This window comes from Streptomyces sp. NPDC051740, assembly GCF_044453165.1.
Lineage (GTDB): Bacteria > Actinomycetota > Actinomycetes > Streptomycetales > Streptomycetaceae > Streptomyces > Streptomyces atrovirens.
This window is the reverse complement of the sequence record NZ_JBITCL010000014.1, coordinates 41,376-96,657: the sequence shown is the minus strand read 5'-3', so window position 1 is coordinate 96,657 and position 55,282 is coordinate 41,376. Positions and strand designations below refer to the sequence as shown.

Below are 55,282 nucleotides of genomic sequence, written 5' to 3'. Positions count from 1 at the left end.
GCCTTCGGCGTACTGCTCGACACGCTCGTGGTCCGCTCGCTGCTGGTGCCCGCGCTTGTTATCGACATCGGCCCCCGCGCGTGGTGGCCCAGCGCCCTGGCACGCGAGGACACCGCGCCCACCGGGGAGCCGAAGCCGTCGGCGTACGGACCGCGGCGGTGACCTGAGCGGTGCGCGGCCCGGCAGCGGCGCCGACGCGGGCCGGGGCCCGCTGCCGGGCGCGTTCGGCGGAAGACGCCCATGCGCACCGTGACCGCCGCACTCATGATCGGACACAAGAGGGAAGTCGTACCGCACACCTGAGAGGAGCACTCGTGGCGGACATGGACGGACAGCAGAACGGCGAGCGGCTGCGCTGCCTGGTCACCGGGGCCTCCGGATACGTCGGCGGACGTCTGGTGCCCGAACTGCTGCGGGCCGGTCACCGGGTGCGGTGCCTGGCCCGCTCCCCCGGCAAGCTCCGCGACCATCCCTGGGCCCAGGACACCGAGACCGTCCGCGGTGACGTCACGGACGCCGCCTCCGTCGCCGAGGCCATGCGCGGGGTCGACGTCGCCTACTACCTGGTGCACGCCCTCGGAACCGGCCCCGGCTTCGAGGACACCGACCGCCGCGCCGCCCGGATCTTCGCCGAGCAGGCGCACGCCGCCGGGGTACGGCGGATCGTCTACCTCGGCGGACTCACCCCGGCGGGCGTACCCGAGCGTTCCCTCTCCCCGCACCTGCGCTCCAGGGCCGAGGTGGGGCGCGTCTTCCTGGACGCTCCGGTGCCCGCCACGGTGCTCCGGGCCGCGGTCGTCATCGGCTCGGGGTCGGTCTCGTTCGAGATGCTGCGCTACCTGACCGAGCGCCTGCCCGTGATGGTGACCCCGAGCTGGGTGCACACCCGCATCCAGCCGATCGGGATCCGCGACGTGCTGCGCTACCTCGTCGGCTCGGCCACCATGCCGCCCGACGTCAACCGGGCCTTCGACATCGGCGGGCCGGACGTGCTGACCTACCTGGAGATGATGCGCCGTTACGCCGCGGTCGCCGGGCTGCGGCGGCGGATCGTCGTGCCGGTGCCGGTCCTCACCCCCGGGCTCTCGAGCCACTGGGTGGGCCTGGTCACCCCGGTGCCCGCCGCCATCGCCCGGCCGCTGACCGAGTCGCTGCGCCACGAGGTCGTCTGCCGGGAACACGACATCGCCCGGTACGTGCCCGACCCTCCGGGCCGGCCGCTGCCCTTCGACGAGGCGCTGGCCCTGGCGCTGCGCAAGGTCCGGGACGCCCAGGTGGCCACCCGCTGGTCGTCCGCGGCCGTGCCCGGCGCCCCCAGCGACCCGCTGCCCACCGACCCCGACTGGGCCGGCGGCAGCCTCTACCAGGACGAACGGCAGCTGCCCGTCGACGCGTCCCGCGCATCGCTGTGGAAGGTCATCGAGGGCATCGGCGGCGACAACGGCTGGTACTCCTTCCCGCTCGCCTGGGCGGTCCGGGGCTGGCTGGACCGGTTCGTCGGCGGGGTCGGCCTGCGCCGCGGACGACGGGACGCCGAGCGCCTGCGGGTCGGTGACTCGCTGGACTTCTGGCGCGTCGAGGAGATCGAGCCGGGCCGTCTGCTGCGGCTGCGTGCCGAGATGCGGCTGCCCGGACTCGCCTGGCTGGAGATGTACGTCGAGACGGACGCCGACGGCCGCACACGGTACCGCCAGCGTGCCCTGTTCCACCCACGCGGACTGCTGGGCCACGCCTACTGGTGGAGCGTCTCGCCGTTCCACGCCGTCGTCTTCGGCGGCATGGCCCGCAACATCGCGCGGGCCGCCGCCAAGGACATGCGCGCGTACGGCGGACAGGCAGCGCGGACCGGCCCCGCCGGGCACGCCGGCTCCGCCGGAGGCTTCCGCAAGTAGGTGGTGCCGTACGGAGGCCGCACAGGCGGCGCGTCCGCGTCTCGTCGCGAACGCGCCGCCGGCGGGCCGCCGGCGGCTCCCCGCGTCCTGATCCGGCCCACCGGCCCTGGTTCCCGCAGTGCCGTCTCGTCCCACCGGGAGTACCTGCATGACCTGCGCGGTCGTCCTGTTCACCTCGGATCTGCGTCTGCACGACCATCCGCCGCTGCGCGCCGCGCTCGCGGCGGCCGACGAGGTGGTGCCGCTGTTCGTCCGTGATCCCGGCGTGCACGCGGCGGGCTTCGACGCCCCCAACCGCAACGCCTTCCTCGCCGACTGCCTGGCGGATCTGGACGCCTCGCTGCGCCGGCGCGGCGGCCGGCTGATCGTGCGCAGCGGACCGGTCGCCCGGGAGGTCGGCGCGGTCGCGGCCGGGTGCGGTGCCACGGAGGTCCACATGGCCGCGGCGGTGACCGGCTACGGCCACCGCAGGGAGGAGCGGCTGCGCGGCCGGCTCGACGCCCATGGTGTGGCCCTCCATGTGCACGACGCCGTGATCACCGCCGTCGAGCCCGGGCGGGTGACGCCGTCCGGCTCCGACCACTACGCGGTGTTCACCCCCTACTTCCGCCGCTGGTCCGCCGAACCCCTGCGGGAGGTCTGCCCTCCGCCGCGCACCGTGCGCGTGCCGGACGGGGTGCGGGGCGAGCCGCTGCCGTCCCGCGACACGCTCCCCGGTCTCTCCCCGGGCCTTCCCGCGGGAGGGGAGAAGGCCGGCCGGGAGCGGTTCTCCCGGTGGGTGCGGTCGGGGATGTCCGCGTACGAGGAACGGCACGACGACCTGGCCGGCGACGCGACGTCACGGCTGTCGCCGTTTCTGCACTTCGGTGCGCTGTCCGCGGCGGAGCTCGTGCGGCGGGCCCGCGCGCACGGTGGCCTCGGCGCGGAGGCGTTCGTACGGCAGCTGTGCTGGCGGGACTTCCACCACCAGGTGCTGGCGGCACGCCCCGAGGCGTCCACCCACGACTACCGCACCCGGCACGACCGGTGGCGGGGCGAGACGGAGGCCGCCGAGGACATCGCCGCCTGGCGGGAGGGCCGTACCGGCTATCCGGTCGTCGACGCGGCGATGCGCCAGCTGCGCCACGAGGGCTGGATGCACAACCGGGCGCGTCTGCTGACGGCGAGCTTCCTGACCAAGACGCTGTACGTGGACTGGCGGATCGGCGCCCGGCACTTCCTCGGCCTCCTCGTCGACGGCGACGTCGTCAACAACCAGCTCAACTGGCAGTGGGCCGCGGGCACCGGCACGGACACCCGCCCGCACCGCGTCCTCAACCCGGTCGTCCAGGGCAGACGCTTCGATCCGCGAGGGGCCTACGTACGCCGCTGGGTGCCCGAACTGCACGACGTGGACGACCGTTTCGTGCACGAGCCCTGGCGGCTCCCGGAGGACCGTCGCGCCCGCCTCGACTACCCCGAACCGCTGATCGACCTCTCCGACGGGCTGGCACGCTTCACACACGCCCGCGGTCGCGACTGAGGGGGAACGCGCCGTTCACCGGCTCCTCCGCGACCGGCCCGTCCGGTGTTCCGCCATGCGCCATCGGGCGACCGGCCGAGGCAGGGCCCGGGCGGCCCCGGTGCCCGAGGCGCCCCGTCCCGTGGTGGCCCCGTGGTGGCTCCGAACGCCCGACGGGCCGCCGGGTACGCGAAGCGGGTCGCACGCACCGGATCGTTCGACGTCACCCGGGGAAACGGGGAACGCGCACGGCGGACAGCGGCACTCCGGTTCCGGGGAAGCTCAGCGGTTCCGAGCGCGAGGCCCGTTTTCCGCCTCCGTCCGGTGCGGGCGCAGGTGGTGCGGTCGGCGTCGCGGATGCCACCTCTCTCCGGGCCGCGGCCTCGCGTCTCTCCGGGCCGCGGCCTCGCGTCTCTCCGGGCCGCGGCCTCGCGCTGTTCACCTGTGCACCTCGAAGCCGCCGCGGCCGTCGAACCGGACCTCACGCACCTCGTCGAACCCGTCCTCCGGTGACGGTCTGCGCAGGCGTTTCATCGTGGCCAGGACTCCGACGTCCGGAACGCGCTCGCGGCCCGCGCGGGCGGAATTGCGGCGCAGCGAGCCGGCCACGTCGGGAGGGAACCAGTAGGCCGTGGCCGTGGCACCGAACGAGTGAGCCGCTTCCACCAGCGGGTGCCACTCCTGGGGTGACGGATTGGTGTTGTCCACCACCACCGGCCTTCCGGCCGCGAGGTGCTCCGCCAGCAGTCGCATCTGCCGCTGCTGCTTGTGCCGGGCTCCCCGCGGAAAGAGGTCCTTGCTCACCAGCGCGTACCGGCCGGTCAGGCACCGTGCGCAGAACGTGGACTTTCCGGAAGCCTGCAGTCCGACCAACACGGCCACATCCACTTCGGTCGCCATGACCACCACCATGACACGCGGCCGGCCGACCGGGAAACGACCGTTCCGGGCGTCGGGCTTCCCGGCGGCTGTTCTGCGCACATGTCGCGAGGCCATATGGACGGCTGAGACGTGAGTGACGCGTCGATCCGCGGCTGCGTCTCCGCCGTGTCCCCCACGTGTGCGAGGCGGGACTCCCGCCTTCACCGGCTCGCTCGGGATTCCGGCTCGCGTGACCTTCGCGGCCGCAAGGCCGATACTGCCTCCGTAGGACTCCAGCCGGCATGCCGTCGATCCGCCGCGAGAGCCCGACACCATGTCACCGAAGTCGGCGTCGAGTCAGCGTCAGTACCGCCGCGGCCCGCTTCGGCCAGCAAGAATACAGACCGACGACCCACCCGCTGAGCACACCAGGAGGTACCCATGAAGATGCTGATCAATGTCCCGGAGACCGTGGTCGCGGACGCGTTGCGGGGAATGGCGGCGGCCCATCCCGAGCTGGCGGTGGACGTGGAGAACCGGGTGATCGTGCGCAAGGACGCGCCCGTGGCCGGGAAGGTGGGCCTGGTGTCCGGCGGGGGGTCGGGGCACGAGCCGCTGCACGGCGGGTTCGTGGGACCGGGGATGCTGTCGGCGGCCTGTCCCGGCGAGGTGTTCACCTCCCCGGTGCCCGACCAGATGGTGCGGGCCGCGGCGGCCGTGGACAGCGGGGCCGGGGTGCTGTTCATCGTGAAGAACTACACCGGTGACGTGCTCAACTTCGACATGGCCGCCGAGCTGGCCGAGGACGAGGGCATCCGGGTCGCGAAGGTGCTGGTCGACGACGACGTGGCGGTGACCGACAGCCTGTACACGGCCGGCCGGCGGGGCACGGGGGCGACCCTGTTCGTGGAGAAGATCGCGGGCGCGGCGGCCGAGGAGGGGCAGCCGCTGGAGCGGGTGGAGGCGATCGCCCGGCAGGTGAACGGGAACTCCCGCAGCTTCGGGGTGGCGCTGAGCGCCTGCGCCACGCCGGCCAAGGGCAGCCCCACCTTCGATCTTCCCGGCGGTGAGCTGGAGCTGGGCATCGGCATCCACGGCGAGCCGGGCCGGGAGCGGCGGCCGATGATGACGTCCGGTGAGATCGCCGAGGTCGCCCTCGACGCCATCCTGGAGGACCTCACGCCGCGCACCCCCGTCCTGGTCCTGGTCAACGGCATGGGCGCCACCCCGCTGCTGGAGCTGTACGGCTTCAACGCCGAGGTGCAGCGGGTGCTCGGCGAACGCGGGGTCCCCGTGGCCCGTGTCCTGGTCGGCAACTACGTCACCTCCCTCGACATGGCGGGCGCCTCGGTCACCCTGTGTCAGATCGACGAGGAGCTGCTGCGGCTGTGGGACGCGCCGGTGCGGACTCCGGGACTGCGCTGGGGCATGTGAGGGACGCTGGGGCCATGACCACACAAGGAGTTCCCGTGCTCGACGCCGACTTCTTCCGCCGTTGGATGACGGCCACCGCCGCGTCCGTGGACCGCGAGGCGGAGCGGCTCACCGCGCTCGACTCGCCGATCGGGGACGCCGATCACGGCAGCAACCTGCAGCGCGGGTTCCGGGCGGTGAGGGACGCGCTGGACAAGGAGCCGCCCGCCACTCCCGGAGCGGTGCTGACCCGGGCCGGGCGGCTGCTCATCTCGACGGTGGGCGGTGCGTCCGGTCCGCTGTACGGGACGCTGCTGCGCCGCACCGGCAAGGCGCTCGGGGACGCCGCCGAGGTGGACGGCCGGCAACTGGCCGAGGCGCTGCGCGCCGGGGTGGACGCGGTGCGGCAGCTCGGTGGCGCCGCACCGGGCGACAAGACGATGATCGACGCGCTGGTGCCCGCGGTGGACGCCCTCGGTGACTCCTTCGCCGCCGCGCGCGACGCGGCCGAGGAGGGTGCCGTGGCGACGACTCCGCTGCGGGCGCGCAAGGGCAGGGCCAGTTATCTGGGTGAGCGCAGCATCGGGCACCAGGATCCGGGGGCCACGTCGGCGGCCCTGCTGATCGCCGGGCTCGTGGAGGCCGACGGTGAGTGACGGAAAGCCGGTGGGGATCGTGCTGGTGTCGCACAGCGCGGCGGTGGCCGCGTCGGTGGCGGAGCTGGCGCAGGGTCTGGCAGGCGTCGGCGGGGCGGTTCCCGTGGCGCCGGCGGGTGGCACCGAGGGCGGCGGGCTGGGCACGAGCGCCGAGTTGATCGCCGCGGCGGCCGCGTCCGTCGACCGCGGGGCGGGGGTGGCCGTGCTGACCGACCTGGGCAGCGCGGTGCTCACCGTGAAGGCGCTGCTCGCCGAGGGCGACGAACTCCCCGAGCGGACCAGGCTGGTGGACGCGCCGTTCGTGGAGGGCGCGGTGGCCGCGGTGGTCACGGCCGCCACGGGGGCGGACCTGGCGGCGGTGGAGGCGGCGGCCGTGGAGGCGTACACGTACCGGAAGGTGTGAGGAGGACGGCGGCACCCGGCCGGTTCAGTCGTCCGTGTCCACGAACCGCCGGGCCAGCCGTTCTCCTGCCGTCACCGCGGCCCGGCGGTCCTCGATGGGGGTCACCCGGCTGTCCTTGAACACGATGTAGGTGACGCCGGAGGGTGTGCCGCCGCTGTGCGGGTCGGGGTCGATGCCGAGCGACTCGGCCATGGCGTAGGACGCCTCGCCGATGATGTCGGCGGGGCCGGTGTCGCCGACGACCGCGTACCGCACGCGGTCGCGGTACACCACCGCCACGACCGATCCGCCGCGCACGCCGTGGGACCGGTGGTTCCACACGGCGCTGGGCGCGGGCACCACCACGTAGGGGGTCTCCTCGGAGCTCAGCGGACGGCCGTCGGACTGGACGAAGGCCGTGGAGGAGGAGAAGTACGGGTCGGTGCGGGCGTTGCAGCGGAGACCGGGGCGGCCGTCGCAGTCGATGTCCATGTCGGCCTTCCAGAACACGGCGTCGCGGGTGCCGCACACCGGGACGGTGGCCTTGGCGCCGTGATCCTCGCGGTAGCGGCCGCGGGAGACGGGGGCGCAGGTGCGCACCTTGGCCAGCAGGTCGGCGGCGGAGACGGGGGCCGTGCGCCGTGCGGGCGGTTCGTCGGCACGCACCTCGGCCGGAGCGGTGGCGGCGGGGGCCGGATCCGTACGCCGTGCGGCCGGATCCGTACGCCGTGCGGCCGGATCCGTACGCCGTGCGGCCGGATCCGTACGCCGTGCGGCCGGATCGGTGCGTACCTCGGCAGGCGCGGTGGTGGCGGGGGCCGTGCGCCGTATGGCCGGATCCGTGCGTGCCCCGGTCGGCGCGGCGGTGGGGGCCGGGGCCGTGCGCCGTGCGGCCGGTTCGGTGCGGGGCTGGGGTGCGGTGGCGGGGGGAGCCGAGGGGGCCAGCAGGGCGACACCGGCCATGGCCAGGGTGAGCGACTGGACACGGGACACGATCAAGGGGGCCTCTCGTCGGGGTCACGGACGCACACTCACGGGCACTTTGCACCATTTCGCCCTGATATGGCGGCGTGACGGCCCCGACAGGGCCGGACGGAGCACGATCGCACCAGCGACCACGACAAGGGGCCGGGGTCCGGGTCCGGGTCGACCCGGACCGTCCGGCCACCCGCGCCGGCGCGGGATCTGCGACGACAGCGGTCCGCGCCACGGACTCGAACTCCCCTGATTCAAGGGGCGGTTCGACCCGTTCGGACTTCAGCATACGTAACGCGCGAACACTCCCCCACCCCCACCCTCTTGATGTGACCGCGTCAGCCCCGCCATATTGGTACGGACCATTGTCCGGGCAGTCCCGTGTGTCACCCCCGGGAGGCGGAGTCGTGCGTGGCGTTCCCCCAGCCGTGTCCCCGTGTCGCCTTCTCGCGCTCGGCGGGGTTCTCCTGCTGCTCACCTCCTGCCGCTGGGGAGGCTCGGACGACCGCGGTGGTGGTGAACGGCCGCCCGGAGCGCCGACCGGTGTCACGGCCGAGGCGGGCAGCGCCACCAGCGTGCACGTCATGTGGAACGCGGTCGCCGCCGCCGACGACGCCGAGGTGAGCCAGTACGAGGTATATCGGGGCACCACAAAGGTGAAAGAAGTGCCCGGTGCCGAGCACATGGTGGACGTCACCAGGCTCCGGCCCGCGACCACCTATGTGTTCACGGTGCGGGCCCGGGATGCGGACGGGCGGCTCGGGCCGCGCAGCCGGGAGGTCCGGGCGACGACACCCGGGGCGGCCACGGCCGACGACACCGCCCCCACCCGTCCGACGGAGCTTCGCGGCCGGGCCGCCGGGAACCGGGCGGTCCAGTTGTCATGGTCCGCCTCGAAGGACGACCGGGGTGTGGTGTCGTACAACATCTACCAGGGCGGAACGAAGATCCACAGTGTGGGCGGGAACCAGACAGCCTCCGTGGTGACGGGGCTGCGGCCGGGCACCCGCTACTCCTTCACGGTCCGGGCCCGGGACGCGGCCGACAACCTCTCCCCGGCCGGCGCCGCCGTCCGCCTCACCACCGCGGGCAGCGCGGACGGCCGGACCGGCGCTCCCACCGGTTTCCGGGCCGCGAGTGAACGGTCCGACGGCGCGTACCACATCGTCCTCCACTGGGTGCCGCCGCGCGTCGACGGGGTGGTCACCGAGTACGAGGTGCGCCTGGACGGCCGGGTCGCCACCTCGCTCGTCTACGGCGGTGACGCACCGCGCGACCGGGCGACGTACCGCTTCTACGCCGGCCGGGAGGCCGGTGTCGCCCACCGGGTGCGGATCCGGGCGATGCTGCCGGACGGTACCTGGGGCGGTTTCTCGGCGGAGCGCACGGTGACGACGGGCGCCGGGCGCTGACCCGGCCCCGGGCTCGGCCGCCCGGAGGAAGCCGTCACCTGCCCGGATGCCGCCGGAGTGCGCTCAGGTCCGGGGGCCCGTTGGCTTGCCTCGTGGCAGCACGGGCGCTCCCCGACCTCGGCGGCGCAAGGGATGTACCGCCGGCCGTGCCGCCGGAAAGCGGTCCACATGCGCACCTCGAAGCAACTGCTCCGCTCCGGTCCGGCGGCGGCTGCCGCCGCCGTGCTCGCGCTGACCCTGGCCGGGCCGGCCGCCGCGGCCGGGATCTCCGTCAGCACCACCGGGTCGACGGTCTCGGTGAGCACCGGTTCGTGCACCCAGATCAACGGCCACTGGGGCACCGCCTCGCTGCTCAGCAGCGGCCAGACGAGTTTCTCGCAGGGCCGTCAGGTGGCGCTGTCGGGGAGCGGTTCGGGACAGTCCGCCGCCTGGTCGAATGTCGGTCCGGGCACGTACACGGTGGTCGTGGTGTGCTCGAACGGCGGCACCGCGGGCACGCAGTCCGTCGTCGTCTCCACGGCTCCCAGCCCTTCGGTCTCGCCCACGGCCTCGCCGTCCCGCGGGGTGATGGGCGGCATCGGCGGCGGTTCGACGGACTACGGCACGGTCACGCTGGTGGCGGGCGTCGCACTGGTCGGCACGGGGATCGCCGCCACGGCCTGGTACCTGCGCCGCCGCAGCGCTCCGCGCCACTTCTAGACCCGGCGCCGGCCGCCGTCACGTCCGACGCGCTCCGGGCGGGCGGCCGGCGTCGACCCGTCGCGGTGTCACGCCTCCCGTACGCCCGGAGGCTCCGGTTCGCCGGCGTCCGGCAGCAGGGAGAACTCCGTCAGCGCGTGGTCGAGCCACTGGGTCCAGAAGGTCTCCAGGTCGATGCCGGCCCGCAGCACCAGATGCCGCAGCCGGTCCTCCGGTCCGTCCCTGCCGGGCGGGAAGTCGCGCCGCTCGATCTCCCGGTACTCCGCCAGCTGGCGCTCGTGCAGCTCCCGGTGGCGCCGCAGGTCGGCGGCCAGGCCCGCGGTGCCGACCACGGCCGCCGCCCTCAGCCGCAGCAGCATCGCGTCGCGGTGCGGCTTGGGATCCTGGGAGGCGGAGGTCCAGCGGGCCAGTTCCGCGCGCCCCGCCGGCAGGACCTCGTACGCCTTCTTCTGCCCCCGGGCCGGCTGCTCGGAGGGAAGGGCCCTGATCAGGCCCTCGGCCTCCAGTTTCCCCAGCTCGCGATAGATCTGCTGGTGCGTCGCGGACCAGAAGTAGCCGATCGACCGGTCGAACCGGCGGGTCAGCTCCAGCCCCGACGACGGCTTCTCGAGCAGGGCGGTGAGGATCGCGTGCGGGAGTGACATGGGCTCATCCTAGGGACGGGCCGCGCCCGGCCTACAGGGCCGCCGCCAGCTCGGTGCCCTGCTTGATGGCGCGCTTGGCGTCCAGTTCGGCGGCCACGTCGGCGCCGCCGATCAGGTGGACGGCGCGTCCGGCGGCGACCAGTTCCTCGTACAGGTCGCGGCGCGGCTCCTGGCCGGTGCACAGGACGACGGTGTCGACCTCCAGGACGGTGCTCTCGCCGTCGACGGTGACGTGCAGTCCGGCGTCGTCGATCCGGTCGTAGCGCACGCCCGGAACCATGGTGACGCCGCGGTGCTTGAGTTCGGTGCGGTGGATCCAGCCGGTGGTCCTGCCGAGGCCGGCGCCGACCTTGGACGTCTTGCGCTGCAGCAGGTGGACGGTGCGCGGCGGGGCGGGTCGCTCGGGTGCGGCGAGGCCGCCGGGGGCGCGGTAGTCGAGGTCGACGCCCCACTGACGGAAGTACGTCTCGGGGTTCTCGTGCGCCTTGTCGCCGCCGTCGGTGAGGAACTCCGCGACGTCGAAGCCGATGCCGCCCGCGCCGAGGACGGCGACCCGGTCACCGACGGGGGCGCCGTCGCGCAGGACGTCGAGGTAGCCGAGGACGCTCGGGTGGTCGACGCCGGGGATGTCGGGGGTGCGCGGGGTGACGCCGGTGGCGACGACGGTCTCGTCGTACCCGGCCACGTCGTCGGCGGTGACGCGCGTGTCGAGGCGTACGTCGACGGCCAGTTCGGCGAGGCGGGTGCGGAAGTAGCGCAGGGTCTCGTCGAACTCCTGCTTGCCGGGGACCTTGCGGGCCACGTTGAGCTGGCCGCCGATCTCGCTCGCGGCGTCGAACAGGGTGACGTCGTGGCCGCGTTCGGCGGCGCTGACGGCGCAGGCGAGGCCGGCCGGTCCCGCGCCGACGACGGCGACGCGCTTGCGGCGGCGGGTCGGGGAGAGGACCAGCTCGGTCTCGTGGCAGGCGCGCGGATTGACCAGGCAGGAGGTGATCTGTCCGCTGAAGGTGTGGTCGAGGCATGCCTGGTTGCAGCCGATGCAGGTGTTGATCGCCTCCGGGCGGCCGTCGGCGGCCTTGGCGACGAAGTCGGGGTCGGCGAGCATGGGGCGGGCCATCGACACCATGTCCGCCGCGCCCTCCGCGAGCAACTGCTCGGCGAGTTCGGGGGTGTTGATGCGGTTGGTGGTGACCAGCGGGACCGACACCTCGCCCATGAGGCGCTTGGTCACCCAGGTGTACGCGCCGCGCGGCACGGAGGTGGCGATGGTGGGGATGCGGGCCTCGTGCCAGCCGATGCCGGTGTTGATGATCGTGGCGCCGGCCTCCTCGACCGCCCTGGCCAGGGTGATCACCTCGTCCAGGGTGGAGCCGCCGGGCACGAGGTCGAGCATGGAGAGCCGGTAGACGACGATGAAGTCCTCGCCGACCGCCTCGCGCACCCGGCGGACGATCTCGACGGGGAAGCGCGTGCGGTTCTCGTACGAGCCGCCCCAGCGGTCGGTGCGGTGGTTGGTCTGCGCGGCGATGAACTCGTTGATCAGGTAGCCCTCGGAGCCCATGATCTCGACGCCGTCGTAGCCGGCCCGCCGGGCGAGGCGGGCGGCGCGGGCGTAGTCGTCGACGGTGCGCTCGACCTCGGCGTCGGTGAGTTCGCGGGGCGGGAAGGGGCTGATCGGTGCCTGCACGGGGCTGGGGGCGACCAGGTCCCGGTGGTAGGCGTACCGGCCGAAGTGCAGGATCTGCATCGCGATGCGCCCGCCCTCGCGGTGCACGGCGTCGGTGACGGTCCGGTGCTGCTCGGCCTCGGCCTCGGTGGTGAGCTTCGCGCCGCCCTCGTAGGGCCGCCCCTCGTCGTTGGGGGCGATGCCGCCGGTGACGATGAGGCCGACCCCGCCGCGGGCGCGGGCGGCGTAGAACTCGGCCATGCGGGAGAAGCCGCCCTCGGCCTCCTCCAGGCCCACGTGCATGGAGCCCATGAGGACCCGGTTGGGCAGGGTGGTGAAGCCCAGGTCGAGGGGGGTCAGCAGGTGGGGGTAACGGCTCATCGGGCCCTCCGTGCGCGGTGTCGTGCCTGTAGTTGTAAGGCACGCGCACCGCTTTATGCAACTAGTTGCATAAGAGACGGAGGGCACACGGGGCCGGAGGCGTCACCGGCTTTCGAGGCGTACGTGCAGCTCCTCCTCCTGGTCGCCGGGGACCGTGCTCAGCTCGTGCACCGTGAACAGGGAGCCCAGGGTGGTGCGGAACCGGTCGATCGCCCAGTAGCCGCCGTGCGCGTCGGCGTCGACCGACGCGGCCAGCCGGGCCTCGGGCCGGGCGCCCTCGCGCGCGTCGGCGACGTCGAAGGTGCCGAGCCACACCGTCGGGCGGGTCTCGGAGAACTCCTCCGGTACGTCGTCGGAGCACCGGTCGGACGTGAAGCACGCGCACAGCGTGTCGAACACGATCCGGGCGTCGTCCTTGCTGCATCCGCTGATCTCGACCGAGACGGACTCCGGGTGCGGTCGTTCGCTGCCCATCGTGATCGCTCCTCTCGTGGCCCACGCGTCCCCCGCCCCTCACTCAGCAAAGCACCACCCGGCGAAGAGCACTACCCGCGCGCCGCTGCCGCGGCGACGGCTTCGCGGGCGCCCGCCCCGATGGTGGGAGAAGCTGGAACCGGACGGCAGGAGCGGCGGAAAATCAGCCCCGCGCGCGGTAGAACAAGGGGTGTCGGCACGGTGACGACGTGCCGTGGGAATCGGTGAAGGCGGGGCGTGCGATGAGTGCAGCGGGGTCACCCCCGGCCGACGGCGACGGGCCGGCGCGCGGGCCGGTACGTCCCAGCGGGCTGCTCGACGTGCTGCGGGTGGCCTCGGTGGTCCTGGACGCCGAGGGGCGGATCGTGCTGTGGAGCCCCCAGGCCGAGGAGCTGTTCGGGTACGGCGCGCGGGAGGCGCTTGGCCAGTACGCCGCCCGGATCATGGTGCACGAGCAGCACCTGGACCTCGTGGTGAAACTCTTCGCCGACGTCATGCGCACCGGACGGAGCTGGGCCGGGGCCTTCCCGATCCGCCGCAAGGGTGGCGACACCCGGTTGGTGGAGTTCCGCAACATGCGGTTGCTGGACGCCCGGGGGAACGTGTACGCCCTCGGTCTGGCGGTGGACCGGTCTACCGTGCGCCGGCTGGAACAGGACGTGGCCCTGTCGACCCGGATCGTCGCCCAGTCCCCCATCGGGCTGGCCGTGCTGGACACCGGTCTGCGCTACGTCTCGGTGAATCCGGCGCTGGAGCAGATCAACGGCATCCCGGCCGAGGAGCATCTGGGCCGCACGGTCCGCGAGGTGCTGCCGCTGGTGGACGCCGAGGAGCTGGAGACCGGCGCGCGCCGGGTCCTGGACACCGGCCGGCCCGTCGTCGACCGTCCCATGACCGGCCGTACCCCGGCCGATCCGGACGAGGACCACGCCTGGTCGGTCTCGCTGTACCGCCTGGAGAACGCGCTCGGCACGGTGCTGGGCGTGGCCGTGTCGGTGGTGGACGTCACCGAGCAGCACCGGGCGAACGCCGAGGCCGAGACCGCGCGGCGGCGGCTCGCCGTGATCGCCGACGCCACCGCCCGGATCGGCACCACCCTGGACCTGGACCGTACGGCCGGTGAGCTGGCCGACGTGGCCGTGCCGGAGCTGGCCGACGCGGCGGCGGTGGATCTGCTGGAGGCGGTGGTACGGGGCCGTCGCAGCACCCTCGGCCCCACCGAGCCGGCGGTGATCCGGGCGCTGGCGGTGCGCGGGGTGGACCCGGCGTCCGAGGTGCTGGCGGCGGCCGACCCGCCGGGCCGGGTGACCCGGTACGCGCCGGACCGGCTGATCACCGAGTGCGTGCGCACCGGGCTGCCGGTGATGGTGCCGCGGACCAAGGACGAGGACCTGGCGCGGATCGCCCGCTCCCCGGAGGCGGCCGCGCTGCTGGCGCGGGCGGGAGTCCACTCGTATCTGGCCGTGCCGCTGATCGCGCGCGGGGAGGTGCTGGGCGCCCTCGACCTCACCCGCACGCGCAACCCCCTCCCGTTCGACGAGGACGATCTGCTGCTCGCGCGGGAGCTGGCCTCCCGCGCGGCCGTGCAGATCGACAACGCCCGCTGGTACCAGAACGCCCGCGGCACCGCCCTCACCCTGCAGCGCAGTCTGCTGCCGAGCCATCCGTCCGTGACGGGCGGCCTGGAGGTCGCCTCCCGCTACCAGCCGGCGGGCGCCACCAGCGAGGTCGGCGGCGACTGGTTCGATGTGATCCCGCTGGAGGACGACAGGACGGCCCTCGTCGTGGGGGACGTGATGGGCAGCGGCATCCCCGCGGCGGCCACCATGGGCCGACTGCGCACGGCCACCCACACCCTCGCCTCCCTCGGCCTCGATCCGGCCGTCCTCCTGGAGCACCTGGACCGGATCACCGGCGGCCTGGACCAGGCGATCGCCACCTGTGTCTACGCCGTCCACGATCCCCGCGAGCGGCGGTGCACGATCGCCAACGCCGGGCATCTGCCGCCGGTCCGGGTACGGGCCGGGCACGCTCCCGAACTGCTCGATCTGCCCACGGGGGTGCCGCTGGGGGTGGGCGGGGTGGCCTTCTCCACGACCACCGTCGAGCTGGAGCCGGGCGATCTGCTGGTGCTCTACACCGACGGTCTCGTCGAGACGCGCCGGCATCCGCTGGACGAGCGCCTGGACCGGCTGCTGGCCCTGCTGGACCACCCCGGCGACTCCCTGGAGGAGCTCTGCGACCTCCTCCTGCGCACCCTGCACGAACCCGACAACTTCGACGACGTGGCCCTGCTCATCGCCCGCGCGACGACACCGGGTCCCTGAGCGGTCCCGGGGCCTGCCGGCACGTTCCCGTCGTCCGCCCGGAGTGCGGGCCCGGCGACGCCCGGTACGTAGCGGGCATCGCCGGGCGGGAAGGCGGCGACAGGGCCTAAGGCCTCACACCGATCACGACATGGGCGTACCTCTCGTCGGAGGTGGCCAGGCGGGTGCGCAGGCCGGCGGTGGTGAAGGCGTCGACGGCGGCGGGGGCCTGGCGGCTGCTGGTCTCCACCAGGAGGCAGCCGCCCGGCGCGAGCCAGCCGGGCGCCCCGGCGGCGACCCTGCGCAGCACGTCGAGGCCGTCCGCGCCGCCGTCGAGCGCGACCAGCGGCTCGTGGTCGCGGGCCTCCGGGGGCAGCAGGCCGATCTCGTCGCTGGGCACGTACGGCACGTTGGCCGCGAGGATGCCGACGCGGCCCCGCAGCTCGCCGGGGAGCGCCGCGAACAGGTCGCCGGTGTGGACCTGGCCGCCGAGTCCGGCGACGTTGCGGCGGGCGCAGCGCACGGCGGCCGGGTCGATGTCGGCGGCGTGCAGCTCGACCGTGCCGAGTCCGGCGGCCAGGGCCGCGCCGACGGCGCCGGAGCCGCAGCACAGGTCCACGACGACGGACGCGTCCGGCGCCTGGGCGAGTGCCTGCTCGACGAGGAACTCGGTACGGCGGCGGGGCACGAAGACACCGGGTTCCACGGTGATGCGCCGGCCGTGGAACTCGGCCCAGCCGACGACGAGTTCGAGGGGCAGTCCGGCCGCCCGGCGCTCGACCATCGGGGCGATGTCCCGGGGGGTGGGCGCGGCGGCGAGGATCAACTCGGCCTCGTCCTCGGCGAAGACGCAGCCGGCGGCACGGAGCGCGGCCACGACGGCGTCCCGGGACGAGGACGGTGGAACGGCGGAGGGAGAGGGCGACGGAGACGGCATGTGCGGCAAGAGCTTTGGGCCTTTCGGGAGCCGAAGGGCGCTCTCGCGGTCACCTACTGCCGGTGGTCCGCGTCGCTTCGAGGTGAGAGCACCCGACCTGACACAGCGGTAATGGGTCTCACCTCCGGGACGTCCTTCGGCTGGGGCGGTCCGCAGCCGGACGGCCACACTACCCGACGATCACCGCCGCCGTACGGTGTATGAGGGATCCGGGACCGCGGAGGGAGGCGGGCGCGGGCGGGTGGAGGGAGGCGGGCGCGGGCGGGTGGAGGGAGGCGTGCGCGGACCGGCCCGCGGGGCCGTGACCGGCCTGGCACCGCATCGGTCGCGGGCACCACGTACGGTTGAACACGGAAAACACCTGAGCACCAGTCGCAACGGAATCGCCGATCACGTGAACATCACCCGAGGCTTCACCGGCCGCCCTCGCGTGCACAATCCCGGACTGCCCCCGGGTCAGTACGACGCGGGCGACGAATGGCCCGTCCTGTCCGCCGAGGTCACACCCGACCTGGCGCCCGCCGACTGGACCTTCCGGATCGACGGGCTGGTGGCGGAGCCCCGCACCTGGGACTGGGAGCAGGCGCACGCGCTGCCGGCCTCGGCGTACGAGGGGGCCATCCACTGTGTGACGAGCTGGTCGAAGTTCGGGGTGCGGTTCGGCGGCGTCTCGCTGGACGCGTTTCTCCATATGGTCCGGCCCCATGGCTCGGCGACACATGTGGTCGCGTATGCGCACACCGGCTACACCACCAGCCTGCCGCTCGCCGATGTGACCGGCGGCCGCGCCTGGATCGCCTGGGAGTACGACGGCCGACCGCTGTCTCCCGAGCACGGCGGCCCGGCACGGCTGATCGTGCCGCACCTGTACTTCTGGAAGAGCGCCAAGTGGATCGCGGGGCTGCGGCTCCTCGACCACGACGAGCCGGGCTTCTGGGAGGGCAACGGCTACCACGCACGCGGCAACCCCTGGGAGGAGCAGCGGTACTCCGGTGACTGAGCGGACGACATCGATGACACCCGTGACACCGGCGTCACCGGCCGTACCGGGGTACTCCGCCCCGCCGACGCGGTTCGCGGTGCCCGGACGGATCGGCGTGAACGAGCGGACCGCGTCCGTATGGCGGACGGCGACCCTGACGGAGATCCGCCGCGAGACCCCGCGGGCGACGACCTTCCGGTTCGCCGTGCCCGGCTGGCCGGGGCATGTGCCCGGTCAGCATCTGCTGCTGCGGCTGACCGCCGAGGACGGCTATGTGGCCCAGCGCCACTACTCGATCGCGTCGGCGCCGGACGGCTCCGGGCACCTCGAGCTGACCCTGGACCGGGTCGAGGACGGCGAGGTCTCGGGCTGGTTCCACACGGTGGCCCGCCCCGGTGACCGGGTCGAGGTGCGCGGCCCGCTCAGCGGCTTCTTCGCCTGGCCGGGCGACCGGCCCGCGCTGCTGGTGGGCGCCGGCTCCGGAGTGGTCCCGCTGATGTCGATGGTGCGGCACCACCGGGCCCGGGACATGAGACTGCCGCTGCGCCTGGTGGTGTCGGCCCGCAGCCCCGAGGAGCTGATCTACGCACGGGAGTTCGGCGCGGAGACGACCCGGGTGTTCACGCGCAGCGCCCCGGAAGGTGTGCCCGTGGGACGTCTGGCGGCCGCACATGTGGCGCCGCTCCTGGCCAAGCAGCCTCCTGGTGGGTGGGAGGCCTATGTGTGCGGCTCCAACTCCTTTGCCGAGCACGCCTCCAGGCTGCTCGTGGCGGCCGGCCAGCCCGTGGAGCGGATCCGTATCGAGCGCTTCGGCTGACCGGGACGTCCCCGTCGGGGCGCCCACCGTTTCGCACAGCCCCGGCCGGGCACCCGGCCGGGGCTGTTCCGTGGGTGCCGCGCGCCGCGGAGTGAGCCGCCGGGGGCCGCCGTCGCGTACGGCCGTCCGTGCCCCGGCCTCGGTGACGGCAGGGAGGTCCGAGATGCGAACGCGGGTGCTGTGCCGGCGCCGGCGCAGTCCGCTGTGCCGCCGCTCGGACGTCGTCGAGGCGTGGACGGTGCTGGCCGTCGCCGTGCTGCTGTGTGTGGTGGCACCGCTGGTGGGGGCGGTCGTCGCCTGGTGGGCGCACGGTGAGGCGCGGGCGACCGCCCTGGAGCAGCGCGCCGACCGCCACCGCGTGCGCGCCGAGGTCGTGGAGCGGTCCACACAGGTGCGGCCCTCCGCCCAGACGGGCGGACGGCATGTGTTCCGCGCGGATGTGCGCTGGACGGAGCCGGGTGAGGGGACGCGCACCGCCGTCGCCCGCGTCCCGGCGGACGCGCGTCCCGGTGACGTGGTGCACGTGTGGTTCGACTCCCGTGGGCGCGATGTGCCGCCGCCGGTCGACGACGCCTCGGTGTGGCGGTACGGCATCGGCATGGGGGCCGGTGCCGCGGGAGGCACCGCGGCCGTGGTGCTGCTCGCGCACCGGGCGGTGCGCGGGGCGACGACGCGCCGCAGGCTGGCGGAGTGGGAACGGGAGTGGGCCCGCACCGGACCGGAGTGGACGCACCGCGGCGTCTGAGCCGGCGGCCACCTTCCGCCGAACCCCCCGACAGCAATCGCTTTCCACGCCCACCACCTGGGACTTCACCCGGAGCCTCTGGCGATGCCGCCAGTGATCCACGTACGGTGTCATCGCTTCGCACTGTCCCTTCACGAAGGCGGTCCCTGATGGCCCTGTTCGACCTCCCCCTCGACGAACTGCGCGAGTACCGCAGCGCGTCCACCGCGCCCGAGGATTTCGACGCGTTCTGGTCCAAGACGCTCGACGACGCGCGCGAGCACGATCTGGACGCCCGTTTCGAGCCGGTCGACACGGGACTGTCGACGGTGCGCGTCTTCGACGTGACGTTCGCCGGGTTCGGCGGTCACCCCGTCAAGGGCTGGCTGACGCTGCCCGCCGACGCCGACGCCCCGCTGCCGCTGGTGGTGGAGTTCATCGGCTACGGCGGTGGCCGCGGACTGCCGCACGAGCACCTGCTGTGGGCGTCCACGGGCCGGGCCCACTTCGTGATGGACACCCGGGGCCAGGGCAGCGCCTGGGGTGCCGGCGGCGGTACGGCGGACCCGGTGGGCGGCGCTCCGGCGTACCCCGGTTTCATGACGCGCGGCATCGACGCGCCCGAGAACTACTACTACCGCCGGGTGTTCACGGACGCCGTACGGGCGGTGGAGGCGGCGCGGTCGCACCCGCTGACCGACGCGAGCCGCACGGTCGCCGTGGGCGCCAGCCAGGGCGGGGGCATCACCATCGCGGTGGGCGGTCTGGTCCCGGACCTGGCCGGCATCGCGCCGGACGTGCCGTTCCTCTGCGACTTCCCGCGCGCGACGACGCTCACCGACCGGCAGCCGTACCGGGAGATCGGCTCCTACCTCAAGACGCACCGCGGCCGCTTCGAGGACGCCCTGCGCACGCTGTCCTACTTCGACGGCGTGCACTTCGCCGCCCGCGGCAGTGCGCCCGCCCTGTTCTCGGCGGCCCTGGAGGACCAGACCTGCCCGCCCTCGACGGTGTTCGGGGCCTTCAACGCCTGGGCGCACGACGACAAGGCGATCGAGGTGTACGACTTCAACGACCACGAGGGAGGCGGCGCGTTCCAGGAGGCGGCCAAGCTGCGCTGGATACGCTCGTACATCTGAGGGACCGTACGGTTCCGGCCGAACTGCCGGACCGCTCTTCCCTGCTGGTGTAGACCAATGGTAGATGTGGTGGCGCAACGAGCCCGCACGACTACGGAACGTCACCAACAGGAGGCGCGGCATGGCCCGCACCACCCCGCACGACCACTCGCCCACCGAAGGTGAGCCCCTTTACCGGAGGATCGCCACGGAGTTGCTCGGCGAACTGCGGGACGGAACGATTCCGCCCGGCGAACGCCTCCCGGGCGAGCGGCGGTTGGCCGAGCATTTCGAGGTCAGCAGGGAGACCGTACGGCAGGCGCTGCAGGTGCTGCGCCGTGACGGGCTGGTCGCCACCGACCGGCGGGGCAGCCATGCCACGCTGCCCGGCCCGCCGGTGGAGACGCCGGCGTCGTCCGGTTTCCCGCTCGGCGCGCGATGGGCCGGCCGGGGCGCGGTGGCCAGGGCCACCGTGGCCTGGGAGGCTCCGCCACCCGGGCACGCCGAGGCCCTGGGAGCGACCCCGGCCCGGCCGACGCTGGTGCACCGCTACTGGTCGGCGTCGGCCGACGGGCGGGAGTTGCGGGCGGCGGTGACATCGTTTTCCGCCGTGGCGCTCGCGGAGGTCGAGGAGCTGGGCCGCTACCGCGACCGGGCCGACGGCACCGGTGCGGCGGAGCTGCGGCGGGCCTACGACTGGATGCGCCGGGCGGGTCTGGCACTGCATCACCGCGACACGATCACGCCGGTCGCGGGGACGCCGTCGGTCCGGGTCACCCGGCGCGTGCACGACCAGTACGCCCGCCCGCTGGAGATCACCGAACTCGTCATGGACGCCCAGGAGGACGTCCTGGTCTACGAGTTCACGGTCCCGGCGGCGGTCTGACCGGGTCCGGGGCGTCCGGCGACGACCAGCCGGACCCGTGGACTGCCGTCCCGGCGCCGTCCGAACTCGGGCAGTGCCCACGACTCCACCCGGAACCCGGCCCGGGTCAGCTCGCGCCGCACGGCACCGAAGCGGAAGGCTCGGTAGTACATGACGAACGGCGGGCGCCACACCGCGTTGCGCACCCGCATCACGGCGTCGAACCCCAGCAGCATCCCGTACGTGAGCGAGCCCGGCCGGGGCGGCGCGACCACGGGGAAGACGAAGCGTCCGCCCGGCCGGAGCACCGAGTGGACCTGCGCGAACAGCCCCGGCAGTTCACGCGGCAGGAAGTGGCCGAACGCGCCGAAGCTGACCACGAGGTCGAAGACCGGACCGAACGGCAGTGCCCGCGCGTCCGCCCGCACCCAGCCGGTCGCCGGCCCCGGCGGCCGGACGCGTTCCCGCGCGACGGTCAGCATGCCGGTGCTGAAGTCCACGCCGGTGACGCTCTCCCGGCACACCTGCCGCAGTACGTCGACGCCCGCGCCGGTGCCGCAGCACAGATCGAGCCCGGCCTCGAAGGGCCCGGCCCGCCGCAGTGCCTCCGTGGTGGCGTCGAGCACCGAGTCGGGCGTGCGGAAGGGGGTGTGGTCGAACTTCGGCGCGAGGAGGTCGTAGCCGCGTTCCACGGACGACAGCGCCTGGACGGCGAGTTCGCGCAGCCGGGGGCCTTCGGGGCTGAACATCCGGTCAGCCTAGGGGAGCACGGCCGCGCACCACGGTCAGCACCCGCTCGCACCAGCCCGGATTCTCCTCCTCGAAGGCGATTCCGCCCAGCAGGGTGAGATACGGTCCGACCCGGTCGGCCTCCCTCCACGTCGACGACGACGGGCGCGTCGACGAGCTGACCGTGATGGTGCGTCCGCTGTCGGGTGCGCGGGCGCTCGCGGCGGCCATGGGGGCGCGGTTCGAGCGGATCGCCCGCGAGGCGGGAGAGAAGCCCGCCTGAACCCGCGCGGGAGCGAGACTCCGACACGGGCCCGCCGGTCGTCACCGGCGGGCCCGTCGTCCGTACGGACCACGCTTTTCCGTACCCACCACCGCACCGGGTGGTACAGTGCAAGCAGCACTCGTGTTACGCCCCCCTCTTGTTCGGGCGCCGGTGCCAGTTCCTCCTCGCACATCACCTCGGTTCGCCGCTTCCGCCCGTCGTGTCCGACCGGCGTACGGCTTTCCCGCACCACCTCGTCGGCCGGGTCTCCTCCCGCCGCGACCGGGGTGCTGTTCTCCGCCGCCCGGAGGCGCGTGTCCGCCCTCCCCGCGCGGTTTCCCTCCTTCCCACCGCACGTCCCTGTCCGTCGTCCGCGAAAGGACCGACCCCCATGACCATCACCACACTCGATCACCCTCCCGTAGGGCAGCGGCCCCAGCTCGTCACCGGTGTCCTCGACATCGACGCGGCCGGGAAGGGGCAGCTGCGCGCCGAGAACTGTCTGCCCTCCCCCTCCGACCCGTCCGTCTCCCCCGCGCTGCTGCGCCGCCACGGCCTGCGCAAGGGCGACCTCGTGGAGGGCGTGCGCGGCGACCGGCGCGCCCTGACCGAGGTCACCCGCGTCGAAGGCCGCACGCCCGACGCACCGCACGCCCGGCGGCACTTCCGCGACCTGACACCGCTTCACCCGCACCGGCGGCTGCGCCTGGAGCACCCGGCGTCCGGCCTCGCCGGGCGGGTCGTCGATCTGCTCGCGCCGGTCGGCAAGGGACAGCGCGGGCTGCTCGTGGCGCCGCCCAAGACCGGCAAGACCGTCCTCCTCCAGCGGCTCGCGGCGGCCGTCGCCGGCAACCACCCCGAGTGCCGGCTGATGGTGGTGCTGCTCGACGAACGCCCCGAGGAGGTCACCGACATGCGGCGCTCGGTGCGCGGCGAGGTGTACGCCTCGACCTTCGACCGGCCCGCCAAGGAGCACATCGCGCTCGCCGAGCTGGTCGTCGAGCGGGCCAGGCGGCTGGTCGAGGCGGGCGAGGACGTCGTCGTGCTCCTCGACTCGCTGACCCGGCTGTGCCGGGCGTACAACAACGCGGCCGCGTCCGGTGGCCGCACCCTCAGCGGCGGTGTCGACGCCTCCGCGCTGCTCGGGCCCAAGCGGTTCTTCGGCGCCGCCCGGCAGACCGAGGAGGGCGGCTCGCTCACGATTCTCGCCTCCGCCCTGGTGGAGACCGGCTCCCGGGCCGACGAGTTCTGGTTCGAGGAGCTCAAGAGCACCGGCAACATGGAGTTCCGGCTGAGCCGCGAGGCCGCCGCGCGGCGGCTGTTCCCCGCCGTCGACATCACGGGATCGGGCACTCGCCGCGAGGAACTGCTGCTCACTCCGGCCGAGTTGACCGCCGTACGGGGACTGCGGCGCGTGCTGCGGTCGCGGGACGGGCTGGCCGATCTGGAGACCCTGCTGGGCCGGATGCGTGAGGCCCCCGACAACGCGGCGTTCCTGCGGCGCGTCCAGCCGACCCTGCCGGGCGGCTGAGGCGCCGTCGGCGTGTGGCATCCGGGTGCTCGCGGGCGGTCCCCGGCCGGGGCAGCGCGGTGATCGGGGGGTCCATTCCTACGTTTGCGGTATGACTATCGGATTTACTTCGCGGGCTACCGTGTCGACCTGGGTGCTCTGCGCGGCGGGCCTGCTGGTGACGGCGCCCGCGGCGGCGATCGCCGACGTCGACCCCGGGCCGCGGGTGGCGGCCGGGTCACTGCTGCACCGGCCCGGCACGCACGTCCGCCCGCGCCCGGGGGCACCCGAGGTCCCGGATCCGTCCGCCCTGTCGTGGCTGGTCGCCGACGCCCGCACCGGCGACGTACTGGCGGCGCGCGATGCGCACCGTCGGCTGCCGCCGGCCAGCACGCTCAAGACGCTGTTCGCGCTCACCGTGCTGCCGATCCTCCCGGCCGGCATCCGGCACCGGGTCGGCGAGGAGGAACTGGCGGGCATCGGCCCCGGCAGCAGCCTCGTCGGGGTCGTGGAGAACCGTACGTACCGGGTGTCCGACCTGTGGAACGGGGTCTTCCTCAGTTCCGGCAACGACGCCGTGCGCGTGCTGGCCGCGCTCAGCGGGGGCTGGCGGGCCACGGCCGAGCGGATGCAGGCCAAGGCCCGCGCGCTGGGCGCCCTCGACACCCGGGTCAAGTCACCCGACGGCTACGACGCACCCGGCCAGGTGTCGTCGGCGTACGACCTGGCGGTGTTCGGCCGGGCGGGGCTGCGCAACCACGAGTTCGCACGGTACTGCGCCCGGCACGAGGCGCTGTTCCCGGCCCGCGACGGCGGCTCGTACGGCATCGTGAACACCAACCGGCTGCTCACCGGCGCGGACGGCGTCGAACCCTACGAAGGTCTGCTCGGCATCAAGAACGGCTACACCGGCAACGCCGGCAACACCCTCGTGGCCGCGGCACACCGGGACGGCCACACCCTCGTGGTGACGGTCATGAACCCCCGGTCGGGCGGCGGCCACGCGGTGTACGAGGAGGCCCGCACGCTGCTGGACTGGGGCTTCGAGGCGACCGGGCACGTGACCCCGGTGGGCTCCCTGGACGCCCTGCGCCCCGGCCCGCCGGCCGGCCCGCAGGCGGAGCCCGCCACGACTTCCGTGGCCCGAAGCCACGACACCCCGGCCCACCCGGTCACCTGGACCATCGCCGCGGCCGCCCTCCTGGGCGCCGCGAGCGTGTCCCTGTACCTACGCCTCAGATGGGGCCCGGTACCGACGAACTGAGGGCAAGTGCAGCGCCCCCGAAGGGGCGCGGGGCTGTACTCGACATGCGGCTCCGCCGCGTGGGCGCGACAAGCCCCGCCGTCCCGCGGCAGAACGCGAAACCGCCATCTGTCCCCAAGGGGCGCGGGGAACTGCGCGAATCACGTCAGCACCGGTGCGGTCACCGAATCCAGCGCGGGGACCGGCCGCACTTCCCCGACCGGCCGCCCGCCCCCGAGCAGCAGCTCACCCCGGAACTCCCCGAGCAGGGACGGATCCACCCCGGCCCGCACGAGCGCACCCGCCGCCACGGGAACCCGCGCCCGTCCCGCCCCATCCGCGATCTTCACAGCAACCGCCCGCCCGTCCGGCAGCGCAGCGACCTGCACGCCCTCGAAGCCGTCCTTCGCGAGCAGCCCCGGCACCGCCCGCATCAGCGCGGCCACGTCCCGCCCCGCCCCGGAGGCCATCTCCGCGTGCTCCCGCATCGCGTCGGCGACGCGCGCCTCAGGGGTGCCGGACGCGGCGGTGGTGATCCGCGCGGCGGCGCGGGCGAGACCCCGCAGGGAGACCGCGAACAACGGCGCGCCGCAGCCGTCGACGGTGACCGTGGTGACGCGCTGCCCGGTGAGGTCCTCGACGATCTCGGCGATCGCCTGCTGGAGGGGGTGGGCGGGGTCGAGGTAGTCGTCGAGGGACCAGCCGTTCAGCCTGGCCGTGTACAGCATGGCGGCGTGCTTGCCGGAGCAGTTCTGGGCGAGCCGGGACGGCGGGCGGCCCTCGTGTACCCAGGTGTCCCGGACGACCGGGTCGAACGGCAGGTCGGGGACGTTGCGGAGGTCGTCCTCCGTCAGCCCGGCGAGTTCGAGGATGCGCCGGGCGCCGGCGAGGTGGCGTTCCTCGCCGGAGTGGCTGGCCGCGGCGAGCGACAGCAGTTCGCCGTCGAGCGGCAGCCCCGCGCGGACCATCGCCACCGCCTGGACGGGCTTGAGCGCGGAGCGCGGGTAGCAGGCGGCCTCGATGTCGCCGAGCCGGAAGCCGGCCTCGCCGTCGGGGCCGAGGACGACGACGGAGCCGTAGTGGACGCCTTCGACGACCCCGCCGCGTATCAGGTGGGCGACGGGGGCGTGGAGGGGCTCGCGGATCAGGGGTGCGTCCGCGGGGACGGTGCTGTACATCACACTGCCTGGGGGGAGTCGTGGGCCGGCGTGCGCGCGGGGCGCACGATGTCGGTGAGGGTCGTCTCGACGCGGTCGAGGTGGTGGGTCATGGCCTCGACCGCGTCGTGCGCGGAGCCGTCGGTCAGTGCCTCGACGATCGCCCGGTGCTCGCGGTTGGACTGCTCACGGCGTCCGCCGAGTTCGTTGAGGAAGGCGGACTGGCGGGCCAGCGCGTCCCGGATCTCCTCGATGACCCGGCGGAAGACCGGGTTCTGGGCGGCCTCGGCCACGGCGAGGTGGAAGAGGGTGTCCATCGCGACCCACGCCATGGTGTCGGTCTCGTGCTCCATCCGGTCCAGCAGACGGGTCAGCCGGTCCAGGTTCTCCGGGGTGCGGCGCTCGGCGGCGTACCCGGCGACCGGGATCTCGATGTGCCGGCGCACCTCGAGCAGGTCGCTGGCCGCGTAGTCGCCGAAGGTGGGGTCCTCGACGGCGTCGGCGACGACGAAGGTGCCCTTGCCGGTCCTGGACACGGTCAGGCCCATGGTCTGCAGGGCCCGCAGCGCCTCGCGCAGCACGGGCCGGGAGACCTCGAGGGTGCGGCACAGCTCCGCCTCGGAGGGCAGCTTGTCGCCGATCGCGTACTCGCCGCGCTCGATGGTGCCGCGGAGGTGGGAGAGGACCGCTTCCATCGCGCTGACGCGCCGCGGACCCGCACCACCTGTCTGGCTGTCTGACAGGTTCACGGGGCCGATGGTGCGGGGGCGGCGCGGGCGCTGTCAAGCGAAGGGCCCGTGCCGGGAGGGTGGGGTCAGCCACACCCCCCGTCGGGGGGTCCCCGCCACTCCCTTCCGGGGGCCGACGTCATTCCGCTCCGTGGAAATCGCTCACATACTCAAGCGCATGGTCGATCCGACGGTACTCACCTCTGTCCCGCCCACGCCCGCACGCGAAAAGGGAAGCGACTTTTCCGAATTGTCACGGCGCATGGCCGAAGCGGGTCTGCTGCGGCGCCGCCCTCTCTATTACACGCTGCGCTTCGGGGCCGTGGGAATGGCGCTCGCGGGCGGTGTCGCCGCTTTTCTCGTCCTGGGTGACAGCTGGAGCCAGCTGATCGTCGCCGCCGCTCTGGCCGTGGTGTCCGGGCAGCTCGGACTGGCCGCGCACGATCTGGCCCACCGCCAGGTGTTCTCCCGCCGGCGCCCCAGTGAGACCGGCGGACTGCTGGTGGCCAATGTGCTGCTGGGCATGAGCTACGGCTGGTGGATGAACAAGCACACGCGCCACCACGCGAACCCCAATCACGAGAAGAAGGACCCGGATGTCGCTCCCGACATCATCGTGTGGTCACGGCGTCAGGCGAAACAGGCGAAGGGGCCGGCGCGATTCATCGGAAAGCACCAGGCGGCCCTTTTCTTTCCGCTGCTGACCCTGGAGGGCCTCAATCTGAGTTTCAGCAGTTTCAAGGCCCTGCGCAGCCCGTCGATGAAACGGCCGGTGCTGGAGGGGGCGCTGCTGGTCGCCCACTTCGCCGTGTACTTCGGCGGTCTGTTCCTGGTCCTCTCCCCCGTCAGGGCGCTCGCGTTCATCGCCGTGCACCAGGGGCTGTTCGGGATCTACCTGGGCTCCGTGTTCGCCCCCAACCACAAGGGCATGCCGATGATCGAGGAGGGCACGGAGCCGGACTTCCTGCGCCGCCAGGTCCTCACCTCCCGCAACGTCGACGGCGGGGTGTTCGTCGACGTGTTCATGGGCGGGCTGAACCACCAGATCGAGCATCACCTGTTCCCCAGCATGCCGACGCCGGCCCTCGGCCGGGCCCAGGTCATCACCGAGCGGTACTGCGCCGAGCTGGGCATCCCGTACTGCCGGACGGGTCTGCTCGCCTCGCACCGTCAGGCCCTGCGCCACCTCAGGCAGGTCGGGGAGCCGTTGCGCGACAGGGTCTAACCCCACACCGCCCCGGCCAGGGCCGCGCCCGCGAAGGCCGCGCCCAGGCCGGCCGCCACGCTCGCCGCCACGTTCACGGCGGCGTAGCCGCGGGCGCCGGTCTCGGTCAGGCGGAGGGTCTCGTAGGAGAAGGTGGAGTAGGTGGTCAGGGCGCCGCACAGGCCCGTGCCGAGGAGCAGCTGGAAGCGGGAGCCGGCCGCGCCCGCGGCCACCGCGCCGGTGAGCAGGCCGAGGACCAGGCTTCCGGTGACGTTGACCGTGAAGGTTCCCCAGGGGAACACCGAGTCGTGCCGGGACTGCACCGCGCGGTCGGTGAGATAGCGCAGCGGGGCGCCGGCCATGGCTCCCAGCACCACGTACAGCCAGTTCACCGCGGCGCCCCGCCCGTCCGGTCCGTGGCACCGGTGCCGTCGTCGCGGCGCGCGTGCCGGACGACCTCGCAGCGGTCGAGGAGGACCAGGCCCTCGCCGACCAGCCCGTCGAGTTCCGGCAGGAAGGCCCGTACGCGCTCCTCGGTGTCCACCACGACGACCGCCACCGGCAGGTCCTCGCTGAGGGAGAGCAGCCGGGAGGTGTGGACGACGGAGGAGGCGCCGAAGCCCTCGACGCCGCGGAAGACACTGGCCCCCGCGAGCCCGGCCGCGTGGGCCCGGTGGACGATCTCCGAGTAGAGGGGCCGGTGGTGCCATGTGTCGTTCTCGCCGACGTACACGGTCAGGCGGAGGACGGTGCCGGTCAGCCGGGTCATGGCTGCCTCCTGGTCAGGACGCGGCGGGTCGCCGTGGCGGCCGTCCACACGGCGGCGAGCGCCGCGAGCGGGGTCACCGCGAGGTACACGAGTCCGGCGCCCGCCCTGCCGCCGTCGAGCAGGTTCCGGATGTCGACGGCGTACGTCGAGAAGGTGGTGAAGCCGCCGAGGACGCCGGTGCCGAAGAACGGGCGGAGCAGGGGGTGGGCGGCGCGGACCTCGGTGATGGTCACCATGAACACGCCGATGACGGCGCAGCCGGCGACATTGACCCAGAGGACCGTCCAGGGGAACCCGTGCGCCGGTGTCGGCCACCACAGGGAGGCCGCGTACCTGGCCGCCGCTCCCGCTCCCCCACCGAGCGCGACGGCGGCGACGACGGGGGTCTGGGCGCGGAAGGCGGGGCGGGCCCGAGGGCTCTCGGTTTCCGGGGTTGTCACCGTCGTACGTCTCCCACTCGCTCGGGATCAGCGTAACGTCCCGGAACGCGGCGGGTCATGTCGCGGCCCCACGCGCTGCCAGCCCTTCTCGAACAGCCGCGCCGCCTCGGCGATCCGTGCCTCGTCGCGCCGGTAGCGCACACGGGCGCCGGAGCCGTCGGTGCGCAGCAGGCCGAGGGCCGTCAGCAGCCGCAGGTGGGTGAGGGCGGCCGGGTGGGGCAGACCGAGCAGCGCGGCGACGGTCTCCGCGGTCAGTCCGTCGGCCGGCGCGTCCTGTTCCCTCAGCAGCGTCAGGACGCGCAGTCGTGTCCCGTCGACGGGGGTCCTCGGCATCTCGTACACCTCCGCGCCGGGCCTCGCGCTCCGGAGCCCTTCCACTCTGCCGTGGGCGAAGGCTCCGTGTCCCGGTCCGACGGCACCTTGTCCGGGACCCGACGGGCCTGCGGGCAAAGGCCGTCCGGCCCCGCCCCCGGTCTGCGGGGCGGGGCCGGCGGGCTCACCGGTGGCGGAACCAGGCCGTCGCGGGCAGCGCGCGGTCGTCGTAGCCGAACAGCGCCTGGTTCTCCCAGCCGTTGCCGGAGGACGGGTCGGCGGGGTCCCAGCCGTTGCCGGCGCGGGCGGTCCAGGTGGCCTCCCAGTAGAAGACGCCGAGGCCACGGCCGTTCGGGACGGCCTCCACGATGCTCGCCACGTCGTTCATCCAGCGGGTCTGCCCGGTGGTGGACGCCGGGTAGCCGGGGACGAGTTCACCGTCGAGGTCGATGATGTTCTCGAGGCCGTCCTCGCTGTCGAGACGGAAGGGGTAGGCCGTCTCGGCGACGAAGACGGGCTTGCCGTAGCGGCCGGCCGCGTCGTCCAGGGTCGTCTGGAAGTCGTACAGCGTGCCGTGCCAGTAGCCGTAGTACGACAGGCCGATGGCGTCGAACCTCACGCCGTGGGAGACCGCGTTGTCGAACCACCAGCGGGTGCCGTCGAGGTCACCGCCCTCGGCGAGGTGCAGCGCGGCGACCGTGGACGGGCTGACCGCCTTGACGGCGTCGTAGCCGGAGTTGAGCAGGCCGGCGAGCTGGGGCCAGTTGTCGGTGGAGCCCTCGTTCCACAGCGTGCCGCCGTTGATCTCGTTGCCGACCTGGACCATGTCGGCGGTGGTGCCCTGCCTCTTGAGGGCGTCGAGGACGTCGTACGTGTGGTCGTAGACGTCCTTCTTCAGCTGCCCGTAGCCGTGTCCGGCCCAGGCGGCGGGCTTGTTCTGCTTGCCCGGGTCGGCCCAGGCGTCCGAGTAGTGGAAGTCGACGAGCAGCTTCATGCCCTGCGCCTTGATCCGCTTGGCCATGGCGAGGACGTGCGCCTTGTCGTTGTAGCCGTCGGCCGGGTCCACCCAGACCTTCAGGCGGGCGTAGTTCATGCCGGCGGACCTCAGGATCGCGACCGGGTCGCCGGTGGTGCCGGACGCGGTCCGGTAGACCCCGCCCCTGTCCTCGCTCTTGGGCAGGGAGGAGATGTCGGCGCCCTTGACCGCCAGGCCCGAGGTGCCCCGGGTGAGGGTCAGGTCGTCGACGTTGATCCAGTTGCCGGCGTTCGCGTCGCTGTTGACGCTGATCGTGCACTGGCCGCCGGTCACGCGGACCGGCACGACGATCCGTATCCATCCGGAGTCGGAGACCGGCAGGTCGGTGCGCTGCTCGGCACCGCCGCAGTTCTTCAGGGCGAGGTACGCGGCGTTCTGGCCGCCGCCCGAGCGGACCCAGGCGGTGAGCCTGTAGTCGCCGCCTGCCAGGCCCGACAGGTGCTGGTACGTCTCCACCTTGTAGGCCGAGGACGACCAGTGGGAGAGGCGGTGACCGCCGCCGCGGCCGCCGGACTCCGTGTACGAGGCGGCCGTGTCGCCGTACTCGGACCAGCCGGCCGGGGTGGCGGTGCCGGAACCGCCGGTCTCGAAGCCGCCGTTGGTGAGCGTGCTCGCGGCCGTCGCGGTCTGGGCGGGCAGGGCGGTGAGGGCGAGCCCGGCCACGAGCGGCGGCAGCAGGGCCCGGAGTGTGCGTCTGGGATGGAACATGGGCGTTCGTCGTCCCTTCGACGTGGGGAGGGGGAATGCCCCGCGCCCGGAAGGCGCAGGTGAGGGCCCCCTCCGCCCGCGGTCTGTGTGCTCACGCGGACGGAGGGGAGTCGCGGCTCAGCCGTCGAGTCGTACGACCCGGACGGCTCCTGCCGGGACCGCGAGGCGGCCCGCGGCGCGTTCACCGGTCAGCAGTTCGGTGCCGGGGGTGTCCAGCGGCACCTTGGCGTCGGTGGCGGTGTGGTTGATCGCGAACAGGAAGGTGCCCGGCTCGCCCGCGCGGCGCACCACTTCGACATCGCGGGGCAGGTCGGCGCGCGGGGCGATCCGGGCGTCCTCGGCGGCCCGGCCGAGCAGGCCGGCGAGGCCCTCGGCGCCGAGCCGGGTGGAGACGTACCAGGCGGTGCCCTCGCCGAGGCGGTGCCGGGTGACGGCCGGGCGTCCGCCGGTCAGGCCGTCGGCGTACGTCCACACCGTCTCGGCGCCGCGCGGCACCACGAACTCCGTCCACACGTCGGCGTCGAGTTCCGCACCGTCGGGGCCGGTCAGGCGGACCCGTTCGCCCTGGAGCAGGGGGGAGAACTCCTCGACGGTCAGGCCGAGGACGTCGCGCAGGGCGCCCGGGCAGGGGCCCTCGTGCACGGCGTCGTGCTCGTCGACGATGCCGGAGAAGTACGACACCACGAGGGTGCCGCCGTTCTCGACGTACTCCCTGAGGTTGTTCCCGGCCTCCTCCGTCATCAGGTACAGGGCCGGTACGACGACGAGGGGATACCCCGACAGGTCGGCTTCGGGGTGGGCGAAGTCGACGGTGAGGTGGTGGTCGTAGAGGGCCTCGTACCAGGCGTCGGCGCGTTCGCGGGCGTCGTGGTCCTCGCTGGGGCGCCAGTCGAGGTTCTGCGCCCACCAGGAGTGCCAGTCCCACAGCACGGCGACGTCGGCCTCGGTGCGGGTGCCCCGGATCGTGGTCAACGAGTCGATCGCCGCGCCGAGTTCGGTCACCTCGCGGAAGACGCGGGTCTCGGTGCCGCCGTGCGGCAGCATCGCGGAGTGGAACTTCTCGGCACCGCGCCGGGACTGGCGCCACTGGAAGAACATCGCGCCCTCGGAGCCGCGGGCCACGTGGGCGAGGGAGTTGCGGGCCATCTGGCCGGGGGCCTTGGCGGGGTTGCGGGGCTGCCAGTTGACGCCCGAGGTGGAGTGTTCGAGCAGCAGCCAGGGGGCGCCGCCGGCGACGGAGCGGGTGAGGTCGGCGGCCATGGCGAGGTTGACGTGGGTGCGGCGGCCGTCGGTGATCAGATAGTGGTCGTTGGTGACGAGGTCCACCTCGCGGCCCCAGGCCCAGTAGTCGACGGAGTCGCACTGGCTGAGGGCGGTCATGAAGTTGGTGGTGACCGGGACGCCGGGTGAGAGGCGGTGCAGGATGTCCCGCTCGGCGGTGAAGTTCTCGCGCATGGTGGCGTCGGCGAACCGCCGGTAGTCCAGCGCCTGGGCCGGGTTGCCGACCGTCGGGGTCCGGCGCGGCGGGTCGATCTCGTCGAAGGCGGCGTAGCGCTGGCCCCAGAAGGCGGTCCCCCAGGCCTCGTTGACGGCGTCGACCGTGCCGTACTCCCGCTCCAGCCAGCGGCGGAAGTGAGCGGCGCAGGAGTCGCAGTAGCAGGCGGAGACGGGGACGCCGTACTCGTTGTGGACGTGCCACAGGGCGAGCGCGGGGTGGTCGCCGTAGCGCTCGGCGAGCTTCGTGGTGATGTTCGCGGCGGCGGCCCGGTAGTCGGCGTTGCTGTGGCAGATGGCGCCGCGGGAGCCGAACTCCAGACGCACGCCCTCCTCGGTGACGGGCAGCGCGTCGGGGTGGGCGCGGTAGAACCAGGCGGGCGGCGCCACGGTGGGCGTACCCAGGTCGACGCGGATGCCGGCTCCGTGGAGCAGGTCGAGGTTGCGGTCGAGCCAGCCGAAGTCGTACGCGCCGGGCGCGGGCTCCAGCAGGGCCCAGGAGAAGATCCCGGCGCTCACCATGGTGACGCCGGCCTCCCGCATCAGCCGTACGTCCTCGTCCCAGACGTTTTCCGGCCACTGCTCGGGGTTGTAGTCCCCACCGAAGGCGAGCCCGGTGAGGCCCCTGGGGGTGGTCTCCGGCATGGATTCTCTCCCGATGTGTCGATCTTTTGGGAACGTGCACACACATTTTCGGTGGTGCGGGGCCAACATAACCGCACAGCAACAACCATTGACAAGTGTCCGGGATGTTTCTCTACTGTGAACGCTCACAGAAGCATCGCGAGCGAGCCGAAGGGGCGCGCCGGTGTCGAGGGCGCGAGCGCGCGGAGGCCCGAAGGGTCGAGCACGGTCGTGTCCTCGACACCGGCCGCAGCGCCCCGGAGGCGAGCCGCGCAGAGAGTGCAGCTGGTCTTCGCATCAGGCGGAGGCCCCAGGTCAGGGGAGAGTTCCATGCCGTACACGAAGCGCCGTCGCCTCGTGAGTTCCGCCGTCGCCGTCGCGCTCGGCGCCACCGCACTCGCCGCCTGCGGCTCGTCGTCCGACGACGGCGAGGCCCAGTCGGGCCCGGTCTCACTGACGTACTGGACCTGGACCCCCGGCATGGACAAGGTCGTCGACCTGTGGAACAAGGGGCCGGGCAAGAAGGAGCAGATCACCGTCACGGTGAAGAAGCAGGCGTCCGGCGACACACTGGTCACCAAGATCCTCACCGCGCACAAGGCCGGCAAGGCGCCCGACCTGGTGCAGGCGGAGTACCAGGCGCTGCCCACGCTGGTCAGCAATGACGCGCTCGCCGACATAGGCGACACCGTGGGCGACGCGAAGAGCAAGTTCGCCGACGGCGTCTGGCAGCAGACCACGCTCGGCACGGACGCCGTCTACGCGGTCCCGCAGGACATCGGGCCGATGATGTTCTACTACCGCGAGGACCTGTTCAAGGAGTACGGGCTCTCCGTCCCGGCCACCTGGGAGGAGTTCGCCGAGACCGCGCGCAAGCTGAAGAAGGCGGCCCCCGACAAGGACCTGACCACCTTCTCCGCCAACGACTCCGGCCTGTTCGCGGGCCTCGCCCAGCAGGCCGGCGCCCAGTGGTGGACCACCTCCGGCGACAAGTGGAAGGTCGGCATCGACGACGCCGCCACCAAGAAGGTCGCCGAGTTCTGGGGCGGCCTGGTCGAGGAGGGCGCCATCGACAACCAGCCGATGTACACCCCGGCCTGGAACAAGGCGCTCAACACCGGCAAGCAGATCGCGTGGGTGAGCGCCGTGTGGGCGCCGGGCACGCTGACCACGGCCGCGCCCGACACCAAGGGCAAGTGGGCCATGGCCCCGCTCCCCCAGTGGAGCGACGACGAGAGCCGCACCGGCAGCTGGGGCGGTTCCTCCACCGGTGTGACCACCGACTCGAAGAACAAGGAGGCCGCCGCGAAGTTCGCCACCTGGCTGAACACCGACGGCGACGCGCTGAACGCGCTGGCGAAGGAGGGCGGCATCTACCCGGCCTCCACCTCGGCCCAGCTCAGCGGCGCCTTCATGAGCCCGCCCGAGTACTTCGCCAACCAGCCCGACTTCTACAAGAAGGCCGCCACGATCGCGGAGACCACCGCGCCGTCCGCCTGGGGACCGAACGTCAACGTCGCCTACACGACGTTCAAGGACGCCTTCGGTGCCGCCGCGAAGAACAAGTCGGACTTCACCGCCGCCCTGGACACCATGCAGCAGGACACGGTCGCCGACCTGAAGAAGCAGGGCTTCGGGGTCGCGGAGTGAAGTCCCCGGCCCGCCGGACGTCGTACGGGGTCAAGGGGGCCCCGTACGCCCACCCGTCTCCCGCCACCGCACTCAGACGAGCGCGAAGCGCCCCCTACTTCTTCCTCGTCCCCGCGATCCTCCTGTTCGCCCTGTTCTTCGCGCTGCCCATCGGGTACGCCGTCTGGCTCAGCTTCCGCAAGGTGCGGGTGTCCGGCCTCGGGCTGGGGGCCGGTGCCCGCGACGAGGTCTGGGCCGGCCTGGGGAACTACACCGACGCCCTGTCCGACAGCGAGCTGCTGGACGGCGCACTGCGCGTGCTCGGTTACGGCTGCGTCGTGGTGCCGGTCATGCTGGGCCTGGCGCTGCTGTTCGCGCTGATGCTCGACTCCGAGAAGGTGCGGCTCGCCCCCTTCACCCGGCTCGCGATCTTCCTGCCGTACGCGATCCCCGGTGTGGTGGCGGCCCTGCTGTGGGGCTTCCTGTACCTGCCGGACGTGAGCCCGTTCTACTTCGTGCTCGACAGGTTCGGTCTGCCGCAGCCGGACCTGCTGGACGGCGGACCGCTGTACCTGGCGCTGTCGAACATCGCCGTCTGGGGCGGCACCGGCTTCAACATGATCGTCATCTACACCGCGCTGCGGGCCATCCCCGCCGAGGTGTACGAGGCGGCGAAGCTGGACGGCGCCACGCCGCTGCAGATCGCGCTGCGGATCAAGATCCCGATGGTGGCGCCCTCGCTGGTGCTGACCTTCTTCTTCTCCATCATCGCGACGCTCCAGGTGTTCAGCGAACCGACCGTCCTCAAGCCGCTCACCAACTCCGTTTCCACCACCTGGAGTCCACTGATGAAGGTGTACCAGGACGCCTTCGGCAACGGCGACATCCACGCGGCCGCCGCCCAGGCGACCCTCATCGCGCTCGCCACCCTGGTGCTGTCCTTCGGGTTCCTGCGGGCGACGAACCGGCGCGACAAGCAGGAGGCGACCCGATGAGCTCCCTGGCCCTGCCCAAGGCCGAGCCCACGGCCGGCACCGCCCGTGGCCCGGCGCGCCCCCGCCGGACCGCGCTGGTCCCGACCGTGACGCTGCTGCTCGGCGCGCTGTACTGCCTGCTGCCGGTCGCCTGGGTGGTCATCGCGTCCACCAAGTCCGGCTCGGAACTGTTCTCCACCTTCACGTTCTGGCCCGGCACCGGCTTCGCCGACAACCTCTCCGACCTCAGCGCCTACCGCGAAGGCGTCTACTGGCAGTGGATGGGCAACTCCGCCCTGTACGCCGGACTGGGCGCGCTGCTGTCGACGTGCGTGTCGGCGGTCAGCGGCTACGCGCTGGCGGTCTACCGCTTCCGGGGCCGCGAGACACTGTTCAACGTGCTGCTCGCGGGCGTGCTGATGCCGCCGGTGATCCTCGCCGTCCCGCAGTACCTGCTGCTGGCGAAGGTGGACCTCACGGACTCCTACCTGTCGGTGCTGCTGCCGCAGATCCTCTCCCCGTACGGCGTCTACCTCGCGCGGATCTACGCCGCGGCCGCGGTGCCGGCGGACGTGGTGGAGGCCGGGCGGATGGACGGCGCGGGCGAGTGGCGGATCTTCTCCCGGGTCGCGCTGCCGATGATGATGCCCGGCCTGGTGACGGTGTTCCTGTTCCAGTTCGTGGCGGTCTGGAACAACTTCCTGCTGCCGTACATCATGCTCAGCGACGACGAGAAGTTCCCGATCACCCTCGGTCTGCACACCCTGCTCGAACAGGGCGCCAACACCCCGGCGCTGTACACCCTGGTGATCACGGGCGCGTTCCTCGCCGTGTTCCCGCTGGTCGCGCTGTTCCTGGTCGTCCAGCGGTTCTGGAGTCTGGATCTGCTCTCCGGGGCCGTAAAGTCATGACCATGGGCAACACGGGGGGCAGGCGCAAGCCGCCGACGATCCACGACGTAGCGCGCGAGGCCGGTGTCTCGCGCGGCACCGTCTCGCGGGTGCTCAACGGCGGCCACTACGTCAGCCCCGCCGCCGCGGACGCGGTCAACGCCGCGATCCGCAAGACGGGTTACGTCGTCAACCGGCACGCCCGCTCGCTGATCACCGGCCGGTCCGACTCGGTGGGCTTCCTGCTCACGGAGCCCCAGGAGCGGTTCTTCGAGGACCCCAACTTCAACGTCCTGCTGCGTGGTTGCACGCAGGCGCTGGCCGCGCACGACGTGCCGCTGCTGCTGATGCTGGCCGGTACGGACGACGAACGGCGGCGCATCACGCGGTACATCACCGCCGGGCACGTCGACGGGGTGCTGCTGGTGTCCAGTCACTCCGGTGACCCGGTGGCGGAGGAGCTGCGGGCGGCGGGGGTGCCGCTGGTCGCGTGCGGCAAGCCGATCGGGATGGGCTCGAAGGTCAGTTACGTGGCCGCCGACGACCGGGACGGCGCGCGGGACATGGTGCGGCATCTGCTGGCGCTGGGCCGGCGCCGGATCGGCGTGGTGACCGGTCCGCTCGACACCCCCGGTGGTGTGGAGCGTCTCGCCGGTTACCGGGAGGTGCTCGCCGAGGCGGGTGTGGAGGCCGACGAGCGGCTCGTCGTCTCCGGCGACTACAGCCGGGCCAGCGGCGAGGCGGGCGCCGAGCGGCTGCTGGCGCGGGCCCCGGACGTGGACGCGGTGTTCGTCGCGTCCGACCTGATGGCCCAGGGCGTGCTCACGGCGCTGCACCGGGCGGGGCGCCGGGTGCCCGAGGACGTCGCGGTCGGCGGCTTCGACGACTCCCCCGCGGCCGTCGCCGCGAGCCCGGAGCTCACCACGATCCGCCAGCCGTGGGACCGCATCAGCACGGAGATGGTGCGGGTGCTGCTGGCGCAGATCGGCGGCGAGGACCCGGCGGCGGTGATCCTGCCGACGGAGCTGGTGAAGCGGGGCTCGACGTAGCCCCCGCGCGGGGTCCCGGCCCGGCGAAGGCACGGTTCCGGGTCCTGCTCGGGGTGGAACCCCGCGGGACGCGGGCGGCGGTACGCCGGCCGCCTCCGTGCGGGGTCCGGACGGCGGCCTCGGCGGTCCGTTCCGGGACGCCCCCGCCCGACCTGCCGTAAAGGGCCGCCGCCGCGCATTCGTTGCTTATTCATTGAATGTCGGACAAGTGTTACCGTTCGGGTATGGCAGCGGAGACGGCCGGGGCGCGGCTCGAGGAACGGTGGCGTGACATCCTCGCGGTGCACGCGCGCACCCTGGGCGAGATCGACCGCGCCCTGCATCCGTACGGTCTGGGCGCCTCCGACTTCGAGGTGCTCGATCTGCTCGCGACCGCGACGCCCCCGGACGGCGAGCAGTGCCGGGTGCAGAACCTGGTGGGCCGGGTCCACCTCAGTCAGAGCGCGCTGTCCCGCCTCATCGCCCGCCTGGAGAAGGACGGCCTGGTGGAGCGCAGCATGTGCCTGGAGGACCGGCGCGGGGTGTATGTGCGGCTCACGCCGAAGGGGCGCGCGCTGCACGCCGAGGCGCTGCCGGTGCAGCGCGCCGCCCTGGCCCGCACGCTGGGCGGGTAGCGCGCCGGTCCGGCCGGCTCACGGGCGGGCCAGCAGCGTACGCACCCCCTCCGAGGTGAGCGTCAGGCGGTGCTCGGAGCTGCCGTCGATGGTGAGTGACAGCTCCTCGGCCGGCCACTGGGCGGCGAGCGCGCCGAGCGGGACGAGCCGGTAACGGGAGACGAACGGCAGCAGTCCGGCCATCTCCAGTTCGGACGTGAACACGGGCACCACCTGGGTGCCGCCCGGCTGCTCCAGCACCGGAAGGGCGACCGCGCCGGGGTCGGCGGCCTCCTCGTCGCCCGCGTCGTCCGGGACCGGGATCAGTACGTCGCTGTCGGCGAGGGCGTCCAGCGCCATCGTGTCCTCGGTGTTCTCCGACAGGGCGTCCAGGGCCCGCTGCGCGGGCGTGGGGGCGTTGTTCTCGTGCGCGGGTGTCTCCATGGCAGATTCCCTGGTAGCGGCGGTCGTACGGCCCGCCCGGGACAGGATCCGGCCCGGGCACAGTGCTGCACGCGTACCCGTTCGCATGTCGCGCAACCCTGCGGGTTCCGGCCCGATCGCCACCCTTCCGGCACCCCTTCCGGCACCCCTTCCGGCCCCGATGATCCGCATGGCTATCATATGAGCACCCTCTAGCTCGAAAGATGATCCTGTGACTGTCAACGAAGACTCGTTCACCAGCTGGAAGCACCGCGAGGAGATCGCGGAGTCGATGATCCCGATCATCGGGAAGCTGCACCGCGAGCGGGACGTCACCGTCCTGCTGCACAGCCGCTCCTTGGTGAACAAGTCGGTGGTCAGCATCCTCAAGACCCACCGCTTCGCCCGGCAGATCGCCGGCGAGGAGCTCTCGGTCACCGAGACGCTGCCCTTCCTCCAGGCGCTCACCACGCTCGACCTCGGCCCGTCCCAGATCGACATCGGCCTGCTCGCCGAGGCCCACCGCACCGACGACCGGGGCCTGTCGGTGGCCGAGTTCACGGCGGAGGCCGTCGCCGGCGCGACCGGCGCCGACAAGATCGACCGCCGCGAGCCGCGCGACGTCGTCCTCTACGGCTTCGGCCGCATCGGCCGCCTCCTGGCCCGGCTGCTCATCGAGAAGTCGGGGTCCGGCAACGGTCTTCGTCTGCGCGCGATCGTGGTCCGGCAGGGCGGTGAGCAGGACATCGTCAAGCGGGCCTCGCTGCTGCGCCGCGACTCCGTGCACGGCCAGTTCCAGGGCACCATCACCGTCGACGAGGCGAACAGCACGATCACCGCCAACGGCAACACCGTCAAGGTGATCTACGCGGGCGACCCGACGGAGATCGACTACACGGCGTACGGCATCAAGAACGCCATCCTCATCGACAACACCGGCAAGTGGCGCGACCGCGAGGGGCTTTCGCTGCACCTGCGTCCCGGCATCGACAAGGTGGTGCTCACCGCGCCCGGCAAGGGCGACGTGCCCAACATCGTGCACGGCGTCAACCACGACACCCTCAAGCCGGACGAGCGGATCCTGTCCTGCGCGTCCTGCACCACCAACGCGATCGTGCCGCCGCTGAAGGCGATGGCGGACGAGTTCGGGGTGCTGCGCGGGCACGTGGAGACGGTGCACTCGTTCACCAACGACCAGAACCTGCTGGACAACTACCACAAGTCGGAGCGGCGCGGCCGTTCGGCGCCGCTGAACATGGTGATCACCGAGACGGGTGCCGCCTCGGCCGTCGCCAAGGCGCTGCCCGACCTCGACGCGACCATCACCGGCAGCTCGATCCGGGTGCCCGTGCCGGACGTCTCGATCGCGATCCTCAACCTCCAGCTCGGCCGCGCCACCGACCGCCAGGAGGTCCTCGACCACCTGCGCAACGTGTCACTGACCTCGCCGCTCAAGCGCCAGATCGACTTCATCAGCGCGCCCGACGCGGTCTCCAGCGACTTCATCGGCTCGCGCCACGCCTCGATCGTCGACGCCGGCGCGCTGAAGGTCGAGGGCGACAACGCGATCCTCTACCTCTGGTACGACAACGAGTTCGGCTACTCCTGCCAGGTCATCCGGGTCGTCCAGTACGTTTCCGGGGTGGAGTACCCGACCTACCCGGCTCCGGCGGTCTGACCCGGAGAGCCGGCAAGCGGAACGGACACGACGAGGGGGCGGGGCGGGCGAGATGCCCGGCCCCGCCCCGGTCTGCCCGCTGTACCGGCGGTAAGGGGCAGATCGGTAACGATCATCCCGTACGGGTTGCCGGGGCACGTGGAGTTCCTAGTCTTCCGGCATGGCCCTCTTCAGCAGTCGCACCGGTAAACGCCCCCGTATCGTGCCCGCCCTCGACGACGCCGAGCTGACGCGCGTGCTGGGGCGGTTGAGCAAGCGGAACGGGGGCGGCAAAGCCGCGGACGTGACCCTCGTGTCCTCCTTGCTGGAGGAGACGGGGGACGACTGGGACCGTCGCGGTCACCGGGTGTCCGTACTGGCCGAGGCGACGGCCGACGCGGGGATCGCGGCGGCGTGGCTGGGCCGGGAGCCGCAGAGCGCGGACGCCCTGGTGTTCCACTCCTGGACCGGGCTGGTGCGCGGTCTGCGGGACGGACACCTGGAGGACGCCGGGCAGTTGGTCTCCCAGTGCCACCAGGCCGCCGAGCGAAGACCGGAGGATCCGCTGCCGTGGGTGGTCCTGCTCGGTGTGTCCCGGATCGAGCGCTACGGCCAGAACGACGTCAACGCCGTCTGGCGGGAGGCCACCGGGCGCGACCGCTGGCACCGTGAGGCGTATCTGCAGATGCTCGCGTACCTGTCGCCGGAGGAAGGCGGGTCCAGCGCGGCCGTCCTCGACTTCGTCGACGTGGTGCGCACCCGCATCCCGGCCAACGCGGCGTGTGCGGCGGTCGAGTTGACCGCCGCCGTGCGGCAGTACCAGGGGCTGCTGGCGCAGGGCGGGGTGCGGGCCATGACGGCCGGTCAGCTGTGGGAGGGCGGACAGATCGCGGCCGCGCTGGACCAGGCGGCCGCGCTGTGGGCGAAGCCGGGCTTCTTCCAGCACGCGGCGGCGCAGGCCGATCTGAACGTGCTGGCGTACGCGCTGTGCGCGGCCGGCCGGGCCGTCGACGCGCACCACGTGTTCCAGACGCTGCAGGGCGTGGTCACGCCCTGGCCGTGGAACACCGACGGACCCGCGCTCCAGCGGTTCGAACAGCACCAGGCCAAGGCGGAACGGGGACGGCAGGGCGGCGTCGGCGGAGGGTGACGTCCACCGGCCGCCGCTCCCGCGTCAGCTCCGTGCCAGGACGGTGGTGACGGCCTCCCGCAGCACCGCCGCCGGGTCCGGTACGGGTCCTTCGGAGCGCCAGGCGACGAAGCCGTCGGGGCGGACCAGTACCGCGCCGTCCGCGGTGATCCCGTGCGTCCGGGCCCAGTCGGCACCGTCCTCGGGGACCAGTTCCGCGTCGGGTCCTTCGCCCACCCGGTACGCGTCGAGCGGTACGGACAGGTCCTTCGCGACCTTCGCCGCCGCGGTGTGCCAGTCGCAGGCGCCGTTCGCGGAACTCAGCAGCACGCACGACCGCTCGTACAGGTCGAGCGTGGAGATCCGGGTGCCGGAGCGGTCCAGCCACATGTGCGGGGCGCGGCTGCCCGGCTCGCCGGTCAGCATCACCCCGTCGGGGATGACCGGCGTCGCCGGGTCGGCGCCCAGGACCGCGCCGCGCGGGTAGCGGTAGCAGAGCGCCACGTTGAGGATGCCGCCCGGCTTCATCCCGGGACCACCAGGACCACCGGGGCCACCGGGACCACCGGCTCCGGGACCACCGGGGCCGCCAGGACCACCGGCTCCGGGACCACCAGGACCACCGGGGCCACCGGCTCCGGGGCCACCGGGACGACCGGCTCCGGGACCACCAGGACCACCAGGACCACCGAGGCCGCCAGGACCACCGGGGCCACCGGCTCCGGGACCACCGAGGCCGGGACCGCCGGGGGCGGGGGCTCCGAGGGCGGGGGCGCCGGGGGCGGGGGCGCCGGGGGCGGGGGTGTAGCCGGGGTGGCTGTGCTCGCTCGAGCGGGAGGAGGCACGGGCGCTGGTCGCCTCCGCGACGGGCCGGCGTTCGGCGTCGTAGGACTCCAGCAGGCCGGGCTCGGCCCAGCCGCCGAGCACGGCGGCCAGCTTCCAGGCGAGGTTGTGGGCGTCCTGGATGCCGGTGTTGGAGCCGAACGCCCCGGTGGGCGACATCTCGTGGGCCGAGTCGCCGGCCAGGAACACCCGGCCGTCGGCGTACCGTTCGGCGACCCGCTCGGCGGCGTGCCAGGCGGCCCGGCCGGTGATCTCCACGTCGAGGTCCGGCACGCCGACGGCCCTCCGGATGTGGGCGGCGCACCGCTCGTCGGTGAACTCCTCGAGGGTTTCGCCGTGTTCGGGGTGCCAGGGGACGTGGAACACCCAGTGCTCCCGGTTGTCGACCGGCAGCAGGGCCCCGTCGGCCTCCGGGTCGGTCAGGTAGCAGACGATGAACCGCCGGTCCCCGACGACGTCGGCGAGGCCGCGGGAGGTGAACGTGAGGCTCACGTTGTGGAACAGGTCGCCCGGGCCGTTCTGGCCGATGCCCAGCGACTCACGGACGGGGCTGCGCGGGCCGTCGGCGGCGACGAGGTAGTCCGCCCTGATCCTGGTGTGCTCGCCGGTCTCCCGGCTCTTGACCAGCACCGTCACACCCTCGGCGTCCTGGTCGAAGGAGAGCATCTCCGTCCCGAAGCGCAGGTCCCCGCCGAGCTCCCGGGCTCCCTCGAGGAGCACCGGTTCCAGGTCGTTCTGGCTGCACAGGCACCACCCGCTGGGGCTGAAGCGGGCGAGCCCGCCACCGGGGTCGATCTCCTGGAGCAGCCACTCGCCCTCGTCACCCGCCAGGCTCGGGGTCTGCCAGATGCCGTGGTTCTCCGCCAGGACCGACGCGGCCCGGCCGATGCGCTGCTCGACCCCGGCCGCCCGGAACAGCTCCATGGTGCGTACGTTGTTCCCCCGCCCGCGCGGGTGGATCGACGTGCCCGCGTGACGTTCGACGAGCGTGTGCGGCACGCCGAGGCGTCCCAGGAACAGGGACATCGACAGGCCCACCAGGGAGCCGCCGACGATGAGGACCGGCGTGCGGTGATCCGCCCGGCCGGCCGTATCCGATCGATTCATTGAAACGCCTCCAGCGTCGCCCTCGACGGGCTGTGGAACAGGACTCACCTTTCATGCCCGGTACGGAACGGTTCGCGTCCCGGCGGCACCCGGATGACACGCGGTTCACCCACCTGCCCCGTGTCGCTCGCGCGCACCGGAAGGTCGCGTCAACGATCGACTCACGGCGACCCCGGCCCTTCTGCGGGCACGGCGGTCGTTCCCGACCTTCCGACGAAGAGGAGAGGTGCGCCGGATGACCATGTCGGCACGCGTATCGCAGTCGGCGTTCGACGGCTCGAGGCTGCGGGTGATCCTGCTGCTCGACCTGTACGAGGGCGCCCAGGAGCAGTTCCTCGACGCGTACGAGCACATGCGCAACAAGGTCGCGTCCGTCCCCGGTCACATCAGTGACCAACTGTGCCAGTCGATCGAGAACCCCTCGCAGTGGCTCATCACCAGCGAGTGGGAGAGCGCCCTGCCGTTCCTCGCGTGGGTGAACAGCGAGGAGCACATCGCGATCGTCCGGCCGATGCACAGCTGCGTCCGGGACACCCGGTCGATGCGCTACAGCATCCTGCGCGAGACCCACCCGGAACAGCCGCTCACTCCCGAGGCGGCGCGGGCGGGCCTCCAGACGGCGGCCCGCGTGGGCGCCGGGCTGACCCACCACGCCCTCACCTTCACCGTCAAGCCGGGCTCCGAGTCCAAGGTCGTGGACATCCTGGCCAACTACGACGCGCCCGAGACGCGGATCAACGGCATCACGCGACTGCACCGCACCTCGCTCTTCATGCACGGCAACCGCGTCGTACGGGCCGTGGAGGTGGAGGGCGACCTGCTGGCCACCCTGTGCCACGTGGCCAGCCAGCCCGAGGTCCAGGCGGTGGAGGAGGCCATCAACCCCCATCTGGAGCAGGACCGGGATCTGTCCGACTCCGACTCCGCGCGGGTGTTCTTCACCCGGGCCGCGCTCCCGGCCATGCAGCACGTGGCGGCCGGCCGCCCGGAACCCGCCGGCCTGCGGCGGCACATGCTGTTCTACCCGGCCGTGGCGGGCCACGGCCTGGAGCTGGCCCGGTTCCTCGCCCACCAGGACGAGGCCGCGGCGAACGACCCGGACAGCCCGGTGTACGCGAGCACCGTCTTCCAGCGCGACGACATCGTGACCCGCATGATCGACGTCACGGGCGAACTCGATCTCGACCCGCTCTCCGCCCTCGGCGTCAAGGGCCCGGGCAAGGCGGCCGAGCTGGAGCGTCTCCTGGACGGCGCCGCGATCGGCGTCGAGGGCTCCCTGGACTCGGAGCGCAACCTCAACCGGCTCCTGGCGCACGCCGACATGATGCCCGTCACCGACCGCAGCTCCGCGGATTCCTGACGGTCCACCGCGGTGGTGTCCGCGGCCGCGGCCGCCTGGACGTCACCGGCACACCCGGAGGTAACAACCATGTCCAAGCAGCATCCACGCATCGTGGACCTGAGCGAGACGGAACCCAACCGACGGCGCGGAGGTGACCTCAGAACCCTGCTCACCCCGGCCACCGTGGGCTCCACCAGCGGCTTCATGGGCCTGGCGATCATCAAGCCCGGCGAGCGCATCGGCGAGCACTACCACCCGTACTCCGAGGAGTTCGTGTACGTGGTCAGCGGCGCGCTCGAAGTGGACCTGGACGGCGAGCCGTTCGCGCTCCGCGCCGAGCAGGGACTGATGATCCCCATCGACATGCGGCACCGCTTCCGCAACGTCGGCGACCAGGAGGCCCGCATGGTGTTCCACCTGGGCCCGCTCGCCCCGCACCCGAGTCTCGGCCACGTCGACACCGAGGAGACCGAAAGCGCCCCCGCCGGACCGCAGTTGACGGTCGGCGGTCCCGGGATCAGCCGGTCGGCCGAGCCGAGCGAGGCCATAAAATGACCCGCCGAGTGGCCGTCACCGGTATAGGTGTGGTCGCTCCCGGCGGCATCGGAGCGACGGCGTTCTGGGATCTTCTGACAGCCGGCCGCACCGCGACCCGCGCCATCTCCCTGTTCGATCCGGCGGGTCTGCGCTCACGCATAGCCGCCGAGTGCGACTTCGACCCGTTCGAGCACGGACTGGACGCGGATCTGTGCCAACACGTGGACCGGTACATCCAGTTCGCCGTGGTCGCCGCCGCCGAGGCCGTGCGCGACTCCGGACTCGACACCGGGACCATGGACCCGTGGCGCACCGCGGTCTCGCTGGGCAGCGCGGTCGGCGGCACCACCCGGCTGGAACACGACTACGTGCTCGTCAGCGAGGGCGGCCGGCGCTGGGACGTGGACCACCGGCAGGCCGGGCCGAAGCTGCACCTGGCGTTCTCGCCGAGCACCCTCGCCTCGGTCGTCGCCGAGCGGTTCGACGCCCGGGGTCCGGTGCAGACCGTCTCCACCGGCTGCACCTCCGGGCTCGACGCGGTCGGTTATGCCTTCCACACCGTCGCCGAGGGCCGGGCCGACGTCTGCGTCGCCGGGGCGTCGGACTCGCCGATCTCACCGATCACGATGGCCTGCTTCGACGCCATCAAGGCGACGTCGCCCAACAACGACGACCCCGAGCACGCCTCCCGGCCCTTCGACGCCCACCGCGACGGCTTCGTGATGGGTGAGGGCGCGGCCGTACTCGTCCTGGAGGAGTACGAGCACGCACGGGCCCGCGGCGCGGAGATCCTCTGCGAGATCAGCGGCTACGCCACCTACGGCAACGCCTACCACATGACCGGTCTGACCAGTGAGGGACTGGAGATGGCCCGGGCGATCGACACCACGCTCGACCAGGCCCGTATCGATCCCACGCTGATCGACTACGTCAACGCGCACGGCTCCGGCACCCGGCAGAACGACCGGCACGAGACGGCCGCCGTGAAGCGGTCCCTGGGGGCGCACGCCCACGAGACGCCCATGAGCTCCATCAAGTCGATGGTGGGGCACTCACTGGGCGCGATCGGCGCGATCGAGGTGGTCGCCTGCGTCCTCGCGCTGAAGCACCAGGTGGTGCCGCCCACGGCGAACTACGAGACCCCCGACCCCGAGTGCGACCTGGACTACGTGCCGCGCACCGCCCGCCCGCGGAAGCTGAACCATGTGCTCTCCGTCGGCAGCGGATTCGGCGGCTTCCAGTCCGCGGTGCTGCTGTCCGGGCCGGGTGGGAGGACACGATGAGCAATCGGCGCCCCGGGCGCGCGGCCGTCACCGGCATCGGTGTGGTCGCGCCCAACGGACTGCGGACCGACGCCTACTGGAAGTCCGTCCGCGAAGGCCTCAGCGTGCTGGACCTGATCAGCCGCGAGGGCTGTGACCAGTTGCCGCTGCGGGTGGCGGGCGAGGTCCGGGCCTTCGACCCGGCGGCCCTCATCGAGGACCGGTTCCTGGTGCAGACCGACCGGTTCAGCCACTTCGCGATGGCCGCCGCCGCCCTCGCCCTCGACGACGCCGGACTCGGCGGCGAACCCGCCGACCCGTTCTCCGTCGGCGTGGTCACCGCCGCCGGGTCGGGCGGCGGCGAGTTCGGCCAGCGCGAGCTGCAGAAACTGTGGGGGAAGGGTTCCAAGTTCGTCGGCCCCTACCAGTCGATCGCCTGGTTCTACGCCGCGAGCACCGGACAGATCTCCATCCGCGGCGGCCTCAAGGGCCCCTGCGGGGTGGTGGCGAGCGACGAGGCGGGCGGTCTGGACTGCCTCGCGCACGCGAGCCGGGCCGTGGGCCGCGGCACCGACGTCATGGTCGTGGGGGCCACGGAGGCGCCGCTGGCCCCGTACTCGATGGTGTGCCAGCTCGGCTACCCCGAGCTCAGCACCCTCGACGACCCCGACCGCGCCTACCGCCCGTTCACCGAGAAGGCGTGCGGCTTCGTACCCGCCGAGGGGGGCGCGCTGCTCGTCGTCGAGGACGAGCAGCGCGCCCGTGACCGCGGAGCGCCCGTACGGGCCACCGTGGCCGGCCACGCCGCCACGTTCACCGGGGCCTCCCGCTGGGCGGAGTCCCGGGAGGGCCTGGCCCGCGCGATCCGCGGCGCCCTCGACGAGGCGGGCTGCGCGCCGGAGGAGATCGACGTCGTGTTCGCCGACGCCATGGGCGTCCCCGCGGCGGACCGCGCCGAGGCCCTGGCGATCGCCGACGCGCTCGGCGCGCACGGCACCCGCGTCCCGGTCACGGCGCCCAAGACGGGCATCGGCCGCGCCCACTGCGCGGCGCCCGTGCTGGACACGGTGGCCGCGGTGCTCGCCATGGAGCACGGCCAGGTGCCCCCGACACCCAACGTGTTCGACATCTGCCACGACCTCGACCTGGTGATGTCGCACGCTCGCCCCGCCGAGCTGCGCACCGCCCTCGTCCTCAGCAGGGGACTGATGGGCTCCAACGCGGCGCTGGTCGTGCGCCGCGGTGACGATTCCGCCCGGTAGGAACGGGCGGGGAAGGAGCAGTCGCCCATGATCACCACCGAAGTGACCTTCGACGAGCTGGCCGCGCTGATGAAGCAGGCGGCCGGCATCACCGTCGACCCCGAGGAACTGAAGGACTCCGCGGAGTCCCCCTTCGACGTCTTCGGCCTCGACTCGCTCGGCCTGCTCGGCATCGTCGGCGAGCTGGAGAACCGGTACGGCGCGTCGCTCCCCCCGGACTCGGAGCGCTGCCGGACGCCGCGGGAGTTCCTGAACCTCGTCAACAGCACCCTCATGGCTGGAGCCTGAAAGTGGCCGGACACACCGAGAACAGCATCACCATCGACGCTCCCTTCGACCTCGTGTGGGAGATGACCAACGACCTGGAGAACTGGCCGCGGCTGTTCAGCGAGTACGCGTCCGTGGAGGTCCTCTCCCGTGAGGGGGCCACGACGACGTTCCGGCTCACCATGCACCCGGACGAGAACGGGAAGGTGTGGAGCTGGGTGTCGGAGCGCACCCCGGACCGGGAGAGGCGGACCGTCCGCGCCCGCCGGGTCGAGACGGGCCCGTTCGCCCACATGGACATCGTGTGGGAGTACGCGGAGCTACCGGGCGGTGTGCAGATGCGCTGGACGCAGGACTTCGCGATGAAGCCCGACGCCCCGGTCGACGACGACTGGATGACGGACAACATCAACCGCAACTCCCGTACGCAGATGGCCCTGATCCGGGACCGGATCGAGCAGGTCGCCCGTGACAGCGAGAGCGCGTCCGTCGCGTCCTCGCGCTGAGCGCCGGTCCAAGGAAGGAAACCCGATGCACCACGCCCTCATCGTCGCCCGGATGAAACCCGGTTCGGCGCCGGACATCGCCGACGTGTTCGCCTCCTCCGACCGGGGTGAACTCCCCCACCTGATCGGGGTCGGCCGGCGCAGCCTCTTCCAGTTCGGCGACGACGTGTACCTGCACCTCATCGAGGCCGAGCAGGACCCGGCACCGGCGATCGCGAAGGTCGCCGGGCACCCCGAGTTCCGCAGCATCAGCGAGCGGCTGGAGGCGTACGTCAGCCCGTACGACCCGGCCACGTGGCGCAGCCCCAAGGACGCCATGGCACGGTGCTTCTACCGCTGGGAGAGCGGCGCCCGTTCCTGAGCGGGAAACCCCGAGGCCGCCGGTTCCGCGTCAGTCGCGGAGCCGGCGGCCTCGGGGTTGTCGGCGCGCCCTTCGGTCAGCCGGGGACGGTGCACTCGAAGGCGTGCAGATAGGCGTTGACCGGGCTGATGTCGCCGATGGCGAGGCCCGCGGCGGTCAGCCGGTCGACCATGCTCTGCCGGGTGTGCTTGGCGCCGCCGACGTTGAGGAGCAGCAGCAGGTCCATGGCGGTGGTGAACCGCATCGACGGGGTGTCGTCGACGAGGTTCTCGATGACGACGACGCGGGCCCCGGGCCGTGCCGCCGCGCGGACGCCCGCGAGCACCCGGCGGGTGCTGTCGTCGTCCCACTCCAGGACGTTCTTGATGATGTACACGTCCGCCTGGACGGGGACGCCCTCGCGGCAGTCCCGGGCCACGATGTCGACGCGGCCGGCGAGCGAACCGCCCCGGCGCAGCCGGGGGTCGGCGTTCTCGACGACGCCCGGCAGGTCGAGCAGGGTGCCGTGGAGGTGGGGGTGCTTCTCCAGGAGGCTGGCCAGGACGTGTCCCTGGCCGCCCCCGATGTCCACGACGGAGGAGGCGTCGTCCAGGTCGAGCAGCAGGGCCACGTCGCGCGCGGACTGTTCGCTGGACGTCGTCATGGCCCGGTTGAACACGTGGGCGGACTCGGGGGCGGACTCGTTGAGGTAGGTGAAGAACTCCTGGTCGTACACGTCCTCGAAGACGCCCCGTCCGGAGCGCACCGCCTCCTCGAGCTGCGGCCAGACGTTCCAGGTCCACGGTTCGGTGCACCACAGGGCGATGTACCGCAGGCTGTGCGGGTCGTCCTCGCGCAGCAGCCGGGACATCTCGGTGTGCTCGAAGGTGCCGTCGGGGTTCTCGGCGAAGACGCCCTGGCAGGTCAGGGCGCGCAGCAGCCGCCGCAGGGTGTGCGGCTGGGTCTTCACCGCCGTCGCCAGGTCGTCGACGGTCATGGGGGTGTCGTCCAGCGCGTCCGCCACGCCCAGGCGGACGGCCGCGCGTACGGCGGCGGCGCACGCCGCCCCGAAAACGAGCTCCCGCAGCCGCATGGGCGGCGGGGGAACCGGATCAACGGTGGTCATCCGTTGCCTCGCTTCTGCTGTCGTGCAGTCGGGGGTGGGGCCGGCGGGTCAGCACATGCCGGCGGGCTCGGAGAGCGTGCAGGTGTTGTGGCTGAACCTGTTGTTCTCGGCGGTGTCCCGGTCGGCCAGGTCGACCGGGCTGTTGCCGGTCACCAGGTTGTCGCGGATCTCGTTGCGCTCGCTGGGCGTGCCGACGAGGCTCTTGAAGAGCACGATGCCGCCGGAGAGCGGGGAGGTGCCCTTGTTGTCCTCGACCCGGTTGTAGGCGACCAGGGTCTCCTCGGCGCCGGTGAGGACGATGCCCGAGCCCTGCAGGAAGGGCAGCCGGGGCGTCTTGGGGCAGTACTTGTTGTTGGCGTGGAGGTAGTTGTACGTCACGCGCAGGTCGCCGGCGCGCGGCTTCGACTCGTCGCCGACCACGAAGACGGCGGCGCAGTTGCCGGTGGCCTCGTTGTGGTCGACGGTCAGGTTCCGCAGCCGGCGCACGGTGACGCCGACGCGGTTGTCGGCCAGCCGGTTGTAACGGATCACGGTCCTCTCCGCGTCGCGGGCGCCTTCCTCGGTGTCGACGGTGTTGGCGACGAACACTCCGGCGTCGCCGTTCCTCCGGACGAGGTTGTGGCTGAGCACGCTGTGCACGGAGCGTTCCTCCGCGATGCCCCACTGGCCGTTCTTCTCCGCCAGGACGTACTTGACCTCCAGCCCGTCGGTGCCGGTGGCCCACAGCCCGTTCTTGGCGTGTCCCCGCAGCGTCAGGGACCGTACGGTGACGTTCTCGACGGGGCTCTTGTCGGTGCCGGTCACACAGATGCCGTTGCCCGCCTCGGCGCAGGCGCTCTTGCCGGCCTTCTCGGCGGGCACCAGGACGGTGCGTCCGGCGCCGTGGCCGCGCAGGGTTACGTCCGACTTCCTGATGTCGACGCTCTGCCGGTAGGTGCCGGGGGCGAGGAGGACGGTGTCCCCCGGCTTCGCGGCGTCCACGGCCTTCTGGATCGACTGGCCGGGCTGTACGCGGTGCACGGTCGGATGGTGGGCCGACGGGGCGGCACCCAGCCCCGCGGCCACGGCCGCGGCGGTACAGGCGAGAAGGGCGATGTGTCGTTTGTTCATGAGCCGAAGCTATGAGCGGGGGTGGGGCCCCGCCACCGGTGATCACCCGGGTGGGCCGATGCCCCCGCTCGACGGGTGATCACCCGGCCGGCTCATCTCTCGTGGACGACGGCGACCTCCCCCGGCGGCAGGACGAGCCGTCCGTCGACGTCGTGGTCGTGCAGCAGTTCGCGTCCGCGGGCCGGTACGTCGACGGGGTCGGCGGTGTGGTTGACGAGGAAGAGGAAACGGGAGCCGTCGTCGGCGTGCCGGCGTACGGCCTCGACTCCCCCGGGGAGGCCGGGAACCTCCGCGGTGACGCCCGCCTCGGCCAGGAGCGCGTCGACGACGCCGGCGACGCCCGCCGTGTCCGGCCGGGTGGCGACGTACCAGGCGGCGCCCTCGCCGACGGTGTGCCGGGTGACGGCCGGCCGGCCCGCCAGGGGACCGTCGGCCCAGGTACGTACCGCCTCGGCTCCGGTCAGGTGGGTCTTCTCGGCCCACAGGTCGGCGCGGTTGCCGTCGTCCAGGGTGAGGACCTCGTCCTCCCGCAACGGGTGGAACTCCTCGCTCCGTACGCCCAGCAGCTCGCGGAAGGCGCCCGGGTACCCCCCGAGCCGGACGTGGTCGTTCTCGTCGACGATCCCGCTGAAGAAGGTGACCAGCACGGAGGCGCCGGCCCGCGCGGCGGCGGCGACGCGGTCGGCGTCCGCGTCCGTGACGGTGTACAGGGTGGGTACGACCACGGCGCGGTAGCCGGTCAGATCACCGTGTACGGAGGTGACGTCGACGGTGACGCCGCGCTCCCACAGCGCCCGGTACCAGCGCTGCACCTCCGCCTGGTAGTCCAGCACGCCGCTCGGCCGGCCCTCGGTCTCGACGGCCCACCAGGACGGGTAGTCGACGACGAGGGCCACGTCCGCGCGGACCCTGCTGCCCCGTACCGGGGCCAGGGCGCTCAGCCGTCTGCCGAGTTCCACCGTGTCGCGGAAGACGTCGGTGTCGCGTCCGGCGTGCGGAACCATGGCGGAGTGGTACTTCTCGGCTCCGGCGGCGGACTGGCGCCACTGGAAGAACATCACGGTGTCGGCTCCCCGCGCCACATGGGTGAGGGAGTTGCGCAGCATCTCGCCGGGGCCCTTGGGCCGGTTGCGGGGCTGCCAGTTGACCGCCGAGGTGGAGTGCTCCATCAGCATCCACGGGTCGCCGCCGGCCACCCCGCGGCTGAGGTCGGCGGAGAACGCCAGCTCGATGTGGGCCCGCGGGTCGGCGGCGATCAGGTAGTGGTCGTTGGCGACGACGTCCATGTCGGCGGACCACGAGAAGTAGTCCATCCACTTGGTGGCCGACGACATCATGAAGTTCGTCGTCGTCGGCACCTCGGGGGTGATCTCGCGCAGTACGTCGCGCAACTCGCGGTAGTGGGCGAGCAGTTCGTCGGATGAGAAGCGGAAGAAGTCGAGCTGCTGGGTGGGGTTGACGAAGGTCGGCGACTGGAGCGGGGGCAGGATGTCGTCGAAGGTGTCGTAGCGCTGCGACCAGAAGGCCGTGCCCCAGGCCGCGTTGAGCGCGTCGATCGTGCCGTAGCGCTTGTCCAGCCAGGCGCGGAAGGCGTCGGCCGCGGCGTCGGAGTAGTCGTGGGGGACGTGACAGCCGAGTTCGTTGTCGACGTGCCACAGGGCGAGCGCGGGGTGCTGCCCGTACCGCTCGGCCATCAGGCGTGTCATGCGCAGCGCGTACCGGCGGAACACGGGGGACGACACGGCGTACGACTGGCGGGAGCCCTGGTGGAGGACGGTGCCGTCGGGCCTGCGGGGCAGGATCTCGGGGTGCTTGCGGGTGAGCCACGGCGGTGGGGAGGCCGTGGCGGTGGCCAGGGCGACGCGTATGCCGGCGGCGTGCAGCCGGTCCAGTACGGTGTCGAGCCAGCCGAAGTCATGAGCGCCCTCGCGCGGTTCGAGCATCGCCCAGGAGAAGATGCCGACGCTGAGGAGGTTGACGCCGGCCTCTTTCATCAGCTCGATGTCCTCGAGCTGGACGTCCTGGCTCCACTGCTCGGGGTTGTAGTCGCCTCCGTATCCGAGGCCGGGGACCTGGAGCGGCCAGGGGCGGTGCGTGGGCATGTGTTCCGTCCTTCCGGAGGGCTGTGCTTCCCGTGGGCCGGCTGTACGGCTACCGCACATGTGGCTGGCGCACATGTGGCTGCGGCACCCGTTCGTGGTGTCCGTCGGGGAAGTGGATCTCCATCGTCCCATCTTCCTCCGCGTCGGCCAGGGTTGCGGTGGGCAGCATCCGGGAGTGGCCCGTACACGGGAAACGGAGGGGGCCGCCCACCGTGTCCGGTGGGCGGCCCCCTCCGTTTCCATGAGTCCGGCCGGCCGGGCCGGCCGGATCGCGGCTCAGACGACCGGGGCCGTCCGGTCCTTGTCCGGCGTGGTGTCCGCGGCGGCGGACTCCTCGGCGAGGCGTTCCATGCCGCTGGTGGTCTTCAGCGGCTTCTCCTTCAGGAAGACGACGGCGACCAGGGCCAGCAGCGCGAACGGCGTGGCGATCAGGAACAGCTCGGCGGTGGCGACACCGTAGGCGTGCTCCACGATCTCCCGCATCGGGGCGGGCAGCGTGCTCATGTCCGGGACGCTGTGCCCGCCGCCCGAGCCGCCCTCGGCCCCTCCGGCGACGCCCGCCTTCTCCAGCCCCTTGGTCATCTCGTCGGCCACCCGGTTGGCGAGGACCGCACCGAGGACGCTGGTGCCGATGGTGCCGCCCATGCTGCGGAAGAAGGACAGCACGGAGGTCGCGGCGCCCAGTTCGGCCGCGGGGACGTCGTTCTGCGCGGCGAGCACCAGGTTCTGCATCAGCATGCCGACGCCGACACCGAGGACGGCCATGTACAGGCTGAGCAGACCGAAGTGCGTGTCGGCGTCGATCAGGGAGAGCAGCGCGAGGCCGACGGTCATGACGACCGCGCCCGCCACCAGGTAGCTCTTCCACTTGCCGGTCCGGCTGATCAACTGCCCGGCGACGGTGGACGACACCAGCAGGCCCAGGATCATCGGCAGGCTCATCAGGCCGGCGACGGTCGGCGTCTTGCCCAGGGACACCTGGAAGTACTGCGAGAGGAAGACGGTCCCGCCGAACATGGCGACACCGACCAGGAGGCTGGCCACCGTGGTCAGGGTGACCGTGCGGTTCTTGAAGATGTCGAGCGGGATGACCGGCTCGTCGGTACGGGCCTCGACGAGGACCGCCAGGGCCAGCAGCAGCACGCCGCCGGCCACGAGCGCGGCGGTCTGCCACGACGCCCAGTCGAACTGGTTGCCGGCCAGCGAGACCCAGATGAGCAGCGCGCAGACACCGGCGACGATCAGGAAGGCGCCGAGCCAGTCGATCTTCACCTGGCGCTTGACGGTGGGCAGCTTCAGCGTGCGCTGCAACAGCAGGATGGCCAGCAGCGCGAACGGCACGCCGATGAAGAAGCACCAGCGCCAGCCCAGCCAGTCGGTGTCCACCAGCACACCGCCGATCAGCGGTCCGGCCACGGTGCCGACGGCGAAGACGGCACCGAAGATGCCGGAGTACTTGCCCAGTTCCCGGGGCGGGATGACGGCGGCCATGACGACCTGCGCGAGCGCGGTCAGACCGCCCGCGCCGATGCCCTGCACGACCCGGCTGAAGATCAGCAGCGTCGTGTCGTGGGAGAAGCCCGCCAGCAGCGAACCGACCACGAACATCAGCAGGGAGAGCTGGAGCAGCAGCTTCTTGTTGAACAGGTCGGACAGCTTGCCCCACAGGGGCACCGTCGCGGTCATGGCCAGCAGTTCGGCGGTGACGACCCAGGTGTAGGAGGACTGGCTGGCACCCAGGTCGGCGATGATCGTCGGCAGCGCGTTGGAGACGACGGTGCCCGCCAGGATGGCGACGAACATGCCGGCCATCAGGCCGGACATGGCCTGGAGTATCTGCCGTTGGGTCATGGAGGCGGGAGGCGCGTCGGCGGGCGCCGGGGGTGAGCTCACGGGATCTCTTTCGGACGATGGTCGAACGCTCACGCGCGCGGGACGGACGCCGACGGGTGCCGGCGCCCTCGGGGGCGCGGAACGGACAGCGGGGGCGGCGGCCGCGGCGGGAGGCCGGGCGGCCGACGGTGAGGACTTACGCGGGAGGTGCCGGGAGACCGGCGGCGAGGAGGGCGAACACCTCCTGGAAGACGTCGAGGAAGGCGGCTTCCTCCGGCCGGGGGGGGGGGGGGGGGGGGGGGGGGGGGGGCCGCGCGGGCGCCGCGCCCCCCCCCCCCCCGCGGGCGGGGGGGGGGGGGGGGCGCGGGCGCGCGGCC

Annotated in this window: 51 protein-coding genes and 3 pseudogenes (1 of these 54 running past the window's edge); 32 read left to right on the top strand and 22 right to left on the bottom strand. The window is 72.6% G+C overall.

The annotated features are described in order from the left end of the window. The 3 genes and pseudogenes from ACIA6T_RS23330 to ACIA6T_RS23320 form a co-directional block, all read left to right on the top strand. A pseudogene (locus tag ACIA6T_RS23330) lies at positions 1-162 on the top strand (MMPL family transporter) (its annotated part extends 1,515 nt beyond the left edge of the window); the annotation flags it as partial. A 161-nt stretch (positions 163-323) separates the two neighbouring features. Beyond that, positions 324-1,892, top strand: coding sequence for an SDR family oxidoreductase (locus ACIA6T_RS23325; protein ID WP_399448501.1), 1,569 nt, complete (start codon positions 324-326; stop codon positions 1,890-1,892). 148 nt (positions 1,893-2,040) lie between these two features. Further along, positions 2,041-3,414: a cryptochrome/photolyase family protein gene (locus ACIA6T_RS23320; protein WP_399448385.1), complete on the top strand. Its 1,374-nt coding sequence runs from the start codon at positions 2,041-2,043 to the stop codon at positions 3,412-3,414. 417 nt (positions 3,415-3,831) lie between these two features. Here the strand turns inward: ACIA6T_RS23320 and ACIA6T_RS23315 are convergent, their stop codons facing one another. Continuing rightward, a complete protein-coding gene (locus tag ACIA6T_RS23315; RefSeq protein WP_399448384.1) occupies positions 3,832-4,293 on the bottom strand; it encodes an AAA family ATPase in 462 nt (153 codons plus the stop codon). A 402-nt stretch (positions 4,294-4,695) separates the two neighbouring features. Between ACIA6T_RS23315 and dhaK the strand changes: the two genes are divergently transcribed. Genes dhaK through ACIA6T_RS23300 form a run of 3 tightly spaced genes read left to right on the top strand, consistent with a single transcriptional unit; the run spans position 4,696 to position 6,726 of the window. Then, positions 4,696-5,688 carry a dihydroxyacetone kinase subunit DhaK gene (gene dhaK / locus ACIA6T_RS23310; RefSeq protein ID WP_399448383.1) on the top strand — a complete coding sequence of 331 codons (993 nt, stop codon included), beginning with the start codon at positions 4,696-4,698 and terminating at the stop codon, positions 5,686-5,688. A 35-nt stretch (positions 5,689-5,723) separates the two neighbouring features. After that, positions 5,724-6,323 carry a dihydroxyacetone kinase subunit DhaL gene (gene dhaL, locus ACIA6T_RS23305; protein ID WP_399448500.1) on the top strand — a complete coding sequence of 200 codons (600 nt, stop codon included), beginning with the start codon at positions 5,724-5,726 and terminating at the stop codon, positions 6,321-6,323. Beyond that, positions 6,316-6,726 (top strand): PTS fructose transporter subunit IIA, encoded by a 411-nt coding sequence (locus ACIA6T_RS23300; RefSeq protein WP_399448382.1) that lies wholly within the window; start codon positions 6,316-6,318, stop codon positions 6,724-6,726. Before dhaL ends, ACIA6T_RS23300 begins: the two co-directional genes overlap by 8 nt. Positions 6,727-6,750: 24 nt before the next feature. Here ACIA6T_RS23300 and ACIA6T_RS23295 read toward each other — a convergent pair whose 3' ends face one another. Beyond that, positions 6,751-7,704, bottom strand: a complete 954-nt coding sequence (locus tag ACIA6T_RS23295) for a glycoside hydrolase family 75 protein (protein ID WP_399448381.1) — start codon at positions 7,702-7,704, stop codon at positions 6,751-6,753. Positions 7,705-8,108: 404 nt separating this feature from the next. Between ACIA6T_RS23295 and ACIA6T_RS23290 the strand changes: the two genes are divergently transcribed. Then, positions 8,109-9,092: a fibronectin type III domain-containing protein gene (locus tag ACIA6T_RS23290; protein WP_399448380.1), complete on the top strand. Its 984-nt coding sequence runs from the start codon at positions 8,109-8,111 to the stop codon at positions 9,090-9,092. A gap of 168 nt (positions 9,093-9,260) precedes the next feature. Further along, on the top strand, positions 9,261-9,791 hold the full coding sequence (locus tag ACIA6T_RS23285) for a hypothetical protein (protein ID WP_399448378.1): 531 nt from the start codon (positions 9,261-9,263) through the stop codon (positions 9,789-9,791). Positions 9,792-9,859: 68 nt separating this feature from the next. On the opposite strand, the gene ACIA6T_RS23280 is transcribed toward ACIA6T_RS23285, so the two are convergent. From ACIA6T_RS23280 to ACIA6T_RS23270, 3 genes are all read right to left on the bottom strand, one after another. Further along, positions 9,860-10,435, bottom strand: a complete 576-nt coding sequence (locus ACIA6T_RS23280) for a PadR family transcriptional regulator (protein ID WP_399448377.1) — start codon at positions 10,433-10,435, stop codon at positions 9,860-9,862. A gap of 31 nt (positions 10,436-10,466) precedes the next feature. Further along, the gene (locus ACIA6T_RS23275) at positions 10,467-12,482 is read right to left on the bottom strand and encodes an FAD-dependent oxidoreductase (protein WP_399448376.1); all 2,016 of its coding nucleotides are present in this window, start codon (positions 12,480-12,482) and stop codon (positions 10,467-10,469) included. A gap of 102 nt (positions 12,483-12,584) precedes the next feature. Beyond that, complete coding sequence (locus ACIA6T_RS23270; RefSeq protein ID WP_399448375.1) at positions 12,585-12,956, bottom strand: hypothetical protein; 372 nt, start codon at positions 12,954-12,956, stop codon at positions 12,585-12,587. Positions 12,957-13,198: 242 nt separating this feature from the next. Between ACIA6T_RS23270 and ACIA6T_RS23265 the strand changes: the two genes are divergently transcribed. Further along, positions 13,199-15,283, top strand: a complete 2,085-nt coding sequence (locus ACIA6T_RS23265) for a SpoIIE family protein phosphatase (protein WP_399448374.1) — start codon at positions 13,199-13,201, stop codon at positions 15,281-15,283. 106 nt (positions 15,284-15,389) lie between these two features. Here the strand turns inward: ACIA6T_RS23265 and ACIA6T_RS23260 are convergent, their stop codons facing one another. After that, positions 15,390-16,199, bottom strand: coding sequence for a putative protein N(5)-glutamine methyltransferase (locus ACIA6T_RS23260; RefSeq protein ID WP_399448373.1), 810 nt, complete (start codon positions 16,197-16,199; stop codon positions 15,390-15,392). Between the two features lie 394 nt (positions 16,200-16,593). Between ACIA6T_RS23260 and ACIA6T_RS23255 the strand changes: the two genes are divergently transcribed. The 5 genes from ACIA6T_RS23255 (at position 16,594) to ACIA6T_RS23235 (ending at position 20,726) form a co-directional block, all read left to right on the top strand. After that, positions 16,594-17,199 (top strand): sulfite oxidase-like oxidoreductase, encoded by a 606-nt coding sequence (locus tag ACIA6T_RS23255; protein ID WP_385048808.1) that lies wholly within the window; start codon positions 16,594-16,596, stop codon positions 17,197-17,199. Positions 17,200-17,212: 13 nt separating this feature from the next. After that, entirely contained in the window at positions 17,213-17,998 is a 786-nt protein-coding gene (locus tag ACIA6T_RS23250; RefSeq protein WP_399448372.1) for a ferredoxin reductase, read from the top strand. A 163-nt stretch (positions 17,999-18,161) separates the two neighbouring features. Further along, entirely contained in the window at positions 18,162-18,743 is a 582-nt protein-coding gene (locus ACIA6T_RS23245; RefSeq protein WP_399448371.1) for a hypothetical protein, read from the top strand. A 149-nt stretch (positions 18,744-18,892) separates the two neighbouring features. After that, entirely contained in the window at positions 18,893-19,861 is a 969-nt protein-coding gene (locus tag ACIA6T_RS23240) for an acetylxylan esterase (RefSeq protein ID WP_399448370.1), read from the top strand. Between the two features lie 121 nt (positions 19,862-19,982). Further along, positions 19,983-20,726 carry a GntR family transcriptional regulator gene (locus ACIA6T_RS23235; RefSeq protein ID WP_399448369.1) on the top strand — a complete coding sequence of 248 codons (744 nt, stop codon included), beginning with the start codon at positions 19,983-19,985 and terminating at the stop codon, positions 20,724-20,726. Here the strand turns inward: ACIA6T_RS23235 and ACIA6T_RS23230 are convergent. Both ACIA6T_RS23230 and ACIA6T_RS23225 read right to left on the bottom strand, forming a co-directional pair. Then, complete coding sequence (locus ACIA6T_RS23230; RefSeq protein WP_399448368.1) at positions 20,696-21,454, bottom strand: class I SAM-dependent methyltransferase; 759 nt, start codon at positions 21,452-21,454, stop codon at positions 20,696-20,698. The two genes, ACIA6T_RS23235 and ACIA6T_RS23230, sit on opposite strands and share 31 nt — an antisense overlap. A 4-nt stretch (positions 21,455-21,458) precedes the next feature. Beyond that, positions 21,459-21,581 (bottom strand): annotated as a pseudogene (locus ACIA6T_RS23225) (PadR family transcriptional regulator); the annotation flags it as partial. On the opposite strand from ACIA6T_RS23225, the pseudogene ACIA6T_RS23220 reads away from it, so the two are divergent. The 3 genes and pseudogenes from ACIA6T_RS23220 to ACIA6T_RS23210 all read left to right on the top strand — a co-directional run. After that, positions 21,580-21,717, top strand: a pseudogene (locus ACIA6T_RS23220) (nuclear transport factor 2 family protein); the annotation flags it as partial. The pseudogenes ACIA6T_RS23225 and ACIA6T_RS23220 overlap by 2 nt on opposite strands. A gap of 373 nt (positions 21,718-22,090) precedes the next feature. Further along, the gene (rho, locus tag ACIA6T_RS23215) at positions 22,091-23,230 is read left to right on the top strand and encodes a transcription termination factor Rho (protein ID WP_399448366.1); all 1,140 of its coding nucleotides are present in this window, start codon (positions 22,091-22,093) and stop codon (positions 23,228-23,230) included. Between the two features lie 91 nt (positions 23,231-23,321). Continuing rightward, entirely contained in the window at positions 23,322-24,473 is a 1,152-nt protein-coding gene (locus ACIA6T_RS23210) for a D-alanyl-D-alanine carboxypeptidase family protein (protein ID WP_399448365.1), read from the top strand. A 140-nt stretch (positions 24,474-24,613) separates the two neighbouring features. Here ACIA6T_RS23210 and ACIA6T_RS23205 read toward each other — a convergent pair whose 3' ends face one another. Both ACIA6T_RS23205 and ACIA6T_RS23200 read right to left on the bottom strand, forming a co-directional pair. Further along, the gene (locus ACIA6T_RS23205) at positions 24,614-25,630 is read right to left on the bottom strand and encodes an asparaginase (protein ID WP_399448364.1); all 1,017 of its coding nucleotides are present in this window, start codon (positions 25,628-25,630) and stop codon (positions 24,614-24,616) included. Further along, positions 25,630-26,304 carry a FadR/GntR family transcriptional regulator gene (locus tag ACIA6T_RS23200; RefSeq protein WP_399448499.1) on the bottom strand — a complete coding sequence of 225 codons (675 nt, stop codon included), beginning with the start codon at positions 26,302-26,304 and terminating at the stop codon, positions 25,630-25,632. Before ACIA6T_RS23200 ends, ACIA6T_RS23205 begins: the two co-directional genes overlap by 1 nt. 211 nt (positions 26,305-26,515) lie before the next feature. On the opposite strand from ACIA6T_RS23200, the gene ACIA6T_RS23195 reads away from it, so the two are divergent. Further along, complete coding sequence (locus ACIA6T_RS23195) at positions 26,516-27,562, top strand: fatty acid desaturase family protein (RefSeq protein WP_399448363.1); 1,047 nt, start codon at positions 26,516-26,518, stop codon at positions 27,560-27,562. On the opposite strand, the gene crcB (ACIA6T_RS23190) is transcribed toward ACIA6T_RS23195, so the two are convergent. The 6 genes from crcB (ACIA6T_RS23190) to ACIA6T_RS23165 all read right to left on the bottom strand — a co-directional run bounded on the left by crcB (ACIA6T_RS23190) (position 27,559) and on the right by ACIA6T_RS23165 (position 32,945). Next, entirely contained in the window at positions 27,559-27,933 is a 375-nt protein-coding gene (crcB, locus tag ACIA6T_RS23190; protein ID WP_399448362.1) for a fluoride efflux transporter CrcB, read from the bottom strand. The two genes, ACIA6T_RS23195 and crcB (ACIA6T_RS23190), sit on opposite strands and share 4 nt — an antisense overlap. Continuing rightward, positions 27,930-28,310: a DUF190 domain-containing protein gene (locus ACIA6T_RS23185; RefSeq protein ID WP_399448361.1), complete on the bottom strand. Its 381-nt coding sequence runs from the start codon at positions 28,308-28,310 to the stop codon at positions 27,930-27,932. The genes crcB (ACIA6T_RS23190) and ACIA6T_RS23185 overlap by 4 nt, the downstream gene beginning before the upstream one ends. Further along, the gene (gene crcB, locus ACIA6T_RS23180; RefSeq protein WP_399448360.1) at positions 28,307-28,750 is read right to left on the bottom strand and encodes a fluoride efflux transporter CrcB; all 444 of its coding nucleotides are present in this window, start codon (positions 28,748-28,750) and stop codon (positions 28,307-28,309) included. The genes ACIA6T_RS23185 and crcB (ACIA6T_RS23180) overlap by 4 nt, the downstream gene beginning before the upstream one ends. Before the next feature lie 27 nt (positions 28,751-28,777). Continuing rightward, the gene (locus ACIA6T_RS23175; RefSeq protein WP_399448359.1) at positions 28,778-29,083 is read right to left on the bottom strand and encodes a helix-turn-helix domain-containing protein; all 306 of its coding nucleotides are present in this window, start codon (positions 29,081-29,083) and stop codon (positions 28,778-28,780) included. A 163-nt stretch (positions 29,084-29,246) separates the two neighbouring features. Next, complete coding sequence (locus tag ACIA6T_RS23170; protein WP_399448358.1) at positions 29,247-30,806, bottom strand: arabinogalactan endo-beta-1,4-galactanase; 1,560 nt, start codon at positions 30,804-30,806, stop codon at positions 29,247-29,249. A gap of 117 nt (positions 30,807-30,923) precedes the next feature. Then, complete coding sequence (locus ACIA6T_RS23165; RefSeq protein ID WP_399448357.1) at positions 30,924-32,945, bottom strand: beta-galactosidase; 2,022 nt, start codon at positions 32,943-32,945, stop codon at positions 30,924-30,926. A gap of 309 nt (positions 32,946-33,254) precedes the next feature. Between ACIA6T_RS23165 and ACIA6T_RS23160 the strand changes: the two genes are divergently transcribed. The 5 genes from ACIA6T_RS23160 to ACIA6T_RS23140 all read left to right on the top strand — a co-directional run bounded on the left by ACIA6T_RS23160 (position 33,255) and on the right by ACIA6T_RS23140 (position 38,080). After that, positions 33,255-34,574 carry an ABC transporter substrate-binding protein gene (locus ACIA6T_RS23160; protein WP_399448356.1) on the top strand — a complete coding sequence of 440 codons (1,320 nt, stop codon included), beginning with the start codon at positions 33,255-33,257 and terminating at the stop codon, positions 34,572-34,574. Next, positions 34,571-35,548, top strand: a complete 978-nt coding sequence (locus ACIA6T_RS23155) for a carbohydrate ABC transporter permease (protein ID WP_399448355.1) — start codon at positions 34,571-34,573, stop codon at positions 35,546-35,548. Before ACIA6T_RS23160 ends, ACIA6T_RS23155 begins: the two co-directional genes overlap by 4 nt. Further along, a complete protein-coding gene (locus ACIA6T_RS23150; RefSeq protein WP_399448354.1) occupies positions 35,545-36,438 on the top strand; it encodes a carbohydrate ABC transporter permease in 894 nt (297 codons plus the stop codon). The genes ACIA6T_RS23155 and ACIA6T_RS23150 overlap by 4 nt, the downstream gene beginning before the upstream one ends. Then, on the top strand, positions 36,435-37,466 hold the full coding sequence (locus ACIA6T_RS23145; RefSeq protein ID WP_399448353.1) for a LacI family DNA-binding transcriptional regulator: 1,032 nt from the start codon (positions 36,435-36,437) through the stop codon (positions 37,464-37,466). The genes ACIA6T_RS23150 and ACIA6T_RS23145 overlap by 4 nt, the downstream gene beginning before the upstream one ends. Positions 37,467-37,690: 224 nt before the next feature. Beyond that, a complete protein-coding gene (locus tag ACIA6T_RS23140; RefSeq protein ID WP_399448352.1) occupies positions 37,691-38,080 on the top strand; it encodes a MarR family winged helix-turn-helix transcriptional regulator in 390 nt (129 codons plus the stop codon). Between the two features lie 18 nt (positions 38,081-38,098). Here ACIA6T_RS23140 and ACIA6T_RS23135 read toward each other — a convergent pair whose 3' ends face one another. Next, positions 38,099-38,503: an SseB family protein gene (locus ACIA6T_RS23135; RefSeq protein ID WP_399448351.1), complete on the bottom strand. Its 405-nt coding sequence runs from the start codon at positions 38,501-38,503 to the stop codon at positions 38,099-38,101. 211 nt (positions 38,504-38,714) lie between these two features. Between ACIA6T_RS23135 and ACIA6T_RS23130 the strand changes: the two genes are divergently transcribed. Together ACIA6T_RS23130 and ACIA6T_RS23125 are read left to right on the top strand one after the other, a co-directional pair. Further along, positions 38,715-40,160 (top strand): glyceraldehyde-3-phosphate dehydrogenase, encoded by a 1,446-nt coding sequence (locus tag ACIA6T_RS23130; RefSeq protein ID WP_399448350.1) that lies wholly within the window; start codon positions 38,715-38,717, stop codon positions 40,158-40,160. A 160-nt stretch (positions 40,161-40,320) separates the two neighbouring features. Next, complete coding sequence (locus tag ACIA6T_RS23125; RefSeq protein WP_399448349.1) at positions 40,321-41,289, top strand: hypothetical protein; 969 nt, start codon at positions 40,321-40,323, stop codon at positions 41,287-41,289. 24 nt (positions 41,290-41,313) lie between these two features. On the opposite strand, the gene ACIA6T_RS23120 is transcribed toward ACIA6T_RS23125, so the two are convergent. Continuing rightward, positions 41,314-43,218, bottom strand: a complete 1,905-nt coding sequence (locus ACIA6T_RS23120) for an FAD-dependent oxidoreductase (RefSeq protein ID WP_399448348.1) — start codon at positions 43,216-43,218, stop codon at positions 41,314-41,316. Positions 43,219-43,453: 235 nt separating this feature from the next. Here ACIA6T_RS23120 and ACIA6T_RS23115 point away from each other — a divergent pair, with 235 nt between their 5' ends. The 7 genes from ACIA6T_RS23115 (at position 43,454) to ACIA6T_RS23085 (ending at position 48,755) form a co-directional block, all read left to right on the top strand. Continuing rightward, positions 43,454-44,578 (top strand): SchA/CurD-like domain-containing protein, encoded by a 1,125-nt coding sequence (locus tag ACIA6T_RS23115; RefSeq protein ID WP_399448347.1) that lies wholly within the window; start codon positions 43,454-43,456, stop codon positions 44,576-44,578. A 69-nt stretch (positions 44,579-44,647) separates the two neighbouring features. Next, positions 44,648-45,115: a cupin domain-containing protein gene (locus ACIA6T_RS23110; protein WP_399448346.1), complete on the top strand. Its 468-nt coding sequence runs from the start codon at positions 44,648-44,650 to the stop codon at positions 45,113-45,115. Beyond that, entirely contained in the window at positions 45,112-46,380 is a 1,269-nt protein-coding gene (locus ACIA6T_RS23105; RefSeq protein WP_399448345.1) for a beta-ketoacyl-[acyl-carrier-protein] synthase family protein, read from the top strand. The genes ACIA6T_RS23110 and ACIA6T_RS23105 overlap by 4 nt, the downstream gene beginning before the upstream one ends. Next, positions 46,377-47,621 (top strand): ketosynthase chain-length factor, encoded by a 1,245-nt coding sequence (locus tag ACIA6T_RS23100; RefSeq protein ID WP_399448344.1) that lies wholly within the window; start codon positions 46,377-46,379, stop codon positions 47,619-47,621. Before ACIA6T_RS23105 ends, ACIA6T_RS23100 begins: the two co-directional genes overlap by 4 nt. Positions 47,622-47,648: 27 nt before the next feature. Beyond that, the gene (locus ACIA6T_RS23095; RefSeq protein WP_399448343.1) at positions 47,649-47,909 is read left to right on the top strand and encodes an acyl carrier protein; all 261 of its coding nucleotides are present in this window, start codon (positions 47,649-47,651) and stop codon (positions 47,907-47,909) included. 2 nt (positions 47,910-47,911) lie between these two features. Next, entirely contained in the window at positions 47,912-48,394 is a 483-nt protein-coding gene (locus ACIA6T_RS23090) for an SRPBCC family protein (protein ID WP_385048892.1), read from the top strand. A gap of 25 nt (positions 48,395-48,419) precedes the next feature. Continuing rightward, positions 48,420-48,755 (top strand): TcmI family type II polyketide cyclase, encoded by a 336-nt coding sequence (locus ACIA6T_RS23085; RefSeq protein WP_399448342.1) that lies wholly within the window; start codon positions 48,420-48,422, stop codon positions 48,753-48,755. A 76-nt stretch (positions 48,756-48,831) separates the two neighbouring features. On the opposite strand, the gene ACIA6T_RS23080 is transcribed toward ACIA6T_RS23085, so the two are convergent. The 4 genes from ACIA6T_RS23080 to ACIA6T_RS23065 form a co-directional block, all read right to left on the bottom strand. Further along, a complete protein-coding gene (locus tag ACIA6T_RS23080; RefSeq protein ID WP_399448340.1) occupies positions 48,832-49,860 on the bottom strand; it encodes a methyltransferase in 1,029 nt (342 codons plus the stop codon). A gap of 48 nt (positions 49,861-49,908) precedes the next feature. Further along, positions 49,909-50,970 carry a nitrous oxide reductase family maturation protein NosD gene (locus ACIA6T_RS23075; protein WP_399448339.1) on the bottom strand — a complete coding sequence of 354 codons (1,062 nt, stop codon included), beginning with the start codon at positions 50,968-50,970 and terminating at the stop codon, positions 49,909-49,911. A 92-nt stretch (positions 50,971-51,062) separates the two neighbouring features. Then, positions 51,063-53,072, bottom strand: a complete 2,010-nt coding sequence (locus ACIA6T_RS23070) for a beta-galactosidase (protein ID WP_399448338.1) — start codon at positions 53,070-53,072, stop codon at positions 51,063-51,065. A gap of 276 nt (positions 53,073-53,348) precedes the next feature. Then, positions 53,349-54,923, bottom strand: coding sequence for an MDR family MFS transporter (locus tag ACIA6T_RS23065; protein ID WP_399448497.1), 1,575 nt, complete (start codon positions 54,921-54,923; stop codon positions 53,349-53,351). Positions 54,924-55,282 lie beyond the last annotated feature (359 nt).

Coding starts and splice junctions, on each gene's coding strand:
- ACIA6T_RS23325 (WP_399448501.1), top strand. CDS start 324: ATGGACGGACAGCAGAACGGCGAGCGGCTGCGCTGCCTGGTCACCGGG.
- ACIA6T_RS23320 (WP_399448385.1), top strand. CDS start 2,041: ATGACCTGCGCGGTCGTCCTGTTCACCTCGGATCTGCGTCTGCACGAC.
- ACIA6T_RS23315 (WP_399448384.1), bottom strand. CDS start 4,293: ATGGCGACCGAAGTGGATGTGGCCGTGTTGGTCGGACTGCAGGCTTCC.
- dhaK (WP_399448383.1), top strand. CDS start 4,696: ATGAAGATGCTGATCAATGTCCCGGAGACCGTGGTCGCGGACGCGTTG.
- ACIA6T_RS23285 (WP_399448378.1), top strand. CDS start 9,261: ATGCGCACCTCGAAGCAACTGCTCCGCTCCGGTCCGGCGGCGGCTGCC.
- ACIA6T_RS23280 (WP_399448377.1), bottom strand. CDS start 10,435: ATGTCACTCCCGCACGCGATCCTCACCGCCCTGCTCGAGAAGCCGTCG.
- ACIA6T_RS23275 (WP_399448376.1), bottom strand. CDS start 12,482: ATGAGCCGTTACCCCCACCTGCTGACCCCCCTCGACCTGGGCTTCACC.
- ACIA6T_RS23270 (WP_399448375.1), bottom strand. CDS start 12,956: ATGGGCAGCGAACGACCGCACCCGGAGTCCGTCTCGGTCGAGATCAGC.
- ACIA6T_RS23265 (WP_399448374.1), top strand. CDS start 13,199: ATGAGTGCAGCGGGGTCACCCCCGGCCGACGGCGACGGGCCGGCGCGC.
- ACIA6T_RS23260 (WP_399448373.1), bottom strand. CDS start 16,199: ATGCCGTCTCCGTCGCCCTCTCCCTCCGCCGTTCCACCGTCCTCGTCC.
- ACIA6T_RS23250 (WP_399448372.1), top strand. CDS start 17,213: ATGACACCCGTGACACCGGCGTCACCGGCCGTACCGGGGTACTCCGCC.
- ACIA6T_RS23245 (WP_399448371.1), top strand. CDS start 18,162: ATGCGAACGCGGGTGCTGTGCCGGCGCCGGCGCAGTCCGCTGTGCCGC.
- ACIA6T_RS23240 (WP_399448370.1), top strand. CDS start 18,893: ATGGCCCTGTTCGACCTCCCCCTCGACGAACTGCGCGAGTACCGCAGC.
- ACIA6T_RS23235 (WP_399448369.1), top strand. CDS start 19,983: ATGGCCCGCACCACCCCGCACGACCACTCGCCCACCGAAGGTGAGCCC.
- ACIA6T_RS23230 (WP_399448368.1), bottom strand. CDS start 21,454: ATGTTCAGCCCCGAAGGCCCCCGGCTGCGCGAACTCGCCGTCCAGGCG.
- rho (WP_399448366.1), top strand. CDS start 22,091: ATGACCATCACCACACTCGATCACCCTCCCGTAGGGCAGCGGCCCCAG.
- ACIA6T_RS23210 (WP_399448365.1), top strand. CDS start 23,322: ATGACTATCGGATTTACTTCGCGGGCTACCGTGTCGACCTGGGTGCTC.
- ACIA6T_RS23205 (WP_399448364.1), bottom strand. CDS start 25,630: ATGTACAGCACCGTCCCCGCGGACGCACCCCTGATCCGCGAGCCCCTC.
- ACIA6T_RS23200 (WP_399448499.1), bottom strand. CDS start 26,304: ATGGAAGCGGTCCTCTCCCACCTCCGCGGCACCATCGAGCGCGGCGAG.
- ACIA6T_RS23195 (WP_399448363.1), top strand. CDS start 26,516: ATGGTCGATCCGACGGTACTCACCTCTGTCCCGCCCACGCCCGCACGC.
- ACIA6T_RS23185 (WP_399448361.1), bottom strand. CDS start 28,310: ATGACCCGGCTGACCGGCACCGTCCTCCGCCTGACCGTGTACGTCGGC.
- ACIA6T_RS23175 (WP_399448359.1), bottom strand. CDS start 29,083: ATGCCGAGGACCCCCGTCGACGGGACACGACTGCGCGTCCTGACGCTG.
- ACIA6T_RS23170 (WP_399448358.1), bottom strand. CDS start 30,806: ATGTTCCATCCCAGACGCACACTCCGGGCCCTGCTGCCGCCGCTCGTG.
- ACIA6T_RS23165 (WP_399448357.1), bottom strand. CDS start 32,945: ATGCCGGAGACCACCCCCAGGGGCCTCACCGGGCTCGCCTTCGGTGGG.
- ACIA6T_RS23160 (WP_399448356.1), top strand. CDS start 33,255: ATGCCGTACACGAAGCGCCGTCGCCTCGTGAGTTCCGCCGTCGCCGTC.
- ACIA6T_RS23150 (WP_399448354.1), top strand. CDS start 35,545: ATGAGCTCCCTGGCCCTGCCCAAGGCCGAGCCCACGGCCGGCACCGCC.
- ACIA6T_RS23145 (WP_399448353.1), top strand. CDS start 36,435: ATGACCATGGGCAACACGGGGGGCAGGCGCAAGCCGCCGACGATCCAC.
- ACIA6T_RS23140 (WP_399448352.1), top strand. CDS start 37,691: ATGGCAGCGGAGACGGCCGGGGCGCGGCTCGAGGAACGGTGGCGTGAC.
- ACIA6T_RS23135 (WP_399448351.1), bottom strand. CDS start 38,503: ATGGAGACACCCGCGCACGAGAACAACGCCCCCACGCCCGCGCAGCGG.
- ACIA6T_RS23125 (WP_399448349.1), top strand. CDS start 40,321: ATGGCCCTCTTCAGCAGTCGCACCGGTAAACGCCCCCGTATCGTGCCC.
- ACIA6T_RS23120 (WP_399448348.1), bottom strand. CDS start 43,218: ATGAATCGATCGGATACGGCCGGCCGGGCGGATCACCGCACGCCGGTC.
- ACIA6T_RS23115 (WP_399448347.1), top strand. CDS start 43,454: ATGACCATGTCGGCACGCGTATCGCAGTCGGCGTTCGACGGCTCGAGG.
- ACIA6T_RS23110 (WP_399448346.1), top strand. CDS start 44,648: ATGTCCAAGCAGCATCCACGCATCGTGGACCTGAGCGAGACGGAACCC.
- ACIA6T_RS23105 (WP_399448345.1), top strand. CDS start 45,112: ATGACCCGCCGAGTGGCCGTCACCGGTATAGGTGTGGTCGCTCCCGGC.
- ACIA6T_RS23100 (WP_399448344.1), top strand. CDS start 46,377: ATGAGCAATCGGCGCCCCGGGCGCGCGGCCGTCACCGGCATCGGTGTG.
- ACIA6T_RS23095 (WP_399448343.1), top strand. CDS start 47,649: ATGATCACCACCGAAGTGACCTTCGACGAGCTGGCCGCGCTGATGAAG.
- ACIA6T_RS23085 (WP_399448342.1), top strand. CDS start 48,420: ATGCACCACGCCCTCATCGTCGCCCGGATGAAACCCGGTTCGGCGCCG.
- ACIA6T_RS23080 (WP_399448340.1), bottom strand. CDS start 49,860: ATGACCACCGTTGATCCGGTTCCCCCGCCGCCCATGCGGCTGCGGGAG.
- ACIA6T_RS23075 (WP_399448339.1), bottom strand. CDS start 50,970: ATGAACAAACGACACATCGCCCTTCTCGCCTGTACCGCCGCGGCCGTG.
- ACIA6T_RS23070 (WP_399448338.1), bottom strand. CDS start 53,072: ATGCCCACGCACCGCCCCTGGCCGCTCCAGGTCCCCGGCCTCGGATAC.
- ACIA6T_RS23065 (WP_399448497.1), bottom strand. CDS start 54,923: ATGACCCAACGGCAGATACTCCAGGCCATGTCCGGCCTGATGGCCGGC.